The organism is Synergistales bacterium (assembly GCA_021736445.1).
Classification (GTDB): domain Bacteria; phylum Synergistota; class Synergistia; order Synergistales; family Aminiphilaceae; genus JAIPGA01.
The window spans coordinates 57,334-104,267 of the sequence record JAIPGA010000002.1 but is presented as its reverse complement, the minus strand read 5'-3'; the positions used below and the strand labels follow the sequence as shown (position 1 = coordinate 104,267).

The 46,934-nt window shown below is 58.1% G+C and carries 47 protein-coding genes (1 of these 47 running past the window's edge); 45 read left to right on the top strand and 2 right to left on the bottom strand.

What is annotated here, in order from left to right:
* From K9L28_00980 to argF, 27 genes are all read left to right on the top strand, one after another.
* The coding region (locus K9L28_00980; protein MCF7934908.1) for an AAA family ATPase at positions 1-1,219 on the top strand (1,219 nt) is incomplete at its 5' end.
* The gene (gene yihA, locus K9L28_00975; GenBank protein ID MCF7934907.1) at positions 1,216-1,821 is read left to right on the top strand and encodes a ribosome biogenesis GTP-binding protein YihA/YsxC; all 606 of its coding nucleotides are present in this window, start codon (positions 1,216-1,218) and stop codon (positions 1,819-1,821) included. The genes K9L28_00980 and yihA, both read left to right, overlap by 4 nt.
* Before the next feature lie 49 nt (positions 1,822-1,870).
* A complete protein-coding gene (locus K9L28_00970; GenBank protein MCF7934906.1) occupies positions 1,871-4,525 on the top strand; it encodes a valine--tRNA ligase in 2,655 nt (884 codons plus the stop codon).
* 23 nt (positions 4,526-4,548) lie between these two features.
* The gene (locus K9L28_00965) at positions 4,549-5,883 is read left to right on the top strand and encodes a bifunctional folylpolyglutamate synthase/dihydrofolate synthase (protein ID MCF7934905.1); all 1,335 of its coding nucleotides are present in this window, start codon (positions 4,549-4,551) and stop codon (positions 5,881-5,883) included.
* Positions 5,884-5,972: 89 nt separating this feature from the next.
* A complete protein-coding gene (locus K9L28_00960; GenBank protein MCF7934904.1) occupies positions 5,973-6,674 on the top strand; it encodes a polyphenol oxidase family protein in 702 nt (233 codons plus the stop codon).
* A gap of 32 nt (positions 6,675-6,706) precedes the next feature.
* The gene (locus K9L28_00955; GenBank protein MCF7934903.1) at positions 6,707-7,681 is read left to right on the top strand and encodes a Gfo/Idh/MocA family oxidoreductase; all 975 of its coding nucleotides are present in this window, start codon (positions 6,707-6,709) and stop codon (positions 7,679-7,681) included.
* Between the two features lie 155 nt (positions 7,682-7,836).
* Positions 7,837-8,049, top strand: coding sequence for a flagellar biosynthesis protein FliR (locus tag K9L28_00950; GenBank protein ID MCF7934902.1), 213 nt, complete (start codon positions 7,837-7,839; stop codon positions 8,047-8,049).
* Between the two features lie 205 nt (positions 8,050-8,254).
* Positions 8,255-9,979, top strand: a complete 1,725-nt coding sequence (locus K9L28_00945) for a hypothetical protein (protein MCF7934901.1) — start codon at positions 8,255-8,257, stop codon at positions 9,977-9,979.
* A 146-nt stretch (positions 9,980-10,125) separates the two neighbouring features.
* Positions 10,126-11,064: a methylmalonyl Co-A mutase-associated GTPase MeaB gene (meaB, locus tag K9L28_00940; GenBank protein MCF7934900.1), complete on the top strand. Its 939-nt coding sequence runs from the start codon at positions 10,126-10,128 to the stop codon at positions 11,062-11,064.
* Between the two features lie 92 nt (positions 11,065-11,156).
* Positions 11,157-12,260, top strand: a complete 1,104-nt coding sequence (gene upp / locus K9L28_00935; protein ID MCF7934899.1) for a uracil phosphoribosyltransferase — start codon at positions 11,157-11,159, stop codon at positions 12,258-12,260.
* Between the two features lie 132 nt (positions 12,261-12,392).
* Positions 12,393-13,154, top strand: a complete 762-nt coding sequence (locus K9L28_00930) for an undecaprenyl/decaprenyl-phosphate alpha-N-acetylglucosaminyl 1-phosphate transferase (GenBank protein ID MCF7934898.1) — start codon at positions 12,393-12,395, stop codon at positions 13,152-13,154.
* Between the two features lie 35 nt (positions 13,155-13,189).
* Positions 13,190-14,386, top strand: coding sequence for a UDP-N-acetylglucosamine 2-epimerase (non-hydrolyzing) (gene wecB / locus K9L28_00925; protein ID MCF7934897.1), 1,197 nt, complete (start codon positions 13,190-13,192; stop codon positions 14,384-14,386).
* A 13-nt stretch (positions 14,387-14,399) separates the two neighbouring features.
* Positions 14,400-15,662, top strand: a complete 1,263-nt coding sequence (gene murA, locus K9L28_00920; protein MCF7934896.1) for a UDP-N-acetylglucosamine 1-carboxyvinyltransferase — start codon at positions 14,400-14,402, stop codon at positions 15,660-15,662.
* Positions 15,663-15,728: 66 nt separating this feature from the next.
* Positions 15,729-16,841, top strand: a complete 1,113-nt coding sequence (hisC, locus tag K9L28_00915; protein MCF7934895.1) for a histidinol-phosphate transaminase — start codon at positions 15,729-15,731, stop codon at positions 16,839-16,841.
* Positions 16,842-16,845: 4 nt separating this feature from the next.
* Positions 16,846-17,673 carry a hypothetical protein gene (locus K9L28_00910; protein MCF7934894.1) on the top strand — a complete coding sequence of 276 codons (828 nt, stop codon included), beginning with the start codon at positions 16,846-16,848 and terminating at the stop codon, positions 17,671-17,673.
* Positions 17,670-18,293 (top strand): uracil-DNA glycosylase, encoded by a 624-nt coding sequence (locus tag K9L28_00905; protein ID MCF7934893.1) that lies wholly within the window; start codon positions 17,670-17,672, stop codon positions 18,291-18,293. The genes K9L28_00910 and K9L28_00905 overlap by 4 nt, the downstream gene beginning before the upstream one ends.
* Before the next feature lie 8 nt (positions 18,294-18,301).
* Positions 18,302-19,006: a di-trans,poly-cis-decaprenylcistransferase gene (uppS, locus tag K9L28_00900; GenBank protein MCF7934892.1), complete on the top strand. Its 705-nt coding sequence runs from the start codon at positions 18,302-18,304 to the stop codon at positions 19,004-19,006.
* On the top strand, positions 18,984-19,817 hold the full coding sequence (locus tag K9L28_00895) for a phosphatidate cytidylyltransferase (GenBank protein ID MCF7934891.1): 834 nt from the start codon (positions 18,984-18,986) through the stop codon (positions 19,815-19,817). Before uppS ends, K9L28_00895 begins: the two co-directional genes overlap by 23 nt.
* 14 nt (positions 19,818-19,831) lie before the next feature.
* Complete coding sequence (gene dxr, locus K9L28_00890; protein ID MCF7934890.1) at positions 19,832-20,992, top strand: 1-deoxy-D-xylulose-5-phosphate reductoisomerase; 1,161 nt, start codon at positions 19,832-19,834, stop codon at positions 20,990-20,992.
* An 18-nt stretch (positions 20,993-21,010) separates the two neighbouring features.
* The gene (rseP, locus tag K9L28_00885) at positions 21,011-22,045 is read left to right on the top strand and encodes an RIP metalloprotease RseP (protein MCF7934889.1); all 1,035 of its coding nucleotides are present in this window, start codon (positions 21,011-21,013) and stop codon (positions 22,043-22,045) included.
* 23 nt (positions 22,046-22,068) lie between these two features.
* Entirely contained in the window at positions 22,069-23,124 is a 1,056-nt protein-coding gene (ispG, locus tag K9L28_00880; GenBank protein ID MCF7934888.1) for a flavodoxin-dependent (E)-4-hydroxy-3-methylbut-2-enyl-diphosphate synthase, read from the top strand.
* A gap of 36 nt (positions 23,125-23,160) precedes the next feature.
* Positions 23,161-23,628 (top strand): arginine decarboxylase, pyruvoyl-dependent, encoded by a 468-nt coding sequence (locus K9L28_00875; GenBank protein ID MCF7934887.1) that lies wholly within the window; start codon positions 23,161-23,163, stop codon positions 23,626-23,628.
* 12 nt (positions 23,629-23,640) lie between these two features.
* Entirely contained in the window at positions 23,641-24,504 is an 864-nt protein-coding gene (gene speE, locus K9L28_00870) for a polyamine aminopropyltransferase (GenBank protein MCF7934886.1), read from the top strand.
* Positions 24,501-25,343, top strand: coding sequence for an agmatinase (gene speB, locus K9L28_00865; GenBank protein ID MCF7934885.1), 843 nt, complete (start codon positions 24,501-24,503; stop codon positions 25,341-25,343). The genes speE and speB overlap by 4 nt, the downstream gene beginning before the upstream one ends.
* Positions 25,344-25,500: 157 nt before the next feature.
* A complete protein-coding gene (locus tag K9L28_00860) occupies positions 25,501-26,736 on the top strand; it encodes an arginine deiminase (GenBank protein MCF7934884.1) in 1,236 nt (411 codons plus the stop codon).
* Positions 26,737-26,776: 40 nt separating this feature from the next.
* Positions 26,777-28,018 (top strand): arginine deiminase, encoded by a 1,242-nt coding sequence (locus tag K9L28_00855; protein MCF7934883.1) that lies wholly within the window; start codon positions 26,777-26,779, stop codon positions 28,016-28,018.
* A 135-nt stretch (positions 28,019-28,153) separates the two neighbouring features.
* Positions 28,154-29,101: an ornithine carbamoyltransferase gene (argF, locus tag K9L28_00850; protein ID MCF7934882.1), complete on the top strand. Its 948-nt coding sequence runs from the start codon at positions 28,154-28,156 to the stop codon at positions 29,099-29,101.
* A 320-nt stretch (positions 29,102-29,421) separates the two neighbouring features.
* Here argF and nikR read toward each other — a convergent pair whose 3' ends face one another.
* Positions 29,422-29,823: a nickel-responsive transcriptional regulator NikR gene (nikR, locus tag K9L28_00845; protein ID MCF7934881.1), complete on the bottom strand. Its 402-nt coding sequence runs from the start codon at positions 29,821-29,823 to the stop codon at positions 29,422-29,424.
* Positions 29,824-29,934: 111 nt separating this feature from the next.
* Positions 29,935-31,569 carry a radical SAM protein gene (locus K9L28_00840; GenBank protein MCF7934880.1) on the bottom strand — a complete coding sequence of 545 codons (1,635 nt, stop codon included), beginning with the start codon at positions 31,567-31,569 and terminating at the stop codon, positions 29,935-29,937.
* Positions 31,570-31,711: 142 nt separating this feature from the next.
* Between K9L28_00840 and nadE the strand changes: the two genes are divergently transcribed.
* The 18 genes from nadE to hutI form a co-directional block, all read left to right on the top strand.
* Positions 31,712-32,473 (top strand): NAD(+) synthase, encoded by a 762-nt coding sequence (gene nadE / locus K9L28_00835; GenBank protein ID MCF7934879.1) that lies wholly within the window; start codon positions 31,712-31,714, stop codon positions 32,471-32,473.
* A 30-nt stretch (positions 32,474-32,503) separates the two neighbouring features.
* The gene (locus K9L28_00830) at positions 32,504-33,250 is read left to right on the top strand and encodes a YebC/PmpR family DNA-binding transcriptional regulator (protein MCF7934878.1); all 747 of its coding nucleotides are present in this window, start codon (positions 32,504-32,506) and stop codon (positions 33,248-33,250) included.
* Complete coding sequence (ruvC, locus tag K9L28_00825) at positions 33,247-33,738, top strand: crossover junction endodeoxyribonuclease RuvC (GenBank protein ID MCF7934877.1); 492 nt, start codon at positions 33,247-33,249, stop codon at positions 33,736-33,738. The genes K9L28_00830 and ruvC overlap by 4 nt, the downstream gene beginning before the upstream one ends.
* Before the next feature lie 48 nt (positions 33,739-33,786).
* Positions 33,787-34,389: a Holliday junction branch migration protein RuvA gene (gene ruvA / locus K9L28_00820; GenBank protein MCF7934876.1), complete on the top strand. Its 603-nt coding sequence runs from the start codon at positions 33,787-33,789 to the stop codon at positions 34,387-34,389.
* A 7-nt stretch (positions 34,390-34,396) separates the two neighbouring features.
* Positions 34,397-35,437 carry a Holliday junction branch migration DNA helicase RuvB gene (ruvB, locus tag K9L28_00815; GenBank protein MCF7934875.1) on the top strand — a complete coding sequence of 347 codons (1,041 nt, stop codon included), beginning with the start codon at positions 34,397-34,399 and terminating at the stop codon, positions 35,435-35,437.
* Between the two features lie 37 nt (positions 35,438-35,474).
* Entirely contained in the window at positions 35,475-35,699 is a 225-nt protein-coding gene (locus K9L28_00810; protein MCF7934874.1) for a DUF2905 domain-containing protein, read from the top strand.
* Positions 35,696-37,081, top strand: a complete 1,386-nt coding sequence (locus K9L28_00805) for a SpoIID/LytB domain-containing protein (GenBank protein MCF7934873.1) — start codon at positions 35,696-35,698, stop codon at positions 37,079-37,081. The genes K9L28_00810 and K9L28_00805 overlap by 4 nt, the downstream gene beginning before the upstream one ends.
* A gap of 79 nt (positions 37,082-37,160) precedes the next feature.
* Positions 37,161-38,192, top strand: coding sequence for a tRNA preQ1(34) S-adenosylmethionine ribosyltransferase-isomerase QueA (gene queA / locus K9L28_00800; protein MCF7934872.1), 1,032 nt, complete (start codon positions 37,161-37,163; stop codon positions 38,190-38,192).
* Between the two features lie 39 nt (positions 38,193-38,231).
* A complete protein-coding gene (locus K9L28_00795; GenBank protein MCF7934871.1) occupies positions 38,232-39,020 on the top strand; it encodes a hypothetical protein in 789 nt (262 codons plus the stop codon).
* A 117-nt stretch (positions 39,021-39,137) separates the two neighbouring features.
* Positions 39,138-39,626: an AmmeMemoRadiSam system protein A gene (amrA, locus tag K9L28_00790; GenBank protein ID MCF7934870.1), complete on the top strand. Its 489-nt coding sequence runs from the start codon at positions 39,138-39,140 to the stop codon at positions 39,624-39,626.
* Positions 39,627-39,693: 67 nt separating this feature from the next.
* Entirely contained in the window at positions 39,694-40,650 is a 957-nt protein-coding gene (gene amrS, locus K9L28_00785; protein ID MCF7934869.1) for an AmmeMemoRadiSam system radical SAM enzyme, read from the top strand.
* Positions 40,651-40,723: 73 nt separating this feature from the next.
* Positions 40,724-42,250: a histidine ammonia-lyase gene (hutH, locus tag K9L28_00780; protein MCF7934868.1), complete on the top strand. Its 1,527-nt coding sequence runs from the start codon at positions 40,724-40,726 to the stop codon at positions 42,248-42,250.
* A gap of 80 nt (positions 42,251-42,330) precedes the next feature.
* On the top strand, positions 42,331-43,194 hold the full coding sequence (locus K9L28_00775; protein MCF7934867.1) for a branched-chain amino acid ABC transporter permease: 864 nt from the start codon (positions 42,331-42,333) through the stop codon (positions 43,192-43,194).
* 12 nt (positions 43,195-43,206) lie between these two features.
* Positions 43,207-44,100, top strand: coding sequence for a branched-chain amino acid ABC transporter permease (locus K9L28_00770; protein ID MCF7934866.1), 894 nt, complete (start codon positions 43,207-43,209; stop codon positions 44,098-44,100).
* Positions 44,093-44,866 (top strand): ABC transporter ATP-binding protein, encoded by a 774-nt coding sequence (locus K9L28_00765; protein ID MCF7934865.1) that lies wholly within the window; start codon positions 44,093-44,095, stop codon positions 44,864-44,866. The genes K9L28_00770 and K9L28_00765 overlap by 8 nt, the downstream gene beginning before the upstream one ends.
* On the top strand, positions 44,856-45,566 hold the full coding sequence (locus K9L28_00760) for an ABC transporter ATP-binding protein (GenBank protein MCF7934864.1): 711 nt from the start codon (positions 44,856-44,858) through the stop codon (positions 45,564-45,566). The genes K9L28_00765 and K9L28_00760 overlap by 11 nt, the downstream gene beginning before the upstream one ends.
* Positions 45,567-45,632: 66 nt before the next feature.
* The gene (locus tag K9L28_00755) at positions 45,633-46,778 is read left to right on the top strand and encodes an ABC transporter substrate-binding protein (protein ID MCF7934863.1); all 1,146 of its coding nucleotides are present in this window, start codon (positions 45,633-45,635) and stop codon (positions 46,776-46,778) included.
* Between the two features lie 97 nt (positions 46,779-46,875).
* On the top strand, positions 46,876-46,934 hold the 5' end (the start) of the coding sequence (hutI, locus tag K9L28_00750) for an imidazolonepropionase (GenBank protein ID MCF7934862.1). 1,189 nt of this gene lie beyond the right edge of the window; 59 of the gene's 1,248 nt are visible here — the first part of the coding sequence; it begins with the start codon at positions 46,876-46,878; the stop codon falls past the right edge of the window.

The window sequence follows — 46,934 nt, the reverse complement described above, 5'->3', positions numbered from 1 at the left end:
CATGTCGCTGGGCGGCATCCGTGATGAAGCTGAGATCAGAGGGCACCGAAGAACCTACGTGGGCGCATTGCCTGGTCGAATCATACAAAAGATACGGAACGCCGGGACCAGAAATCCCGTCATGCTGCTTGACGAAGTCGACAAACTCGGTGTCGATTTCAGGGGAGATCCGTCGGCAGCGCTTCTGGAGGTTCTCGACCCTGAACAGAACCATCAGTTCACCGATCATTTTCTTGAAGTACCCTTCAACCTGAGTCGCGTTCTCTTTTTGACAACCGCCAACGTCTCGCACACTATTCCCAAGCCGCTCCTGGACAGGATGGAAACGCTCCATATCCCCGGGTACGTGGCGGAAGAAAAGATGCACATCGCCAAGGAACATCTTCTGCACAAGGTAACCCTGGAAAACGGGCTTTCTGAAGAGGAGATCTCCATTTCCGATGGCGTCATCCAAAAGATCATCGGGGAATACACCCGCGAAGCCGGGGTACGGAATCTGGAGCGTCAGCTGGCGAAGATCACCCGCAAGACCGCCCGAAAGCTTGTGGACGAACAGGAAAAAGGACAGGAGCGGAATGGACCGATCCGGGTGACGAAACAGCAGCTCCCCAACCTGCTGGGACCGCCCAAGCGGAAAGATACCAGGCTCCCCGAACAACCCACCCGGGGCACCGGCGTGGGGCTGGCATGGACAGAAACCGGTGGGGATGTCCTCGTTATCGAGGCCGTCACAATGAAAGGAAAGGGCGAAATCACGCTCACCGGAAACCTCGGCGCTATCATGAAAGAGTCGGCGAAGACGGGGCTTGGCTACATCAAGGCCAATGCATCGGCACTGGGCTTGCAGGAAGAACAGATAGACAACCACGACATCCATGTCCACGTTCCGGAAGGCGCAATCCCCAAGGACGGCCCCTCTGCCGGCATCACCATGACCATAGCCATGCTCTCAGCCCTGTCCGGGAAAACGGTCCGGCCTGATGTCGCCATGACCGGGGAAATCTCTCTCAGGGGCAATGTGCTGCCCGTAGGAGGAACGAGAGAGAAGGTGCTTGCCGCCAAACGGTACGGAATCCAGCGAGTGGCCCTGCCGGCCGACAACAGGGTTGACATCGAACAGTTCCCGGCCTGGATCCGGAAAGGAGTCGAATTCATCTATCTGGAACACATAAGCCACCTGATCGAACTCTTACTACAGGTAGAGGAGCAAGCCGCATGACCGCATGGAATGTGACCCTGCACAAGACATGTTTTGAACTGAAAGCAATACCGGCCTGCACCTTACCGGAAATCGCCATCGCCGGGAGATCGAACGTGGGGAAATCCACGTTGCTGAATGCGCTCTTCGGACGTTCTCTGGCCAGGGTAAGCAAAAGCCCGGGAAAGACAAGGAGTCTCAATTTCTACAGGATCCAAACCGACTCCCCCTTTTTTCTCGTCGATCTGCCTGGATATGGATACGCGAAACGTGGCTTTGGAGAACGATCTCAATGGGGGACCATGATCGAACAGTACTTTCTGCAGCGTCGTGACCAGGCTCTGCTTTTGCAGCTTGTGGATTTTCGGCACGGTCTGCTTGCCAACGACAGACAGCTGCAGAACTGGGTCCGCGAGAATCGACTGCCCTGCCAGGTGGTGTTCACAAAGGCCGACAAGATCGCCCGCGGAAGACGGAAGGGACTCTTTGAGAGCTATCTTTCCGGAGGAATACAGTCGCTGACAAAACCTCCGATAACCGGAGCCGCCAAAGGTTTGGGGATAGATGAACTCCGCAGTCTGCTCGAGGAATTCGCCACAGAGAATACACCGGCACACCAGTAGAACACAGAGTGAGCCTGAGCCTTTCTAAACAGTACGGGGGGAACGCAGGATGACAGAACTGGCATCAAGTTATCAACCTGAAAACTTAGAAAATAAATGGTATGCATGGTGGTTGGAAAAGGAGCTTTTCACTGGTGATGTTGATGCAGGCGGAGAGCCCTTCAGTATTGTGATTCCACCTCCAAATGTAACTGGTTCCCTCCATATGGGACACGCTCTGAACAACACACTGCAGGATGTCATTTGCAGATGGAAACGTATGCAAGGGTATAACGTTCTCTGGGTGCCGGGCACCGACCATGCCGGCATAGCAACACAGAATGTTGTGGAACGCAATCTCGCCGGCGAAGGCATCGATATCCACGAGCTGGGGCGGGAAGAATTCGTCAACCAGGTCTGGGAGTGGAAAGAGACCTACGGAAACAAGATTATCAATCAGCTGAAAAAACTGGGGGCATCCTGCGACTGGTCCCGTGAGCGGTTCACCATGGACGAAGGGCTCTCACGTGCCGTCCGCGAGGTCTTTGTGCAGCTCTACAAGAAGGGTCTTATCTACAAGGGCGAGTACATCATCAACTGGTGTCCTCGTTGCCACACCGCTCTTTCGGATCTCGAGGTGGAGCACACGGAAGTAGAGGGAAAACTCTACTGGGTTCGGTACCCCTTTGTAGATGGAGAGGGCTCCATCGAGATAGCCACCACCCGTCCGGAAACCATTCTCGGTGACGTCGCCATCGCCGTGCACCCCCGTGACGAACGCAACAGACACCATATCGGAAAATCGGTCCGGGTGCCCATGAATGGGAGAGAGATCCCCATTATCGAGGATGACATGGTGGATCCGGAGTTTGGTACAGGTTTTGTCAAGATCACCCCGGCCCACGACCCCAATGATTTCCTGGTGGGACAGCGCCACGGCCTTCTCTCGGTACAGGTGATCGACGAAGCCGGTATCATGAACGAGCAGGCCGGCACACTGCAGGGCCTGGATCGTTTCGCTGCCCGGGAGCAAATGGTGCAGCATCTGGGACAGACCGGCCGGCTCGTCAAGCAGGAACCCCATCATCACGCCGTCGGACACTGCTACCGATGCAATACTGTCGTCGAACCCTACCTGTCGGAGCAGTGGTTCGTACAGGCCAAACCATTGGCGGAGCGCGGCGTTCAGGCTGTCCGCGAAGGACAGATCCAGTGGATCCCCGAACAGTGGGTGCGGACCTACTACCAGTGGATGGAGAACATCCGGGACTGGTGTATCTCCAGACAGCTGTGGTGGGGCCATCGTATTCCCGCCTGGACCTGTGCGGACTGCGGACATGTGACTGTTGCCGAAACCGATCCCGATGTCTGTGAGGCCTGCGGCAGCGTACACATCGAACAGGAAAGCGATGTCCTCGATACGTGGTTCAGCAGTGCTCTCTGGCCCTTCTCGACGCTTGGGTGGCCGGAGAACACCCGGGATCTTGAGACCTTTTATCCCACGGGGCTATTGGTCACCGGATTCGACATCATCTTTTTCTGGGTCTCCAGAATGATCATGATGGGGCTGGAATGCATGGACGAGATCCCCTTCCGCGATGTCTACATCCACGCACTCGTACGGGACGCCCAGGGGCAAAAGATGAGCAAGTCCAAGGGCAATGTCATCGACCCCCTTGAGATCATCAACATCCACGGAGCCGATGCCCTGCGCTTCACACTCTGTGCTCTGACCGTGCAAGGTCGAGACATCATTCTCAGCGAAGAGAAGATCACTACATACCGTCACTACCTGAACAAGCTGTGGAACGCCGGCCGCTTTGCACTCATGCATGGAGGAGAAACAACGGCGGTTGCGGATATTGCAGCACATCACAAGGAAGAAATGCGTCTCTGCGACTACTGGATACTCTCCCGTCTTGACAATACGGTGACGGAAGTGACAGAGGCACTGGAAGGATACTACTTCGGCGAAGCCGCCAGAAAGCTCTACGATTTCGTCTGGGCGGAGCTCTGCGATTGGTACCTCGAACTGATCAAGCCCACCCTGAGAGGGCATGAAGGAAACGAACGGAAGCTCGTAGCGCAGGGCATTCTCAGCCATGTTATGCGAACGATACTGCTCCTGCAGCACCCCTTTATTCCCTTTGTTACCGAAGAGTTGTGGCATGCCTTCCGGTTTGGCGACAACTCGATAGAGCAGGAGCCCTGGCCGTCGTCATCCGGCTATCGTGACGAAACAGCGGAGGAGGCCTTCCATTTCTTCATGCAAGTGGTACGGACGATCCGCAATCTTCGGGCTATCGCGAACCTCTCTCCTAAGCAGAAGGTCGGCACGGTACATCTGACAGCAATGGATGACAGCAGACAACGGCTCGTGGAAGAGGTTGAGGATCAGCTTTCTCTGCTCTCGGGGGTGGAGAAGGTACTGTGCAGCCACACAACCGAACGCCCTGCCGGATCCCTGGCCGAGATTCTCCCTGATGCCACCATCTATCTCCCGGTGGGTGACCTTATCGATATCGCCAAAGAGATAGAACGACTTGAAGAGGAGCTTGGGAAGGCCGCCGCGAATATCACACGGTGCGACACAAAGCTGGCCAACCAGCAATTTTTGGACAATGCGCCCGCCGAAATCGTGGAGAAGGAACGGGCACGACGGGAGGACTACGCAAAGCGTCGGGCCCAGCTCGAGGCAACGCTGGAGACCCTCCGCTCCGTGTAGTGTCTGGACCTATGGCGGGAGTAATGAGTACAGAGGAGCGGTATGCCTTTATCGAACTGGAGAAGGAGCTGGAGAGCCTGGCCACACCTGGTATGCGCCCGGGACTGTCCAGGCTCTCCAGATTGTTGCTGCGCCTGGGAAATCCGCAACGAGCGTTTCCGGCTGTCCATGTGGCCGGCACCAACGGGAAGGGCTCGGTATGTGCCTCCCTGGACAGTATCTGTCGGCATGCGGGGATGCGCTGCGGGCTCTTCACAAGCCCTCACCTCTGCAGTCTTGCGGAGCGGATCCTGATCAACGGGGAGCCCCTGTACAGCGGACAGTGGAGGTGGGCCAAGAGGCGCGTGGCGGAATGCATTGAACAGGACGCACAGCTGAGAACGGCTCCGCCGACCTTCTTCGAACTGGCTACCGCGATAGCCTTTTGCCTTTTCCAGCAGGAAAAGGTGGATCTCGTTATCTGTGAAACAGGCATGGGCGGACGTCTCGATGCCACCAATCTGCTTTCACGGGTATTGGTGAGTGTCGTGACGTCCATCGGTGATGACCACCAGCGTTTTCTCGGATCCGATATGAGGGAACGGGCCTGGGAAAAGTTCTCGATATTCCGTCCTGCCGGCACAGCGCTCTTTTCAGGTACTCCCCCTCAACTGAACGAACAGTTTGACACTGCATGCAAAAGGATCGATGCGCGGGGATGCATCCCCAGTACATGCTGGGACGTTACGGTGATACACGAAGACCTCTGCGGATCGCAGCTTTCCTTGCACCGGAAAGGGGATGGGATGATACATCCGCACCTCCCGTTGCCCGGAAGACATCAGATCGAAAACAGTCTTCTGGCCGCAGAGGCAGCCTCTTCTCTCTCCCGGACATTCCCGGCCATCACGCCCACGGCAATCGAGTCGGGCCTCAGTGGGGCCAGATGGCACGGGAGAGGAGAACTGGTTCACGGCAATCCGGATCTCCTTCTTGATGGAGCACACAATCTGCAGGGGTACGCTGCATTGGTCGCTCTGCTGAACAATCTCTGGAACAGGAACAAAGAAACCATTGTCCTCTTTGCATCTATGGAGGATAAGGGGTATACACAGGGCTTGGAGCTTCTCCGCCCCTGTGCTCAGGAGGTTATCTGCACTGACCTTCCCGAACATGCGCGGAGCGTTCCGTCTGATCGACTGGCCCGGACAGCGGAAGATGCAGGGTGGCCACATGTCCGGGTTGCCGGTAACGTGGAAAACGCACTGGATCTCATCCGGGGGAGGGGACAGCTTGGTGTGGTCTGCGGCAGTCTCTATCTTGTCGGGAAGGTGCTTGAGGTGCTTTGGAACAACGAAAAAGGTCGGCAACCTGCGTGAACACTCCCACCTACACCGTCGAAGAGGGTGCGTGGAGCTGGAATCTCCGGTACCGGAGCAGCCACAACCCCTCAGAGATAGAGCTCTTTATGCTGGGCCGAACACGCCATGGCAAACGTGACAAGTCGGCGATACGGGAAGGGTTGAACGCTTTCCCGATGTCCTGGATTCTCAGCCCGCGGCAGTGTCACGGAACCGCATGCATTCCAGGGAAAAGGATATGGGCACTCCCCTGGCGGCCCTGTGCCGATGGCATCATCCTGCAAACGGGGGAAGTCTGGGGAACCTTGCAATTCGCCGACTGTTTCCCTGTCGCCGTCACCTCAGCGGTCCCCTTCCGATGGATTGCGCTCGTCCATGCCGGATACAGAGGGGTAGTCAAGAAGGTCCTTTCCTCAGTCCTCGGAACCCTCCGGCAACGCTTTGGCCCCGCCGCTCTGCGGACCTCCGAGGTTTGGATCGGACCCGGCATCGGAGCCTGCTGTTATTCCAGAGAACTGGACGATCCCTGGACCAGACGGGGAATGCAGAACCTGGGAGGGGAACTGTGGTCCCGAAAGGGGAGACATGTCTTTTTCGATCTGGCACGTGCATTACGAACCCAGTGTCGCGATGCAGGCGTTCCGAGTAAACGGATCTCGACGGTTTCCCTCTGCACCCAATGCAACCGCAGCCAGTTCTTTTCCTATCGAGGCGGGGACACCGTTTCCCGGAATATTCTTTTTGCAAAGATTACCGGCCTTGATGACCACAAACCCCTCGCCTTTTGGGAAAATGTACTGAAAGGGTAGAACACAGGCCAGACTCGCAGGGAGTGATCGGGGTGGAATCAGTTCGCGTCGGGGTGATAGGAGTCGGGCATCTGGGACATCACCACGCCAGGGTATATACGGAGATTCTAGGAACAGAGCTTGCCGGGGTTGTGGACACCAACCCGGAAAAGGCCGCCACAGTCGGAGAGACACTTCGTGTTCCGAGCTATACAGACATCGACACCTTTTTCAAGGAAGCCAGACCGGATGCGATCAGCATTGCTGTCCCCACCCGAGAGCATTATCAGGTTACCCGAAAGGCGCTTCGCCGAGACATCCATGTACTCGTGGAAAAGCCCGTGACATCGACTGTCGAAGAGGCTGAGCAACTTTTACGTATTGCAGAAAAAAACAACCTGGTTTTTCAAGTAGGGCATATCGAACGATTCAACAGCGCTATCAGACATGTAGCATCGATCACAGATCACCCGCTGGTTCTTCAATCCCGGAGGTTCGGCCCCTATTCACCCCGGGTTGCCGATGTCGGCGTTGTGCTTGATCTCATGATCCACGATATCGATATCATTCTCTCGCTGGTGGATTCCACACTTCTTGAGGCAACCGCCGTTGGCCACTCCGTCGTGTCCTCCTATGAGGATGTCGCTTCGGCGCAGTTCCTTTTTGCCGATGGGACCATAGCGAACATTCTGGTGAGCAGGGTTTCCAAGCAGAGGTTGCGCCGTCTGGAAATCATGGAAGCCGAACGCCACATTGCCGTGGATTACGAAAAACAGGATGTCTCGGTGCACCGTTGCGTACAGGGTGGCGAAGGCCGGCGTGTCGAGATCGAGGAACACCCGATATTCCCAAAATGTGAACCACTCAAATTGGAATTGCAACATTTTGTTTCCTGTGTCCGGGAGGGAAGACAACCGTTGGTGGGAATCAATGACGGCAAACGGGCACTGGAGGTTGCTGTTTCATTGCTCCGGCAGATATGGGAGCAAAAGTGCGACAGACCATCAGAGATAATGGTTGCGGGGTAAGTCAGCGCTGCTCTTCATTCCCGCCAATGGTCATCAACAAAGAGGGTTTGCCCCTCTTTGTTTTTTTGCATGGGCTTCTGCTGCAAAGTTCGACCAGGTCAGGTATAGTGTACACAGGGAATCCAGAGGATCCGACGAAAACGGGGGGACTGTCCTTGCCTGCAGTAAATGTTCAGGCGCTGTTGGCGCTTCTTCTCTTTGGCATAGCGATTATGCTTGCAAAAATGGTAAATAACATCAACCGAGGGGATTGGCCCGGAGGAAAGGCCTGGGTGTTCTATCTGCGCATGCTTCTTGGCTTCGTCTTTGCCGCTTCAATCACCTTTGCCTTCTATGCCTTTGCCGGGATCAACATTCTCAATCACTAGATGACTTTGGAGATGGGTCATGGATAGCACAACAGGAGAGCAGGGGAACCAGATCTCTTGCAGACAGACCCCATGGCGCGCCCTCTGTATGGCCGGCATCCTCGCATCTCTGCTTCTTTTCGTCGGATCCGCGCAGACCGCGCAGTCAGAGGCCGCCACACCCGAGGTCCCAACGGTCCAGAGAGAGCTGGCCGAAAAGCTGCTCGTGCAGGGATACCAAGCGTATACGCAAGGAAGGTACTGGCATGCGCTCGTTGCACTGGACAAGGCAATCGAGAGGAATACCTATCTCATCGACTACTACCTTATGAAAGCTCTGGTGTTACGGGAGATCGGTCTCCTCGAAGAGGCCCTGCAGGCACTCCGCCACTATCGGGAAGTGCGTGGCAACGAGGATGCACCCAAACGCATGGTGGAGACCTTCAAACAGGAGCAACGATTCCTCCAGATGCTCCTGGAAGGACGAGGCGACATCGAGACGGTGGCGTTTACTGAGTATCCCCTCAAGAGATTTCTCAGACTCAAACTATGGGATATGGTGCGATTCTCTGGATTGGGGAAGGTCGCACGTATGCACAGGCAGCTGTATTTCCCCGATACGCACGGTGATCGAGTGATCTGCATCGAGACAGCGCCGAACGAAAAAAGCACCAAACGGGTCTACGAGGTACCGGAACCGGTCGCCGTTTGCCCTGTCGATACCGACAGCTTTCTGCTCCTTACCCGCGACGGCTCTCTCTACCGCGGGCAATCGGGAAGCGACGGGGAATCACTGCAACCGCTGGCTTCCCTGTCGGTGCGGCCGTCGGATGCCGTCCTGCTCTCCCGGCATCGCCTGGCGATCGCGGATTGGGGCGGCAGACGCGTTGTTGTGTACAACATGAAAGAGAAACGCATTGAAGATATCTGGACCCCCGAAGAGGAGGTCTTTTTCGAACCGGTGGCCATCGACGCCTCGGGCTCGTTGTTGGCAGTGGCAGACCGCGGCTCCGAACAGGTTTATGTCGTCAATGTACATTCCTGGGTTGTCGAACGCCGGAATCGCATTGAGCAACCTCGGGATCTCGTTTGGGCAGGAGCCGGGAGAATCGCCGTCATTTCCGAGAAAAACAGGTCGATTGCCATGCTTTGCGCCGAAGAACCCGCCCATACGCTCGTCGAAGGGCTCAAGGCTCCCTGGAGTATCGTAACCGGAAACTGCGGACAGCTCCACTGCTTCGATCTTCCCGGAGACAACTGCTGGATCGGCAGGCCGCTTCCCTCCGGCGAAAGGGAATTCCTGCTCAACGTTGTTTCCCCTCACCTTGACCGGACAGCGGACCCTCTCCAGGCCCAAGTGACAGCCATAGTCGGTTTCCCCCTGCTGGAGGAGTTTGACCGGTGGAATGCACAGGCTTCCGCCGTCTGGCTGGGACAGGAAGTCCAGACAACCCTCAAGAAGGTGTCCAGGGAACTCTCCACCCCGTGGCGCCTCCTCGCCCCGGGACGAACACCTCAAAGCGACAAAAGCGTCCTCTACCAGCCGGGTGCCGGCCTGCCGGGCGTGTTCCAGCGCATCACAGCACGGCAAGGGAGACTCCCGGACCAATTGCTCGTTGATGGGGCTCTGCGTCTTTCCAAGGAAGAGTTGAACACCCTCTTAGCGCTGGCGCTGCATCACAATATGCGCGTTTCGCTCTGGGCGACGGAAACCCCGGATCCGTCACTCGCACGTATCGCCCGGGCTGCTGGTGGAGAAACGTACTTCGCCGCGGACACCTTCTCTATACCACGGGCGACAACCACGGTCTGGAAGGCGACAAGCCCACTGCCTGCAAACGCCCTCCCTCCCGGATACATCAATGCCTCGCTCTTTGCCCTGTATCTGGATGCCGGGAGTATCGCGCTCCGTGACTGGCTCCCGCTCTGGCCTGCCGGGTTACCGCAATAATGCGTCCTTTGGCAGTCCCTCTGGTTCGGAACGCGTTGCCCATATTGACGGGTACCGTACAATAAGACATTGGGATTCGCCTCCATTCGAGGCGAACCCCATGGACAGACACGAGACAATGATTTGTTTAAAGGAGATGCCACGTTATGGACACGATGATATCCAAAGCCCTCCAGGGGGATAACCGGTCGATTGCGAAGGTGATAAGTCTAGTAGAGGGAGAAAGCCAGTTCTCTGATTCCATTATGAGAAAGATCTATCCGTACTCCGGAACGGCCCAGATTGTAGGGGTCACAGGAAGCCCGGGAGCCGGGAAGAGCACCTTCTCTGATAAACTCATTAAAAAACTCAAGGCCCAGGGAAAGAAAATCGGCGTTATCGCTGTCGATCCGACTAGCCCGTTCAGTGGAGGAGCGATCCTGGGGGACCGGCTGCGGATGCAGCAACATGCCCTCGACCCGGATATATTTATCCGCAGCATGGGCACTCGGGGCTCTCTCGGAGGACTGAGCCGGAGCACCTACGAGGCCGCTCTGATCCTGGATGCCTGCCAGAAAGATGTAGTGATCATCGAGACCGTCGGTGTCGGGCAGTCAGAGGTTGACATCGTCAAGATCGCCGATACCGTCTGCCTGATGTTGGTACCGGGAATGGGCGATGATGTACAAACAATGAAAGCGGGCATTATGGAGATCGCCGATCTCTTCGTCATCAACAAAGCCGATCACGATGGGGCGGACAGGCTGGTCACCGAGGTGAACATCATGCTTGATCTCATGGGAGAGCGCCAATGGCGCCCACCGGTCCTGAAAACGGTGTCGGCCAAGGGTACGGGAATAGATGAGGTCTATAGCTCCCTCAACAATCACAACGACTTCCTCGTCCGCAGCGAAGAGGGGAGAAGGCGCCGCTTCGCCCGCCTTGAACTTGAGGTTGAGGAGGTACTCCGCCGGGAGGTGGCCCGTATCGTAGAGCAGGCCTGGGATACCCGGAAAATGGAGGATCCCGACATCCTGCAGCGTCTGGCGGAACGGCAGACGGATCCCTATGCGGTTGCCGACAGCGTGCTTGACCGGGCCCTGTAACACACAGGGCAACCCTCTCTGCTGCCTGTTATGATGCGTTCCAGCTCTCGAACCATGACATGCACAACACGTCCGATGGAGGAGGGACCTCTATGTACATAGCCATTGGAGCCGATCATGCCGGTTTTCACCTCAAGGAAGAGCTGAAAACATTCTTGGCCGATCATGGACACAGTGTGGACGACTTCGGTGTTGCAAGCGATGAAACCAAAAGCGACTTCCCCGATTTTGCCTTTCCCGTGGCCCGTTCCGTTGCTGCGGGAAGCTACCAGCGAGGCATACTCATCTGTGGAACAGGCATCGGTATGAGCATCGCCGCAAACAAGGTCAACGGCATACGTGCCGCGCTCTGCCGCGGCGTGTACGACGCTCTCCAGAGCAGACGGCACAATAACGCCAACATTCTGGCTTTAGGAGGGCGGACGACAGGTGTCGATCTTGCAAAGGAGATTGTTTACAGCTGGGTCAACGTGGAGTTCGAGGGCGGGCGTCATCAGAATCGCCTGGGCAAGCTCGAACATCTTATCTGTGAAGGCAACGTGGAGACCCGAAGTGGTTTGGAACGGGCTACACCCCTCCATGTTCTTGAGCATCCTCTGATACAGCACAAGCTGGGTATCGTCCGGAATCGCGACACAACGGTGAAGGAATTTCGGGAGCTGGTGCAGGAGATCGCCGGCCTGATGGTCTATGAGGTAACCCGCTATCTCCCACTCACAGATACAACCGTGGAAACCCCATTGAAGACCACCTCGGCCAAGAGTCTGGAAGGGAAGAAACTGGCGGTGGTCCCTGTCCTCAGGGCGGGCTTGGGTATGGTGGAGGGCATTCTCGGCACGATTCCCAACGCCAAGGTCGGCCATGTCGGCATGTACCGCGACCCTGAAACGCTGGAACCAGTGGAGTACTACTGCAAACTGCCGGGTGATATCCACGAACGGGACGTTTTTATCGTCGATCCCATGTTGGCTACCGGAGGATCGGCCAGCGCCGCCATCACACTCCTCAAAAAACGGGGATCCTCACGCATCTCTCTGGTCTGTCTGATCGCCGCTCCGGAGGGGGTCGCCCGGGTACAGAAGGATCATCCGGATATTGATATCTTTACAGCTTCTCTGGACGAGCAGCTTGACCAAAACGGGTTCATCGTTCCAGGTCTTGGAGATGCCGGTGACCGCCTTTTCGGAACCAGGTAACCCGGCCCTGCTTCTGTGATGTTCTGGACAATTCCCTTTGTCTTCGGGCTTCTCTGGGGATCCGGGATTACCCCGCTTACCATAGAGCTTTCCAAGCGGTATCGGGTTCTTGACAGAGGGGGAGAACGGAAAATGCACGCCGGGACGGTACCCCGAGGGGGCGGACTCGCACTCTGGTCGGGATATGTTCTCTGGGTGCTTCTCTTTTCTCCTGCAGACCATTTCTTTTCCCCAGTCATTGGAACTACCGTGACTGTGGTGTTCTTTGTGGGATACCTGGATGACCTCTATCGACTGCCCGCTGCAGCAAGACTCGTCGTTCATCTGGGTGCGGCCGCGCTTGTGGTCTTTCCGATGGAAAGCGAGCTCTGGGTCTCCCTTCTCGGTATGATCTGGATAGCAGGCCTGACCAGCGCGTACAATATGATCGACGGACTGAATGGGCTCTGCCTTTTGCTTTCCACAGGTTCTTTCCTGCTTGCCGTGCTCCTCGGTGCGATCGAGCTCCCGTTACTTGTGGCCGGCCTCTGCCTCGGCCTATTGGTATGGAACTATCCGGTCGCCAAGACGTTTATCGGCGACGGAGGCAGTACCTTGCTCGGATTTCTGTGGGGGGCCTGCATGTTTACACTTATGCAGTCCTCCCTTTGCTCGTTGAGCCTGGGGAAACTCGTCATCCTTTTGTTCCTCCTGGGGGGCATTCCGGCATTGGATACAGCGATTTCCATAGTGCGTAGAGCCCGAAAGCGGCAATCACCCTTTCACCCAGACCGGGAACATCTGCATCATCGTCTTCTTTCCAGAGGGATTCCTCTGCCTGCTGTTTTATTAATTTTGATTTTCATTCATACAGCAATGCTGTTTTCTGGAATATACTTCATATTGATTATTTAATGATCCATTCATTCCTGAAATGTGGTGAAACAAAAATGTCAAAAGGTCATGAATCGGCATACGCAGGAACAGCTCCACCGTATACGGTGATCGTTGTGGTTGGCACACGCCCCGAGGCCATCAAAATGGCTCCGGTGATCAAAGCGCTTGAGGAGTCTGTGCTTCTCCGCCCCTATGTGCTCGCCACAGGCCAGCACGAAGAGATGCTCCTCTCTCCATTGCGTTTCTTCGGGCTTGAACCGGACAGTATGCTCCGTATCATGAAAGAGGGACAGACCCTGGACTACGTGACCGCCGCCGTTCTCACCGGAGCAGGAGATGTGCTGGATGCCGTTTCTCCGGATGTGGTCCTGGTGCACGGCGATACCACAACGACCTTCGCCGCAACACTCGCTTCGTTTTACAGGGGGATCCCCGTAGGGCATGTAGAGGCAGGTCTCCGCAGCGGCAGGTTGGCAACACCGTTCCCCGAGGAGCTCAACCGTGTACTCACCGATGCGATGTGCACGCTGTGGTACGCCCCTACGACCAATGCGTACAACAATCTGGTTGCCGAGGGAAGAAAAGAGGACCGTATCGAGATCACAGGGAATACGGTGGTGGACGCCCTTCTCTGGGCGTCTCAAAGGGTACGGCGCCCGGACAACCAGGATCTTGCCGCTCTGCCGAAGGATGTCCCGACTGTGCTCCTCACGGCGCACAGGAGGGAATCCTGGGGAAAGGGGCTTGAAAACATATGCTACGCTGTCATGGAGCTTCTCAAGCAGGAACCGGCGTTGTGGTTTCTCGTGCCCATGCACCTGAATCCCCGGGTCAGAACGGTTATCCAGGGGATACTGGGCAGGGAGGAACGCGTCATCCTCTGTGACCCCCTTGCCTATCCCGACTTCGTGTGGGCTATGAAACGGTGTTCCCTGATCCTTTCCGACAGCGGCGGGGTGCAGGAGGAAGCCCCCGCCCTGGGGAAGCCGGTGCTTGTCCTTCGGGATGTCACAGAACGTCCCGAAGCGGTTGAATGCGGCTCGGCAGAACTGGTGGGAACAGAAACGGCGCGGATCACTCTTGCTGTGCGGCAAAAGCTCAAAGAATGCAACGATACCCGTGCCGCACCGAAAACATACAACAACCCCTTTGGTGACGGCAAAGCCGCGGAGCGGATACGCGCTTCGCTGGAAGCGTTCCTGGGATCCGATTCAGGCTGCGGTTCAAGTGAGGAGGCATACAGTGTTTGATGAAGAACAGAGCATGACCATTCAAGGTGGCGTACCCATACAGGGAGAGGTTTCTGCACAGGGGGCAAAAAACGCTGCGCTTCCAATGATGGCTGCGGCACTGCTGATCCCGGATGGAACGCTTCGTATTGACAATGTTCCAGATCTTCAGGACACTCATACCATGGCGCAATTGCTCCAGGAGCTTGGAGCCAAGGTGCATTTTCAATCGAATACCGTGGTCATCGAGACACCCAAAACAATAGGCTGGACAACACCTGTGCGGCTCGTCCGGCGGATGAGGGCTTCCTCCCTCGTTCTCGGGCCGCTGTTGGCCCGCTGCGGCAGAGCGATACTGCCCCTGCCTGGGGGATGTTCCATCGGCAGTCGGCCCCTTGACCTCCATCTGAAGAGCTTTTCCCGCATGGGTGCGGACATCGAACTTGAGCACGGTTCGGTCCACGCATCACTGAACGAACTGAAAGGCAGCAGGATCTACCTGGATTTCCCTTCTGTAGGGGCCACGGAGAATCTCATGATGGCGGCTGTCCTCGCTAAGGGCGACACGGTCATCGAAAACGCGGCGCGGGAACCGGAGATCATCAACCTTGCCGAGACGCTGCGCGCTATCGGGGCCCTGATCAAAGGAGAAGGAACCGGCACAATCCATATCAAAGGGGTCCATGAACAGGACCTGGGCAGTGCGACCGTCACAACCATCCCGGATCGCATTGAAGCGGCGACCTTTCTGCTTGCGGGCATCATCACCGGAGGGGCGGTGACGGTTTCCAAGGTCATCCCGGAACATATGGACCATCTCCTGGTAAAGCTCGAAGAGGCCGGCGGGGTATGCGAAATCCATGAAAACCGGGTGCGGGCATGGGCATCGGGAAGGCTGGGAAGCATTTCCCTCAAAACCATGCCCTTCCCGGGCTTCCCGACGGATCTCCAGCCGCAGATGATGGCGCTCCTTTCCCTCTCGGAAGGAACGAGCGTCGTGCTGGAAAACGTATTCAGGTCCAGATTTCTTCATGTCAGTGAGCTCCAGCGTATGGGTGCCGAGATAGAAATGCAGGGGAATGCCGCCATTATCCGGGGAATCCGCACCTTCATGGGCGCCGAGGTCTACGCCACCGACCTCCGGGCCGGTGCCGCCCTGGTTCTTGCAGGGTTGTCGGCCCCCGACGAAACCAATGTATTCGGGATGGCTCATGTGTGGCGGGGCTATGAGAATTTTGTAAGAAAGCTGCAGCTTCTTGGAGCTGACGTAGGAATCCGCAGAACCGGGAAGGGATAGGCGCAACAGGCCGCATCCACCGTGCAAATCAGGCAGAAGACGCACAGAGGCAGGGAGGAAGAAACAATGACCTGGATGGACAATATCGCTCGGAAGGTACTGTCTGGTCTTGAACCGTACAGACCGGGGAAACCGATAGGAAGCGTGCAACGGGAGCTGGGTCTCAAAGAGATAACACGCCTGAGTTCCAACGAGAATCCCTGGCCACTCCCGGAACGCGTTCAGGAAGCAATCCGAAATGCTTCGGTCGAAATCAATCGCTATCCCGACCCGGAGTCGTACTATCTCCGGAGGGCGCTTGCGAAACAATACGGTGTCTCCCCCAAGGAGGTAATTGTAGGAGCGGGAACCGAAAGCATCCTCTATTCCCTTTTCCAGGCTGTTATCGATGAGGGCGACGAGGTGGTCTACTATACACCCACATATCCCCTCTACAAGCTTGCGGCCTGCGCTGCCGGCGCCAATTGTGTCACCGTCGATGTTCCGCTGCATACGACGCCGGCGGTGGAAAGCATTATGGCGAGGTGTACCGACCAGACAAAGGTCGTCGTCCTCTGTAATCCCAACAATCCCACAGGACTGTTCATCGAACGCGACGAGTTGATACAGCTATCCGCCTTTCTCGAGGGCAAGCAAACGCTTCTCGTTGTCGATGAGGCCTATGCCGAGTTTGTCACCGACCCGCGCTACACCGGCGGTGTTCAGCTTTTCCGGGAGTTGGGCAATGTGGTGATCTTGCGGACCTTTTCCAAGATATACGGCCTCGCTGCGTTACGTGTGGGGTATTCCATCGCCCCGAAACCCATTGTGGAAGCCTACGAACGGGTACGCCGCGTTTTCGGCGTGAACAAAATCGGGCAGGCGGCCGCACTGGCCGCATTGCAGGAAAAACAGTATATCGAGGATATCCGTGACCGGACCATCGCAGAGCGGGAGCGACTCACGTCAGAGCTGATGGACATGGGGCTGAGGGTCTATCCGACCCATACCAATTTTCTCCTGGTAGCGGTGAGCAACTCCTCCTCGATCACCGAACAACTGCTGCGGGAAGGGATCATCATCCGCCCGGGGGAAGACCTCGGCGTCCCCGATCATATACGGGTATCCATCGGATTGCCCGAAGAAAACGAACGTTTTGTTTCTGCTCTGAGAAAGGTCCTGAAACGTTCCGGGAAATGATGCAATGAACAAAACACCTCTGGACATTCAAGTGCTTCTCTTCGTGGGACCGGCCGGGACGGGCAAGAGTCAGCGTGCACAAGTCGTCGCCCGCAATCTTGACGTGGATATCATCATCGACGACGGTCTGGTGATACGCAAAGGGCAGATCGTCTGCGGGAAAAGCGCCAAAACCGAACACAACCAGGTGCGGGCGATCCGGAGAGCGCTTTTTCAGTTCGAGGACCACCGCGAAGAGGTGTACGGCTATCTCGCCGCCAGTGCGCCCTGTCGCCTGATGATTGTGGCCACATCCGCAGGCATGGCCCAGAGGATACTCCGCCAACTGGCGCTGCCCCGGGAACGTCAGGTCATTCGCATCGAAGAGGTGGCGACCACAGAAGAGATCGAACGGGCGCAGGTCGATCGCCGGGAAAAGCGACAACACGTCATCCCCGTTTCCTATGTGCAGGTGCGACGCAACTTTGCGGGAAAGCTGGTTGGAAAGTTGAAGGTGTTCTGGCACCGGGACCAGCATCAGGGAGAAAAGACAGTGGTGCGTCCCCCCTTCAGTTTCCTCGGCGAGTTGAACATCGATCCTGACGCAATCGGGGTTATCGTCAAGACAATATGTCTGCGCTCTCACCAAGTGGAGGATGTCCCCGAGGTCAAGGTGCGGGAGATCGAGAAAGCCATGATTGATATCGAGGTGCATCTGGTCCTCTCACTCCAGGGCAGCACACTCGTTGAACGGGCCCTCTTCCTCAAACAGCGGGTCCATTCCAGCTTGAGTTACTTCACAGGCGTTGAAGTCCACAAGGTTGATATCATTGTAAGCGGGGTAGTACCATGACAAAAGAGCTGAAGTACCCTCAGAACGAAGCGGAACGACAGGCAACCTGGGAAGAATGCTGGAAGGAACTGCAGCGACAGGTGAGCGGCTGCACCAAATGCCCTCTTTCCGCCTCGCGGAATCGTGTCGTTTTCGGTGACGGCGATCCCCATACGGATCTTATGTTTATTGGAGAAGGACCGGGCGGCGATGAAGATCAGCAGGGAATCCCATTTGTCGGCAGGGCGGGACAGCTGTTCAACAAGATACTGGAAGCCGCCGGTATCGGGCGGAACGAGATCTTCATCACCAATGTGGTCAAGTGCCGTCCCCCCAGCAACCGCAACCCTTCCATAGAGGAGATGACAGCCTGCGACGGGTTTCTGCATTCCCAAATCGCACTCATCAATCCGCGGCTGATTGTCTGTCTTGGGAACACACCGACAAAATGGATTCTGAAAACCACGGAAGGGATTACGAAACTGCGGGGGCATTGGTTCCCCTGGAAGGGCATCCAGGTACGCCCCATGTTCCATCCGAGCTATCTGCTACGGAATGCCTCCAACAAAACGGGAAGCCCCAAACATCTCACCTGGGTTGATATCCAAGAGATCAAACAGGCGTGGCGGAACGGGGAGTAGATGTGGTGATACAGGAAAAACGGAAGGTTCCCCAACATATCGCCATCATCATGGATGGAAATGGACGGTGGGCCAAAGCACGCAATCTGCCGAGAATCATGGGGCACCACGCTGGTGTCAAAACGGTGGAACGCATTGTCAGGGCGGCCAAGGATGAGGGGGTGTCCCATCTTTCGCTCTACGCGTTTTCCACGGAAAACTGGAAGAGACCGCGGTCCGAAGTCAAAGGGCTCATGGGATTGTTCCGCTACTACGTTCGCGGCAAGGTCAAGACAATGATCGGAGAAGGCGCACGGCTCCGTTTCGCCGGACTCCTCCGGGAGCTCCCCGAGGACATCAGAAGCATGCTCGCCTGGGCTGAAAGGGAAACCGCACAGGGCACCGATATCGACCTGATCGTCTGCCTCAATTACGGGGGGCGACAGGAAGTGATGCAGGCCGTGAACAGCCTTTTGGAAGAGGGGAAGCGCCCACCAATCACGGAACAGGACATTGCGGACCGCCTCTTTCTCCCCGATCTCCCCGATCCGGATCTTCTTATCCGCACAAGCGGCGAGTATCGGTTGAGCAACTTCTGGCTCTGGCAATCAAGCTACAGCGAATTCTACTTTACCGAGAAATTCTGGCCTGATTTTTCCGCACAGGATCTCCACGAGGCAATCAATGAATATATCAGAAGGGACCGACGGTATGGTGGAACGGGTACTTCCTGAACAGAACGCACGCAATTTCCTTCTTCGGACGGCAAGCGGTTCCGGCGTTGTGGTCGCCATCGTTTGCGGCCTCTATCTGGGCGGCTGGTTCTGGTTTTGTGTGGCCGGTTTCATCGGCATGGTCTCCCTCTGGGAATACTACTGCCTTGTCCGTTCCCAATTCCACGTATCCAGTGGTATCGGAATGATTGCAGGGCTGTCGGCCATCGTGCTTACCGGCTTCAGTTGTTCCGACGGTCTTACGCTGGCCGTCTTCCCCGTCGCCTGCATCGGCATTCTCATACTGGAGATTCTCCGGCGTCAGAGCACCAAGTCCAGTGATGCCCTGAGGAACCTTGGAGGAACCCTCTCGGGGGTCGCCTATGTGGTGCTTCCCTGGTGTTTGATGATCTACCTCCGGTATCAGAATTGGGGATTCCTGGTGCTCCTGACCCTTTTCCTCTGTACATGGGCCACCGATGTCACCGCCTATGTCGCCGGCATGCAGTGGGGCGAAAAACCCTTTTTCCCCTTTGTAAGCCCCAAAAAAACACTGGAGGGTGCGGCGGGGGGACTGCTGGGGAGCCTCTTCGCGGCAAGCCTCATCTCCTTCGCCCTGGCAATCCCTCCCATTCCTCTCTTGCTCATCGGTCTGATCTGTGGCACATTGGGGCAGTTTGGAGACCTTGGGGAATCGGTGCTCAAGCGCGAGGCCCACAAGAAGAACAGCGGCGCTCTCATCCCCGGCCATGGGGGGATGCTCGACCGCTTTGACAGCATTCTCTTCAACGCAAGCTGTGTCTTCATCCTGTTTGAGGTGGTTCTCAAGTGAATGCTCGAGGAGAGATCCCTCAGGTACGACTTGCCGTCATCGGCGCCACAGGCACCGTAGCGGACGCGGTGCTCTGGGTATGTCGGCACTTTCCCGAACAATTCTCCGTCGAAGCCATCGTGGCCAGAAAAAACGTGGACAAGATGCAGCAACTCTGTGACGAATTCCAGCCGCGTTACATCGGTTTGACGGACACCGAAGCAGCAAAGGCCTTCCCGGCCGGACGATACGCTTCCACCCTCTTCCAGGGCCCCGAAGCACTGGAAGAGGTGGTGCGGCTCGATCGTATCGACCATATTGTGTTTGCCTCTTCCGGGACCATGGCCATCCAGGCATTGCGAACGGCACTGAATGAAGGGAAGGACGTCTCTCTTGCGAATAAGGAGAGTATCGTCGTAGGAGGCCCCTGGGTACTGCCGTCCATCCAGCGGAAAGGACAGCTGCGCCCTCTGGACAGCGAACACAACGCCCTCTGGCAGTGCCTCCGGGAGGAACGGACAGACCAGGTCGCCGACGTCTTCCTGACCGCTTCGGGAGGTCCCTTTCGTGATGATGACCGGGAAACATTGGCACAGGCCACGCCGGAGATGGCCCTCCGCCACCCTGTGTGGCGCATGGGCGGGAAGATCTCCGTCGACAGCGCCACACTGATGAACAAGGGTCTTGAGCTTCTTGAGGCGATGCGGCTCTTCGACCTCCGGGCGGATCAGGTCCATGCCCTCATCCATCCCGATTCCCTGGTACACGGTATTGTGACCTTCATCGACGGCTCTTCGAAGATGCTCTACGCCTCACCCGATATGAAACAGCCCTGTGCGGTTGCGCTTGGCTTTCCGGATCGACTGCCGTTGTCAGGCACGGGGTACACCGTTGCGTTTCCGGAACATCTGCAGCTTACCTTTACCCCGCCCGATACGGATCGCTTCCCCTGTCTCGCCCTCGCCCAGGAAGCCTGCCGCCGTGAAGGGCCCTACCCTGCACTGCTGGTGGGGGCCGACGAGGTGGCCGTCGATGCGTTCCTGCAGAGGCGCATCTCGTTGATCGAGATCCCCGGCATCATAGAACATGTCTTCAACAGGCACAGCGGGGCCGCACCGGAATCACTCGATGAGGCCCTTGCCATCCTTGAATGGGCAAAAGCTGAGGCACGAAAACAGGTCGGTCAAATACTGTAACAGACCGTTGGTAGGAGGATAGGTATGTCGCTCGTCGCGTTTCTTGTCGTAATAGCAATCTGTGTCATGATACACGAATGGGGCCATTTCATCACAGCCCGTCTGATGGGGGTGCAGGTGCACGAATTTGCCTTCGGCATGGGGCCTGTACTCAAGCAAAAGCAGTGGCGTGATACAATGTGGTCCCTTCGGATCTTTCCCATCGGCGGATTTGTACGGCTGGCAGGAATGGGGGAGGAACGGGAGGACGAAACCGTCCGGCCCGGCGAGGACTTTCCCTCCAAAAAACCCTGGCAGCGATTCCTGATCCTCTGCAACGGAGCTGTACTGAATATCCTGCTGGCTCTTGTCCTCACGATGCTGCTCCTCTCCGGACACGGCGTGCTTGATATGAACAGCACGAAGATCGGGGAGGTCATGCCGGGCTATCCCGCCGCCACCTCTGAACTCGAACAGGGGGACAGCATACTCTCCGTCAATGGCAAAGAGGTGACAGACTGGAACACCATGGCGGCGGCCATCCGCGATGCAGGCACGGAGCATCCAGTGCGGCTCGAGGTCCAAACCGGGGACGGGACCAAAACCATGACGGTGCCTCTGAAAGCGAACCCCGAGTCCGGGGTGCCATTGCTTGGCATACGCCCATCGATGAAACGCTACGGTATCCTCGCCTCTTTCTCCAGGTCCTTCACCTATCTCTGGGATATGAGCAGCAGAATCATCGGGGCTTTGGGCTCCTGGATTACCGGCCGCCAGAGCGTTGACGTCACAGGTCCGGTCGGCATAGCCGAAATGGCGGGCAAGGCGGCCAGGCAGGGCATATGGCCATTCCTCTCCTTTCTGGCCGTTATCAACCTCCATCTGGGAATCCTGAACCTTCTCCCCTTTCCGGCTCTCGACGGAGGCAGGATCTTCTTCGTCCTGGGGGAGATGATCACCGGAAAGCGGCTGCCGGAGCGTTGGGAATACTATATCCACCTGGCGGGATTCGTGATACTGATATCCCTCATACTGGTGATTACCTGGAAAGACGTCGTCTCCCTCTGGGGATAATGACCGCGGAAAGAGGTTGAGGTATATTGTCAGAACGGGAAGTCGCTGTTGGTAATCTTTCTATAGGAGGATCTGCGCCGGTACGAGTGGAGAGTATGCTGAAAAGCCCACTCGAGGAATACGATACCTGTCTCAAGGAGATCCAGCTTCTCCACGAAGAGGGCTGCGAGCTTGCCCGGGTTGCGTTTCCGTCGGAGCAGGACGTATCCCAACTCAAGCGTCTCTGTCGCACCTCGCCGATACCTCTTATGGCGGACATCCACTTCTCTGCAAAGCTGGCTGTTCTGGCGCTGGAAGCCGGTTGTCCTGCTATCCGTATCAACCCCGGCAATCTCCCGCCGGGGGAGATTCGCTGGATTTCGGAGACCGCACAGGACAGGGGTGCGGTCATCAGGATCGGGGCCAATTCCGGCTCCCTGAGCACACGGCACCTCGAGCAGGGAGACGGGGACAGGGGCACGGCTCTTGCCTGCGCAGTGGGCGAGCAGGTCGGCCTGCTGGAGGACTGCGGCTTCGACAATATGATCATCTCCGCCAAGTCCACATCGATACCCGAAACGGTGCGGGCGAATCAGCTCCTGGCTTCACGGTACAGCTATCCTCTCCACATCGGCATCACGGAAGCAGGGACAGGCATGACCGGTACTGTCAAATCCTCGGCGGGGCTCGCGCTCCTGCTCTCCCAGGGGATAGGGGACACGCTGCGGGTGAGCCTGACAGGCCCCTCCAGTGAAGAACCCCGTGTCGGCTTTGCGCTTCTCTCGGCGCTGGAGATACGGCAACATGGCGCGGAGCTGATCTCCTGTCCCACCTGCGGACGGAAAAAGATGGATGTCTTCGGGGTCGCCAAAAGCATCGAACCCCATCTCGCCCGGTTCCCCTCGGGGATCAAGATCGCTGTGATGGGCTGTGAGGTCAACGGCCCCAGGGAGGCGATGGAAGCCGACATCGGCGTAGCCGGAGCTCGCGAGGGGATGGTTCTGTTCAAACATGGCCGTTTTGTTCGCCATCTTCCGCCCATGGAGATCGATGCCGTTGTCCGGATTCTCCTCGAGGAAGCCCAGAGGGGGCAGCGGTAGACAGAGATCACTCATTTTTGAAAGGGGGTACGAGGCATGCTGCCCGTACCGACACAGTACACGCTTGTGATAGGGAAAGGAGAGGCGGAAACGGAGCTGACCGCCTTCGACGCAGCGCTCCTGGATGCCCGGATCGGCAACATGAATCTTCTCCGTGTGAGCAGTGTTCTCCCGCCGGGCTGCCTTTTCGTCTCGCAATTCGACATGCCGCTGGGTTCCCTTCTGCCGGTGGCCTACGGTTCTCTCCAGAGCACCACACCCGGTGAGACCATCGCTGCAGGAATAGGGGTGGGCGTTCCGGAAGACAGCGGAGACTCCGGCATGATCATGGAGTTTTCCGGCCGCTGTTCGGCTGACAGGGCAGCGATCCAGGTGGAGGAGATGGTGCGGGAGGCCTTTTCATTTCGCGGCATTCCCCTTGGTGAAGTGAAGGTGAAGTCCATCGAGCACACCGTCGAACATTGCGGTTGCGTCATCGCTGCCTGCCCGCTCTTTTATCGGTAAAGGAAGACGCCCATGGATGTACAACAGGAACGTCGTGATTATGATCTGTGGTTCACCGAATACCAAACCCGGGATCTCAGGCTGGGACTCCGGATTAAGCGGGTGCTACGCAACATTCAGACGGCCTACCAGCACCTGCTTGTGGTCGAGACCCAGCAGTACGGGAATCTCCTGGCTCTGGACGGCGCAATCCAGATCACCGAGGCGGACGAGTTTGCCTACCACGAGATGATGGCCCATATCCCCAGCTGCGCCCACCCGTCGCCAAAACGGGCCCTGGTGGTCGGAGGAGGGGATGGAGGCGTCATCAGGGAACTGTTGAAACACGACTCCATTGAAGAGGCGGTGCTGGTCGATATCGACCCCGAGGTCACCCGCGCCTCGCGGGACTTCTTCCCGAAGGTGAGCAAGGCTCTCGATGAGGATCGCGTCACGCTGCTCACAGCGGATGCCCTTGCGTACATCAAGGGGCAATCCGGCAGCTTTGACATTGTGGTTGTGGACAGCACCGATCCGGTTGATTTCGCCGCCGGGCTCTTCCGGGCCCCCTTTTACCGGGATGTCGCGAAGGCGCTCCGTCCCGAGGGGATCATGATCGCCCAAACGGAGTCCCCCTTTGCCGAGCCCGAACTCGTACAGGGCGCCTACAGGGAATTGAGCACCGTCTTCCCTGTCACGGCACTCTGCTGGGGGGCGTTGCCCACCTACCCGACAGGGATGTGGACCTATGCCGTGGGATCGAAGGTCCTTGACCCCGGAGAACCGCGGCGCACCCTGCCCGCCAGATCAACACGCTACTACAGCTCGTCGGTCCACCGTGCCGCCTTTGTGCTTCCGCCCTTCCTCTCGGACATGATCAGGACCTCCAGAGAATGACGCGGTTCATGGGTTCCAGCCGCACCCCTTCCCGGGAGGACTGGGTGCTTTTCGGCGCCCCTCTGGACGCCACGGTATCCCGCCAACCCGGAACGAGGAACGGGCCGCGGGAAATCAGGAATGAATCCTGGCACCTCGAGGAGTTCAGCTGCAGTCTGCGGAAAAGCCTCGATGAGGTTGCCTTCGCAGATATCGGCGACCTGCACTTTCCGATCGGCGAACTCACAACATCGCTGGCCACCATTGAATCCGTCGCGGCAAGGATCCTCTCCCGGGGGAAACGTCCGGTGGTGCTGGGCGGCGAACATCTGGTGTCCTGGGCGGTCCTTGCCGCCGTCACCGCTGTCTACCCGGATGTCCGGGTGCTCCATATCGATGCCCACGCGGATCTCCGGGAATCGCTCCATGGAGGCGTCATGAGCCATGGAACGGTGATGCGTCAGGTAGCAGCCAACCTTTTGCAACATTCCTCTTCCCTCACACAGACAGGCATCCGCTCCGCCACAAAAGAGGAGTACCAATGGGCAAGCGACCATACCGGATTCTACCCCGGGAGTACCCCCGGCGTTCTGGCAGAGCTCGCACCGGCCCTTCTGGGGAGGCCTCTGTACATCACCCTGGACATCGATGTCTTCGACCCCGCCTGTGCGCCTGGAACCGGCACTCCCGAACCTGGGGGCTGGATGAGCGGCGACTTCTTCCAGGCTCTCCCGGCGCTGCAGTCACTGAATGTTGTGGGGTTCGACCTGGTGGAGGTCTCTCCGCTTCTGGACTGCAACAACATCACCTCTCTGCTCGCCGCGAAGATCGTCCGCGAACTCCTCCTGCTCCTTTCCTGAAGGCTTTCCGCCCGCGTCTCGCCGGGCCACCGCGGCAGAGGGTGCCCCCGCAGATGCCAAACTCTGATTTGATTTGGCAACAGGGGAGAGATGTGGTATAAAAGACAAAAGTAAACTCAAGGAACCACGCAGTTCATTTTACCAAGGGGGGATCTGTATGCCTGAAGAGGGGAGAGGGGTGCACATCACTTCGGAGGTGGGGCGCCTCACCAGCGCTCTGGTGCACTGTCCGGGAGCCGAGCTGGAGCGTCTGACAATCGAGAACAAGGATGCCCTGCTGTTTGACGACATCCTGTGGGTAGAAGAGGCCCAGCGGGAGCACCGGGTGTTGACCTCGATTCTACGGGAAAACGATGTGGATCTGCTCTATTTCCAGGAGTGCCTCTCCGAAATCCTGAAAAATCTCGAAACGAGAGGGCATCTGCTCGACGAGGTCTTCGCCCTGGAGGCATTGGACCATCCCCTTGTGGCATCTCTCAAGGATGCTCTCAGCGGGCTGGAAGCCGGGGAGCTTGCTCACATCCTGGTGGCGGGGCTCACCTGCTCCGAGGCCACTCCCTACCTCCCCCGGAGAAGTCTCGTCCTGCGCATGCTTTCGGAGAAGGATTTCCTGATCCGCCCGCTTCCAAACCTCTATATCCAGAGGGATCCCTACGCCTTTGTGGGGAACGGTGCGCTGGTGAGTGTCATGCAGTTTGCCGCCCGCCGGCGGGAGTCCCTCTACGCCAGATATATCTTCGAACACCATCCCCGCTTTGCGTCCACACCTGTGATTTTCGGAGCAACCCCGTCCGGCGGAACACCCTACCACTTCGAGGGCGGAGATCTTTTGGTTTTAAATAACGAAAGTGTCGCCATAGGGATCAGCGAGCGAACCACTGCCGGCGCGGTACAGGTGGTAGGGCAGCAGCTGGCCCGCATGCAGGGCATCAGGCATGTCCTCGCCGTAGACATCCCCAAGCGACGGAGCTATATGCATCTCGATACGGTATGCACCATGGTTGACAGGGACACCTTCACGATCTTTCCGGGGGTTCGGGAATCCCTTTCGCTCTATCTGATCACCTATAGCAGCGATGGTGAGGTGGAGTCCATCACCGAACCGGAGCAACTCGGCACGGTGCTGGAACAGCTTCTCCACAGGGAAGAGATCCGTTTTATCGAAACCGGAGCGGGGAATCCTGTGGCCTCAGCCCGGGAGCAGTGGAACGACGGCACAAACACCCTCGCTCTTTCGCCGGGCGAGGTGTTGACCTTCCGGCGGAATGTGGTCTCCAATCAGCATCTCCGGGAACATGGAATCAAGGTACTCGAGGCACGTGGTTCGGAGCTGGTGAAAGGAAGAGGAGGGCCCCGTTGCATCGTTATGCCTCTGAGTCGCGACGAGCTGTAACAGCGATACAGGCAGGAATCTCCGAGGGGGAGGGACACGCATGAATAGCAAAAGATCCTTTTTCGTAGGCTCGGAAATCGGGAGGCTGAAACGGGTACTGCTGCATCGGCCTGGCCGCGAATTGGAGCGACTGACCATAGAGAACAAGGATGAGCTGCTCTTTGACGATATCCTCTGGGTGGAAGAGGCGCAAAAGGAACACGATGCCTTCGCCGACCTCCTCAGGGATAACGGCGTGGAGGTGGTCTACTACCAGAACTGTCTGGCCGACATCCTCCGGGATCAGGAGATCCGTTCGTCTCTGGTGGACGAGGTTCTCTCCCTGGAGGCCCTGGATGTACCCCTGGCGCTTGCCCTGAAGATCAACTTCATGGAGATGGATACCGACGAACTCGCCGAGATCCTCGTCACGGGGCTCTCCCATCGGGAAGCGGAACCCATGCTCGGTTCCTGCAGAAGCCTGGTGCTTCGGGTCACCGGTCCCGATGATTTCCTGATCCGCCCTCTTCCAAACCTCTATTTCCAGCGGGATCCCCACTGCTTTATCAACGACGGCGTCATCCTGAGCGTCATGAATTTCAATGCCCGGGGGAGGGAGCCTCTCTACAGCAGGTATATCTTCAAGCACCACCCATATTTTGAACACATAAAGATCATCTTCGGCGATGAACTCCGGGACACCTACCCCTACACGATAGAAGGCGGCGATGTCCTGGTCCTCTCCGAGGATACAGTCGCGATAGGGATCAGCCAGCGGACCAATGCGGGCGCCGCCCAGATTGTTGGACGTCGTCTGGCCCAGAGAGTTGGAATCCGCCGTGTCCTGGCGGTGGACATTCCCAAGATCCGGGCTTCCATGCACCTGGACACCGTGTTCACGATGGTGGACCGGGATGCCTGCACGATCTATCCGGGCCTGGGCAAACGGATCAAGGTTGCGGAGCTGCTCTACGACGAAGAAGGCAACCTCGAGAAGATCATCGAGCACGACAATCTGGAGGAGTGTCTCCAGCGCACCCTGGAACTCGACAGGATCAGGCTGATCGAAACAGGAGGCGGGGATCCCGTGGCCGCCGCCCGGGATCAGTGGAACGACGGGACAAACACCCTGTCCATCGCTCCCGGCGAGGTGGTGACCTACCGTCGTAACATCGTTTCCAACCGCTATCTCCGGGAGAACGGTGTCAAGGTCTACGAGATCCGGGGGGCCGAACTCGGTCGGGGACGGGGTGGGCCACGCTGCATGAGCATGCCGCTCCTCCGGGAACCCCTGTCCGAGTGACGCAGAAAATCGCATCTTCATGGGTGCCGTTTCCTCCCGGCAGACCGAATTGAACAATAATTGTTAAGCACTAAAGCATATTAGTGAATTTCAATAAAATATTTTTTATTACCCTAATTGAAAGGAAGATCATCGATGGCATTGAATCTAAAAGGACGTAGCTTTCTGACACTGAAGGATTTCAGCACCGAGGAAATCACCTTTCTGCTGGATCTTTCGGGGGACCTCAAGCAGAAGAAACGCTGTGGAATCAGAGGCACTTCAATGGCGGGGAAAAACGTGGCCCTTCTTTTCGAGAAGTCTTCCACCAGAACAAGATGCGCCTTTACGGCAGCCTGCATTGACGAAGGCGGCCACCCCGAATTCCTGGGAAAGAACGACATCCACCTGGGCGGCAAGGAAGACGTACAGGACACCGCCAGGGTGCTGGGAAGGATGTTCGACGGGATCCAGTTCCGGGGATTCAAGCAGTCCATGGTGGAAGCCCTGGCGACCCATGCCGGGGTACCCGTCTGGAACGGTTTGACCGACAGCTACCACCCCACCCAGATCCTCGCCGACTTCCTCACTATTCGGGAGAACTTCGGCATACTCAAAGGAACAAAACTGGTCTACGTCGGTGACGGACGGAACAACATGGCCCACTCGCTGATGATCGGCGCCGCCAAGATGGGCATGCACTGTGTCATCGCCTCTCCGAAGGAGCTCTTCCCCGAAGAGGAGCTGGTCACCTCCTGCCAGCAGATCGGCAGGGACAACCACGCAACCATCACCGTTACCGATAACCCCCGGGAGGCTGTTCGGAACGCCAACGCGGTCTACACAGACGTCTGGGCATCCATGGGGGAGGAGGACAAAGCACAGGAACGCATCGCCCTGCTCAAGCCCTATCAGGTCAACACCGAACTGATGAACGCAACCGGACGCAACGATTCCATCTTCCTGCACTGTCTCCCTGCCGTGAAAGGCAACGAGGTGACGGAGGAGGTCTTTGAATCAGTGCAGTCAAAGGTGTTCGACCAGGCCGAAAACCGACTCCACACCATCAAAGCGGTCATGGTGGCCACGATCGGGGACATCTAGCACTTACCTCTTGCCCCTAATAGGGGAAGGGGGTATAATGACCCTGGTAGGCCAGAGGTAAAGGGGGGAATGTCATGGAGCATACCCGTATATTCAAATGTCTGTCCTGTGGTGAAGAGTTCGTGGTGGGAGAGCAGGAGCGTACGATCAAGTGCCCATCATGCCGTGGGAAGACGGTGATTATGATAGAGGGGGATCCGCTGCCCAAAGCGGGAAGCGGGTGTTCGCCCTCCGGGTGAGGAATCTAACGATTCGGGGCAGCCGTCGGCTGCCCCTCTTTTTTTGCGCCGCTCCTCTTCCCGTTGCCAATCCTTTTTCTGCTACGAGGTGATCGACGGTGTGGTGTTGCGGACGCCCTTCAGCCCGGGCAGGGACTCCACAAATTCCCGTACGCGCTGCACCTCTCCACGCAGGATGATCACCTCCAGGCAGTTGTCGGCATCCATATGGATATGGGTCGTGCAGATAATCACCTCGCCAAAGGTGTGCTGGAGGTGGGTGAGCGCCTGTGACGCATCATGGTCGTGATGGTTATAGGTGACGGTCACCGTTCCCCATACTTCGCCGACATTCTCCTTCCACTTGGTTTCCGTAACAAAGGTGCGGATCAACTGCCGGAGCGCCTCGGAGCGGGTAGGGAATCCGCTTTTGGCTATCCATCTGTCGAACTCCTCAAGCAGTTTCTCGTCCATGGAAACACTAAAACGCAAGACCTGTCCCAAAGCCAACACCAACCCATTCTATGAATTGTCCAGCCTTACTGCGGCAGCCTCCCTCGGTCTACGCCTGTTCATGCCTCATCCGGTCCCCTGCGGATTGTCTGAACCACCAAGCTACTGTGCATCAAAGGGATCTTCGTTCTCGGCAAGAAGGGGACGCAGCGTAGATAGAAGCCCAGGGTCATCAAGGGCCGCCGCCAGTGCCGTGGTATCCTGAAAGGGGCGGTGGGCAACCAGGCGCTTGACCCTGGCGTTTCCGAACCCCGGGATGGAGCGCAACATCTCGGGCGACGCATGATTGGGGTTGAACGGATAGGGAACCGCCGTTACGGACCGTCCTCCCTGTCCGACCACAGCCACATCCCTGACGGAACCGATCTCTTCACGGCAGCCCGGCAGCCCCACAAGCAGGGGATAGCTGCCCCGCGGTCTTCCAAAGGCGGTATTTCCCTGAAACCCCTCGAGACGCACCCCCTTAATAATGGTGCCGAAAGGAGCCACCCGACGGAGAAACACCGGATCCACCTCCTCACGCACCCAGCGCTTCCATCGTCTGTATCGGGCATGCTTCAATCTGGAGGGATGCTCTTCCAGAAGCGAATGGAGGGGAAGCTCCGGGAAAACCATGACCCGTCGTATGTTGATCCGTCGGACAGTGAGCGCCGAAGCGAGAAGCCGTTCCAGGAGGGCGGTCACCCAGTCAAGGGAATCGTTCCGCTCACCGGCCAGCCCGAAAAGAAGGTTGAGCCCGGGAAGAAGAGACGGGAGCATCCGTCGGGCGCTGTACCCTGCTGCCGCGGTATTGACAACCTCCACAGCGGTAAAGGCCTCTTCGGCGCTGACCTTGAGATTGTTACGGCGCAGCACCTCGGGATCAAGCGACTCGATACCGAAAGACAGGATATCCCCAGCTGTGTTTTGGGAAGCGATGACGCCAATCGCCTCCGCAGCCGCCCCGGGGTATCGCACCACGCCTCTGGGGTTGCAGTTATCGGTGTGCAGGACGGCAAGCGATGGGGCGGCACATCGGACACCTTTGTAAAGCTTCTCCAAAACCCCGGGCGACGGCTGGTCGGCAGGGCTTCCCGTGTTCCCTCCATATGTGAGGATGTCGGAACAACGGCCGAGACGGAAGGCGTCCGCCCCCTGTTCCGCAAGGGCGGCGACCTCCTCGGTCACCATGGAGACATCCCGTTCCTCCACAGGCATGAACCAGCCCTCGGTACAGAAGCTGCAATGCCCGTCATTCCTGGTGCACCCCCGAGACAGCTCCATCTCCATCGTCAACCAGGGGAAACCGGGATGATGCGGGATGAGACGTGCTCCCTCGGTGGCCCAGGGCTGCAACAACTGATAGGTGCGCCGCTTGCCCGGGACCCACGCTCCGGTTTTGAGAAAGTGGTCCACCACCGCTTCAGGATCACCGGTACAGAAACAGTCGACATCCAGGGCCTGGACCTTCCGGGCGGTGCTCCCCCCCTGGAGGGTGTACCCCCTGCTGATCGCGCCTCCCACCACAAGGGGACCGCGACGAGGCATTCTCGCGAGACCCTCCAGCTCAGCCAGCGTCAGGGGCGATCCGCCGCGGTATCGTCCCGGCACCGCAATACCCGCAATGACGGCGATCAGCTCGACTTGATTCCAGAGTACGGGGTCAGGCTGCTCCCGCCAGCTGTCACAGGTCCGGTAAAGCGGTTCGAAGCCATGCACCGACAGGACACCGTACAGATACCGCACATAGGGCGACACGTACGGAGGCACGCCAAAACAGGCAGGTTCATCTACATATCCGTCAACGATAAGCGCTGTGGTCATCGGATCACTCCCTGAACAGTACGGGGCTCTGTGCTAGAATAATCACGCATTTTCCCATGAAGGGTGGCGTATCTCCATGCCGGAACCACGATTTGAAGCAGTATACATCACAAAGCGTATCACGCAATGGCTTACCCAACAGATCCGTGCAGCCGGTATGGAAGGGGGGATTGTTGGGCTCAGCGGGGGGATCGACTCGGCAGTGGTGGCGGCACTCCTGCAACGGACCGGCTACGGCGTTCAGACGGTGATCATGCCCTGCCACAGCGACCAAGCAGACGCGCAGGACGCCCGACTCGTGGCGGAGCGACTTGAGCTCCCATGTTGCACTGTACCCCTGGATGCAGCCTACAATGCGCTGGTTTCCGCCCTTCCCGAAGAGGAATGGCGTGATCCCAAACAACTTTCACAGGCCAACATCAAACCGCGGCTGCGGATGGTAACATTGTACGCCCTAGCCCAGGAGCGACGCTATCTGGTCTGCGGAACGGGGAATAAAATCGAGCTTTCCATTGGATACTTTACAAAATTCGGTGACTCCGGCTGCGATCTGCTTCCCCTGGGAGATCTGGTCAAGTGTGAGGTCAACGCGCTGGGACGCCACCTCGGCGTTCCCGAATCGGTTCTCGACAAACCGCCCTCCGCCGGTCTCTGGGCGGGTCAGACCGACGAGGACGAGATGGGACTCAGCTATTCCCGGCTCGACGCCTTTCTCCTCGGCGAATCCGAGGACCCCGAGGCAGCGGCATTCGTCCAGAGACAGATGGCCCGGTCCGAGCATAAGCGAACCATGCCGCCGATCTGCACACTGCAAACGGGGGAGAGGCACAACGCATAGTGGCCAACTTTTTTCTTTGAGGTGATTGATATGGCAGGGCATTCAAAGTGGGCGAACATCAAGCACAGGAAGGCCGCCCAGGACGCAAAAAAGGGGAATATCTTCCAAAAGCATATCCGCGCAATCATGGTCGCCGCACGGGAGGGGGGCAGCGATCCCTCGATGAACATACAGCTCAAATCCGCCATCGAACGTGCTAAAAGCGACTCCGTTCCTGCAGACAACATCGACCGTGCCATCAAGCGCGGAACAGGGGAGATCGAAGGCGCCCAATTCGAAGAGGTCTATTACGAGGCCTACGGCCCGGCCGGTGTGGCCATTATGGTGCAGGCCACCACCGACAACAGGAACAGAACCACCGCCGAGTTGCGCGCACTGCTCGCACGCAACGGCGGTTCCCTCGGCGAAGCCGGCTGTGTGGCCTGGATCTTTGACCGGAAAGGCGTCGTCACTGTCAGCGGCGGTGTGGATGAGGACGAACTGCTGCTGGAGGTGCTTGAAGCAGGAGGCGAGGACATGAACCGGGAGGGAAACCAGTTCTACGTCTACTGCGACCCTTCCACACTCATGGATGTCTCCAACCAGCTCCGGGATACCGGATATCCGGTGCTTGAGGCAGAGGTGCAGCTGATTCCCAAAACGACGGTACCTGTGGAAGATGAGAAGGAAGCGGAAAAGCTGTTCAAGCTGCTTGAGGTCCTCGAGGATCAGGATGATGTACAGAATGTGAGCAGCAACTTCGACATCCCCGACCGGATTCTGGAGAAGATAGGATAGCGGTGGGGATACGCTGCCTCGGCATCGATCCAGGACTGGGGCGTCTCGGTTATGGTCTGATCGTCGAAGAAGGCTCCTCTCTCATCGTGGAAGAATCGGGGTGTATCGAGACCTCCCCACGGCAATCGATCCCCGAACGGCTTCTGGTTTTGGGATCGTCGCTTCGAGAGGTCTTCCAGAGCTGTGCGCCGGACCTCCTCGCCGTGGAGAAACTCTTCTTTGGCCGAAACACCACCACAGCCGAAATGGTCTGGCAGGCCCGGGGCGTGGTGTTGCTGTTCGGGGCCGAACGCCAGATTCCCATTGTGGAACCCAAACCGTCGGAGGTAAAGCTTGCGGTCAGCGGATACGGAAACGCCGATAAGACACAGCTCCAGCGGATGGTCTGCCGCCTACTGGGCCTCACAGAGATCCCCCGCCCGGACGATATCGCCGATGCCCTCGCTGTAGCCTGCACCGGCGTCACCATGCACCGAACCCCACGGTAACCGGGGATCCCGGTCCTTGATCCATTGCTTCGGAAAGGCTGTGATGTTGTGCTCGAATTTCTGACAGGAACGGCGGTAACCGTCTCTTCCGACATGGTGGTACTCGATGTCAACGGGCTTGGGTTCCGCATCACCTCTTCGCAGCAGGTGACCGCCACTGTCCGGCAGGGAGAATCCGCTACGGTATACGTCTCGCTGCAGCTCTACGACGGAGGGGCAATGCTGTACGGTTTTGCGGACAGCCGGGAGCGGCTCCTCTTCGAGCATTTTATCATGGTGAAGGGGGTGGGGGGCAAGGTGGCGATGGCTATGCTTCGTATGTACGATTTCCACACCCTGGTGAACGCCATTGTCGAACAGGATGTCGCTGTCCTGTCCTCCGTGCCCGGTATCGGAAAGCGAACAGCGGAGCGTATCTGCTTCGAACTGAAGGAACGCATACTGAAATTACCCGGGCACAACCAGGAACGCGGAACCGCGACAGCCCCGGGAAGCAGCGCTCACTCCGTGGTCGAAGCGCTGCAGACACTGGGATTCTCGGCTCAGGAGGCCTCCCTGGCAACGCACCAGGTCAAAGAGGAGCAGGGAGACGATCTCTCGGAAGAGGCGCTCCTGCAGGCCTCGCTACGCAGTCTCCAGAAAATGAGGTGAGGCTACCATCACCGATGCGGAAAACAGGATAGTCGGTCCAGGACAAAAGCATAGCGAGGAAGAGTTCCCCAGACTGCGTCCCAGGAAACTCTCGGAGTTTATCGGGCAACAGTCGTTGCGCGAGAAACTCGCCATTTATCTCGAAGCTGCGGGGCGACGTGAGGAAGCCCTTGATCACATTCTCTTTTTCGGACCACCGGGACTGGGGAAAACCACTCTGGCCGGCATTATCGCCCAGGAGATGGGCGGGGAACTCCGGGTCACCACAGGCCCCGCGCTGGAACGCCCGGGTGATCTGGCCGCCATCCTCTCTAACCTGCAACCCCGGGATGTCCTCTTTATTGATGAAATCCATCGCCTCGGCTCCAATGTAGAGGAGATCCTCTATCCCGGCATGGAGGATTTTGCGCTGGACATCATTGTGGGCAAGGGCCCGATGGCCCGTAATCTCCGGCTGAATCTCCCTCCCTTTACACTCGTGGGGGCAACGACACGGCTCGGGCTGCTCACGTCACCGTTGCGTTCGAGATTCGGCATCGTCGAACAGCTCTCCCTCTATACAACCGGGGAGCTGGGGAGGATTGCAGAACGGGGAGCACAGCAGCTGGGGGTAACCCTTTCCGAAGCGGCGGCGGAGGAACTGGGCAAACGCTCCCGCGGCACCCCGAGGGTGGTGCTCCGCCTTCTGCGGCGGGTCCGGGATGTCGCCGAGGTACAGGGAGCGGAGTACATCTCCGAGGAGCTCGCCCAACAGGCGCTGGAGATGCTCGGTGTCGACGACAGCGGGCTGGACCAACAGGACAGAAATCTTGTTCATATCATCGTCAATCTCTTCGGCGGGGGACCCGTAGGGCTGGCGACCCTGGCCGCCGCCATGAACGAAGAGCCGCAAACCATTGAAGATATCTACGAACCATTTCTGATCCAGCAGGGATATATCGAACGGACACCCCGTGGAAGGAAGGCGACGGTGAAAGCCTTTCAATTCCTCGGTGTCCCTCCCCCCGGCGGCAACACACAGCAGCTCTCCCTCTTTGACAGAGGATAACAGAACACCATTTTGAGTTCGGAAGAGGAGTGGTGCGATGGTATCGCTCGGTAAGATCCTCATCGTAACCGGTATCGCCTTGCTTGTAGCTGGAGTACTCGCGTTTTTCATCGGAAAGGCTGGGGTACCCCTGGGTCGACTGCCGGGAGATATCGTAATAAAGAAAAAGAATGTCACCTTTGTTGCCCCTCTTGCGTCGATGCTGCTGATAAGCGTTGTCCTCAGCGTTCTCATCTCCCTGGCAAGGAGATGGTTCCAGTGAACCCAAGAGGAGCACTACAGTATCTCCTGCTTGCAGCTCTTGTGGCGGGGGTATCCCTCTTCGCGCAGACCCCCGTCGGCATTGCCGCCGAACCCTTTCTGCGCATTGGCATCGACAAAAACATCCAGCGGGGAGTGATCCATTCGAAAGGGACCTTCACCTTTGTGGATGCCGGGGGAAAACGGGCAACAGAGCGGGGGAGTGCGGCAATCAGTCTGACCGGAACAAATCGGCTCATGGTGGGCAACACATCCCTCTCCCTTCCCGTCAAGGTGTACGGGAAACAACCGCTCGAATGGGAAAACCACCCCTACCGCGGCAGCCTCAAGCTGATCCGCCGTTCAGGTGGTTTGACCCTGATCAACGCGCTTCCTATTGAATCCTACCTGCGCGGTGTATTGAAGATGGAGGTCAACCCCTCATGGCCGATGGCAGCCCTTGAGGCACAGGCCATCGTCGCCCGCACCTACGCCCTGAAGCATCTGCACCGCCACGAAGAGGAGGGCTTCGACCTCTGTGCCAAACCTCACTGCCAGGCCTATCGAGGCGTGAACGCCGAGGACCCTCGGCTGGACCGGGCGATCAATCGGACCAGGGGCCAGGTGGTCACCTACAACGGCAAGCTGGCACTCACGGTTTTCCACGCCGACAGCGGAGGCGTTACCGCCGATGTGTCCAATGTCTGGGGCGGCAGCTATCCCTACCTCGTTGCCCGGGAGGAGCCCATCGACTATCAGTCCAAACATTCCGACTGGTCGGCGAGAATCAGCAGAGCACAGCTCCAGAAAGCGCTCCGGAAGCTCGGAGTCTCTGTGGGAACCGTACAATCCATGACCCCCCACAGAAGCACCCCCGGCGGACGGGTACACACTGTGCGGATTTCAGGAACCGCCGGCAGCACAGAGGTCTCCGCCCACAGACTCCGCATGGCTCTGGGGAGCAAGGTCATGAGAAGCACCGTCTTCACCGTACATGGCGACAGCCCGGACACACCAGCACCCCCGCAGGGGAATGCCCCGGAGGGCGACGGCGCCCTGCAGGCGGCACTCAACGCAGACGAGGCGGATGAAGACCTGCTGATCACCCTGACTCGCCAGGGGCACTTCACCACAGAGGAGCTGATGGACATGCTTGTCCATCCCCAAAAACGATCGGACTATCTCCTCAGAGAACTGAGCAACAGCCGGCAAAACGGTGCAGAGACTACCTCTTCAGTGCGTACCGGCGGGGGTGCGTCCGACACCTTCGTGCTCCGCGGAAAGGGGTGGGGACACGGTGTGGGCCTCTCCCAGTGGGGGGCGAAAAGCCTGGCGGACCACGGCTGGAGTACCCGGAGAATACTGCAGCACTATTTCCCCGGCACCGAGATAACCCGCTACTAACCTCTGTTCCTCTGGATGGGAGGACCCCTGGACCATGGAGAGCGAAAAGAGAGAAGGAATGGATCATCAGCAACAGCTCATGCGGGCCGAAGCCTACGAATACGACCTTCCTCAAACCCGTATCGCACAGAATCCGGTGGTGCCAAGGGACAGCTCACAGCTCCTCGTTCTCGACCGCAGAACGGGGGAGCGGTTTCATAGACAGTTCTTTGAGATTTCCGAATTTCTGGAGACTGGTGATACACTGGTGGTCAACACCTCTCGGGTGATCCCGGCGAGACTGTACGGCCGAAAGGTGCCAACCGGCGCCCGTATCCAGATCCTGCTGATCCAGCCCAGAAACGATTGCCTGGCCAACCAATGGGAAGCCATGGTACGTCCGGGAAAGAAGGCTCCGCCGGGGACAACCCTGGAACTTGGCAACGGCACCATCGTCACGATTACGGAACGTCTCGAATCGGGGAAACGTCTGGTCGCCTTCGATTCAGCGGAGCAGGTGCGGGAGGTGCTCCAGACACTGGGCGAGGTCCCCTTTCCGCCCTACATTGGAGAGACCGATGCGGACCCTGCCCAGTACCAGACAATCTACGCCGACGAGGACGGATCGATAGCGGCGCCCACTGCAGGACTGCATTTTACGCCTGAACTGATGGCAACGCTCAGAGAGAAGGGCGTAGGGATCGCCCCGGTGACCCTCCATGTCGGCCCCGGCACCTTCCAGCCGGTTCGGGCTCAGGATGTGCGGGAACATCACATGCACACGGAACGTTTCTCGATTCCTGAAAAGACGGCAAAGGAGATCAACGAGACCAAAGGCCGCGGGAAGCGGGTGATCGCCGTCGGGACAACAGCTGTACGTGTTCTTGAAACCATGGGGCGTGAAGATGGGACCGTCGCCGCCGGAAACGGACAGACCGATATCTTTATCTATCCAGGATACGAATTCACTGTCATCGACGGCCTGATCACCAATTTCCATCTCCCCCGCAGTACGCTGCTGATGCTTGTGGCGGCCTTTGGCGGCTACGAAGCCGTTATGGCCTCCTACCGGGAAGCCGTCAGGCAACAGTACCGGTTTTTCTCCTTCGGCGATGCCATGCTTATTCTCTAGATACGCCGCCGGCAAAAACTTGTTTGGAGGTGACCGCAGATGTGGCTATGGGGATGTCTGACACCCCATCCTCCTATCATTGTCCCGGATGTGGGACGCGGAAGAGAGCAGGAATCCAAGGCCACCGTACAAGGCATGCAGGAGCTTGCCGACAGAACCCGGGATGCCGTGCCGGACACGGCCGTCATCCTCACGCCGCACCACAGACTCGGCAAGGGACTGCACTGCATTGTCGGCGACAGCTTCGCCGGGGATCTCGCCCAGTTCGGCGCGCCTGAAGCGGGCATCAACGCCGAGTGTTCGCCCGGCGTAGCCAGGCGAATCCACCAAACCGTAGGTGAAGCCGGCCTTCCCGTTAGCTGGGAAGAAAAGCCAAGGCAGCCTCTGGACCACGCAGCCATTATCCCTCTCTACTATTTCCAAAAAGGCTGGAAGCAGCTACCCAAACTGGTTCTGGCCAATCCACTCGGCCTGAACCCGGAGGAAGCCTTCCAGGCTGGGAAAGCCCTGGCCCCCATCGGCGAGACGTCGTCGTTGGCGCTGATCGCAAGCGGGGACCTGTCGCACCGTTTGACCTACAGCGCTCCGGCGGGGTTTTCTCCTGTGGGAAAGCAGTTTGATGAAGCGGTCTGTCAGGCGATCCGCGACACCTCTCCGGATCCACTCTTCCGCCTCTCCACCCATCAGCTCGAAGAGGCAGCGGAATGCGGTCTCCGTTCCGTGCTTATGCTGCTGGGGCTGGCACAGGGACTGGGGGAGACAATGGAGCTCCTTTCCTACGAAGGCCCCTTCGGGGTCGGGTACTGCACAGCCCTCTGGAAGCGATAGAGAGGGTCGTGGAGAAAGGACGGTGTACGCATGAGTGAGGAAAGAGAACAAACAGAAACAGCACCCCGCAACCCGCATCCCTACGTGTTGTTCGCCCGACAACAGGTAGAGACGATTGTGACGGAGAGACGAACCCTCGGATGGCAGGACGCCCTGGCCGTGAGCGGACAGAGGGCACTCTGGGAAACCAGCAGGGCTTGCTTTGTGACGTTGAAAAAAGCGCATGACGAATTGCGAGGATGCATTGGCACCATATTGCCTGCTTACGGGAATCTGGCCGAGGAGATCGCGGCCAACGCCATCGCAGCCTCTCTCCATGATCCCCGGTTTCCACGGGTGCAAAACGAAGAGCTTCCGGATATCATTGTCTCCGTGGACGTACTGTCGACACCGGAGGAGGTGCGCGATACGAACCAGCTGGATCCCAAACGATGGGGAGTCATCGTAGAACAGGGGATCGCCCGAGGGGTTCTCCTGCCTGATCTGGAAGGGATCGACACCGTCGAGCACCAGCTGGCCGTCGCTGCCCATAAAGCGGGGCTTCAGTCACTCTCTGGCGTTACCATTAAGCGCTTCGAGGTGAATCGATACCGCGAAAGGTCGTGATGGAATGGGCGCTTCCGCAGAGCAGTGCACCCATGAGGCCACTTGGTACACCCAAAGTGACGGAGCGGTGGTCTGCCGCCTGTGTCCCCATGCCTGCAGGCTCGCCCCGGGAGAAACCGGTGTCTGCAGAGTCCGCATGTCTCCGTCTTCGGGGGAGCTGAAAAGCTGTAACTACGCCAAGGCGAGCAGTATCTCCCTCGACCCGATGGAAAAGAAACCGCTCTACCACTTCTACCCGGGCGAAGAGGTGCTCTCCCTGGGCACGGTAGGCTGCAACATGGCATGCCCCTTCTGTCAAAACTGGGAGATCGCCACCTGGTCGCCCCAGGTGCAGCTGACCCATCTCTCCGTAGATGAAGTGCTCCGCCATGTCCGAAGTAAGGGCCTCCGCTCCGTAGCATTCACCTACAACGAACCCTTTGTATGGTACGAGTTTGTCTATGACTGCGCACAGGCGCTCCGCGAGGAGGGCTGCGAAACGATTCTCGTCACCAACGGCTATATCAACAGTGAACCCCTGGAAACACTGCTACCCCATATCACAGCGGCCAATGTGGATCTGAAGGCCTTTACGGAGGAAGCCTACAGGAGACTCGGCGGTTCACTGGAACCCGTACAACAGACAATCCGGCGGTTTGCCGACTCCGACACGCACCTGGAGGTCACCCATCTTCTCGTTCCCGGGATCAACGACAGCAGGGCGGAATTCGCGGCCATGATCCAATGGATCGCCGCTCTATCTCCAGCGATACCCTTTCACTTGAGCCGATCCTTTCCCAGATATCACTGGGACGGCGAATCCCCTTCGGTGGAAACCATGAACGAATACAGCGATCTGGCAAGCGAATACCTGGCTTATGTCTATCTTGGCAACATGCGGGGAAAGAGCAGCACCTACTGCCGGGGCTGCGGCCGCGAGATTGTCGCACGCGACAATCTCGCAGTCCGAGAACTGCACATTGACGAATCGGGGCAGTGTGCCTATTGTGGTAGGGAAAACAATTTTGTAACCGCCCCAGGGTAAACCCCGGGGGATCCCGACATCGGGCACAGGATGCGTCGGGACATGGATTGAGCACAACAAAGGGGGAGAATGGATGCCTGTAATCGAATTGAACGGCCACTCGCTGACGCTTGACGAGATCGTGAAGGTGGCGCGCGAAGGCTACACAATCACACTCGACCCTGCCGCAGAAGCCTTTGTACAGCGGGGTGCCGAGATGGTCTCTTCCTGGGTGGAGCAGGAAAAGGTGATCTACGGCATCACCACGGGGTTCGGCGACCTGGCGACGGTGATGATACCCCAGGACCAAAGCACCCGACTCCAGGAGAATCTCCTGAAAAGCCACTCCTGCGGCGTGGGAGAACCACTGCCTGAGGATATCACCCGGGCCACCATGCTGCTGCGGATCAACACACTGACCAGAGGCTTTTCAGGCATCAGCCTCCCTACACTAACGCAGCTGGCACACTACCTCAACGAGGGGATCCATCCGATTATCCCCGCCCAGGGATCCGTGGGCGCCAGCGGCGATCTCTGCCCGCTGTCGCACCTTGCGATCCCCCTTCTGGGACTGGGAGAGGTGATCTACAAGGGGAGGCGCATGCAGACCGCCGAGGCCCTCCGGGAAACGGGCATGGAACCGGTTTCACTGCAGCCGAAGGAAGGACTGGCCCTCAACAACGGCACCACAGTGATGACGGCTGTAGGAGCTCTGGCTGTCTACGATGCCCTGCAATTGGCGAAGACCGCCGATATCACCGCCTCGCTGTCGCTGGAAGCCCTCCACGGCGTCCCCTACGCCTTTGACGAACGGACCCACGAATTGCGTCCCCACATCGGACAGCGACGGGTGGCAGGCAATATACGCCGTCTCATCGATGGGAGCCACATCATCGACGAATACAAGGGGAATCGCGTCCAGGACGCCTATTCACTCCGCTGCGCTCCTCAGGTCCACGGAGCAAGCAGGGACACCCTGGATTTTGTGCATCAGAAAATCGGAATCGAGATCAACTCGGTGACCGATAACCCGCTGATCTTCCCCTCTTCCGAAGAGGCGATCAGCGGCGGCAACTTCCACGGACAGCCTATCGCCATCTCCATGGATTACCTGGGGATCGCCATGGCCGAGTTCGCCAACATCTCGGAACGACGGGTGGCACGCCTGGTGGACCATAAGCTTTCGGGGCTTCCGCCGTTTTTGATCCAAAACAGTGGTCTGAACAGCGGTTTCATGATACCCCAATACGTCAGCGCGGCCCTCGTTTCGGAGAACAAGGTGCTCGCCCATCCTGCCTCGGTGGACAGCATCCCCACCTCGGCCAATCAGGAAGATCACGTCTCCATGGGCATGCACGCCGCACGGAAAGCGATGGAGATTCTGGGGAACACCCGGAAGGCCCTCGCCATAGAGCTGCTCTGCGCAGCCCAGGGCATCGACTTCAGTCGCCCTCTCGCTCCAGGCAAGGGGGCAGACGCCGCCCACCGCAGGGTCAGGAAGGAAATCCCCTTCATCGAGGAGGATACATGCATGTACACGCTGATCGACCAGGCGCTCCGCCTCGTCCGGGAGGGTGCGGTCACAGAGGCGGTGGAAGCACAAATCGGCGAACTCGAGTAGGCCCCTGGATGCCCCTTCGCAGGACATATCCGGCGACAGCGCGGAACCAAATCGTTTCGAACGCAACGAGGTGAAAAGACATGCAACTGTTCCTGGAACAACTGCTCAATGGTATCGGCGTCGGATCCACCTATGCCCTTATCACCCTGGGGCTTGCTCTTGTATACGGAATCATGCGGATCCTTCACATCGCCCACGCCGCTGTCTACACTGTAGGGGCCTACATCGGTCTGGGCGTATTCTCGGCCACAGGGAATCTCTGGCTGGGGGTACTGGTCAGCATGGCCGGCTGCGCGGTGCTCGGGGTGCTGATCGAACGGCTTGTCTATTTCCCGCTGCTCTCCTTCCCGCCCTTTGTTCCTCTTATCAGCAGTATCGCGCTGCTTATCGGCATTCAGGAACTCTGCAGACTGGTGGCCGGCCCCTATATCCAATCCTTCGACGCCCCCCTTCCGGTGCCGGGGGTCACCCTGCTGGGCATCAGGATCTCCTCTTCCCTGGCCACGGTCTACGTGGTGACGGCGGTGGTGCTTGTCCTCCTCTGGTTTCTCACCACCAGAACGGAGCTGGGGCTGGCCATGCGGGCAGCCTCCCAGGACATGGATACCGCCAGTGCCAACGGGATCAACAGCCATGCCATCGTTGACGTCACCTTCATGATCGGCTCGGCTGTGGCCGCGGTGGCAGGCATCCTGGTGGGCATCCACTACAACCAGGTCTATCCCACCATGGGTGCGGTCCCAGCCTACAAGACACTGGCCCTGATTGTCGTGGGGGGACTCGGTTCGGTGCCGGGGGCCGTCATCGCAGCCATCCTGTTAGGCGTAGGGGAGACCCTGCTGATCGGCTATGCGGGCATCCCTCTTCCAAGGAACGCACTGGCCTTTATCATCATGATCCTTGTCCTGCTGTGGCGGCCGCAGGGACTCTTCGTTCGCAAGTAGGAGGGCATCGGTATGAGTAGCTATGTCGTGACGCTCACAACACTGTTCACCATCCAGGCAATCGTCGCCTGCGGACTCAATGTCATTGTCGGGTTCGCAGGACAGATCTCCCTCGGTCACGCCGCATTCTTCGGTATCGGTGCCTATGCGGCCGCCGTTCTGTCAGCCAAGGTGGGGCTGTCCTTTTGGGTGGCCCTTCCCGTGGTGTTGCTGATCACGGGATTGATGGGGCTTCTTCTCGGCCTTCCCAGCCTGAGATTGAAAGAGGACTTCCTGGCCATCACCACCATCGGCATCAACTTCATCGTGGTCGCCACATTCAACTACGTACCCTTCCTCGGTGGAGCGATGGGGCTCGGGGGAATCCCCTCCATCTCGTTTCTGGGAACCACACTCCGGGGCAACGGGTTTCTCCTGCTCTGCCTCGCCGGTCTTGCACTGGTGCTGCTGGTCTGCTGGTGGTTTACAAGATGCTGGGCGGGACTGGCCTGTGCGGCTATCCGTGAAGACGAAACCGCCGCCTCCAGCATGGGGATCTCGCCGGTGCGCTTCAAGCTGCTCGCCTTTGTGGTGGGAACCGCGATGGCCGGACTGGGTGGGGCTCTGTACGCCCATTACATGCACTTTGTCAGCCCCTCGGATTTCGCTTTTCCCGTATCGGTACAGCTGCTTTCCATTCTGGTTCTCGGAGGGATGGGCACGCTCTGGGGGCCGGTCCTCGGGGCTGCGGTGCTGGGGATCCTTCCGGAGGTCTTCCGGCCGCTGACCGATTACCGGATGTTTCTCTACGCAGCGCTCCTTCTGTTGATGATACGCTTCCAGCCCGGGGGCCTGCTGGGGGAGCAGAGTCTGGCCCGGAGTCTGCTGCGGAAAACCTTCGGCAAAGGGGGCGGGACCCATGAGTGAGTCAATCCCAATCCTCGAAATCAGGCAGCTCTCCAAACACTTCGGCGGTCTCAAAGCGGTGGAGCAGGTGAGCTTTTCCGTAAACACCGGAGAGATCCTCGGCCTCATCGGTCCCAATGGAGCCGGGAAGACAACCTGTTTCAACATGATCTCCGGTCTTCTCCAGCCGACCTCGGGGAGCATCCTCTTCAACGGCAGCGATGTGACCGCCACGGCTCCCCATGCTATGGCGTACCGTGGTATCGGGAGAACCTTTCAGGTGGTCAAACCCTTCACGGAGCTCACTGTTCTGGAGAATGTGACCGTCGCCCTGGGACTGGGGGACTACCCCTCATCAACAGGGATGTGGAAGAGTTGGAAAAAAGCCAATATCCGCTCTCGAGCCCAGGAGATCCTCCAATCGGTAGGGATAGAGGATCTCTCCTCTCAGAAAGCGGGGCTGCTGCCTCTGGGCAACCTCCGCCGTCTGGAGATCGCCAGAGCCCTTGCCCTGCACCCAAAGCTTCTGCTTCTGGATGAGTCCTTTTCCGGACTCCGGCACGAAGAAATCACGGCGTTACAGACATTCATCCAGCGGATCCGCAACCAGGGGGTCACCGTACTCCTCATCGAGCACAACATGAAGGTCGCCATGTCGCTCTCCGACCGCATTGTTGTGTTGGACCACGGAAGCAAGCTTGCAGAGGGAGCACCGCAAGAGGTCAGCGACAATCCAGATGTGGTGGAGGCCTATCTCGGAAAGGAAGGGCTCGGCTATGCTTCTTGACGTCAATGATCTCCACGTCTCCTACGGCGACATCGAGGCGGTGCACGGCCTCTCCTTTGAGCTTGACGAAGGGGAGTTTGTTTCCATCATCGGAGCCAACGGCGCCGGCAAGACATCTACTTTGAACGCTTTGATGGGACTGGTCTCCTCAGTACAGGGAAGCATCCGGTTCAACGGCAGGGAGCTGATAGGCGTCCCTCCTCATCAGCGGGCACGTCTCGGGATCCGTGTCGTCCCGGAGGGAGCCCGCACATTCCCTCAGATGACCGTCTACGAAAACATCCTCACCGGTGTCTACAAGATGCGCTCAAAGATCAATCTGGAGACACAGTTCCAATGGATCTACTCCATATTCCCCCGGCTGGAAGAGCGGGCGAATCAGCTCGCCAACACCCTCTCCGGAGGGGAACGGCAACAGGTAGCCATCGCGAGAGCGCTTGTCTCGTCGCCCAGGCTTTTGCTGGTTGACGAGATTTCAATGGGACTGATGCCCAAACTGGTGGATCAGGTGTTCCGTGTTCTGGAACAGCTCAACCGGGATTACGGCCTGACCATTCTTCTTGTCGAACAGAACGCCCTGGCCTCACTCCGTGCCTCAAGCAGAGCATATGTCATCGAAACCGGACAAATGGCGCTTTCGGGCAACGCCGATGAACTGCTGGAAGATCAGCGTGTCCGGACCGCCTACCTGGGTCTCTAGGCATTTGAAGAACCGTAACAGAGCCATTAGGATAGTGCTGTACCATACACTGAGGAGGTGTGTTGTATGAAGGTAGTACGGATAGCAATAGCATTGATGTTCGCGGTCACGGTATGTGCGGGCGCGGTTTCCGCAGCGGAAACGGTCAAGGTTGGGGTTCTGGCTCCCCTCACCGGATTCGCCGCAGCGGACGGAAGAAGTGTCGAGAATTCGGTCAAGCTTGCCAAAGAGCGGATCAACGAACAGGGAGGCGTTCTGGGGAAGGATGTCGAGCTGGTCATCTACGATGATCGAGCGGACACCAAGGAAGCGGTAGCCCTCTCCAGGAAGCTGATCCAGCAGGATCAGGTGGTGGCCGCTGTAGGTGGGTCCTACAGTATGCCCAGCAGAGCAGCGGCCCAGATCTTCAATGCCGCGCAGATACCCTTTGTGGCCGCCTATGCGGTGCACCCCGACATCACCAAAGCCGGAGAATTCTGCTTCCGTAACGGGTTTCTCGGCACCGTGGAGGGGAAGGCCGCAGCCTACGTCACCGACACGATGCTGGAAGCGAAAACCGTGGCGATGCTGCACGCCGACAACGATTTCGGCCATGCCCTGGCTGAAGGGTTCCGGGTCTACGCCAAGGAGCACGGGATCGAGATCCTCTACGACAAGGCCTACCCCTTCCAGGAAAAGGACTACAGCCCCTATCTCTCCAGGATCAAGGAGCTCGAGCCCGATGTCATCGTGGGCTCCGGATACTATTTCCAGGCCGGACCGATGATCAAGCAGGCCCGCAACATGGGTATCGACGCCCCCTTCATCGGCGACGAAGGCGCCGATTCCCCGAAGTTCTTCGAGATCGCCGGCGACGCGGCGGAGGGATTCATTATCGTCACCAACTTCAACCGCGGTTCCGAGCGGGACATCGTGAAAAGCTACCTCAGCGAATACAGAAGCCGCTTTGACATGGAACCGGATATGGTCGGCGCCTCCGCCTACGATGCACTGCTGATCATCACCGAAAGCATCAACAAAGCCGGCACAACAGACCCGGTGGAGGTCCAGCAGGCCATGGAGAATCTGGAGGACTTCGCAGGGCTGACCGGTATCATCAAGGGATTCACGGAAATCGGCGAAGTGGTGAAACCGGTACAGGTGCAGATCGCCAAGGACGGCCGGTACCAGTACTACGGCGTGGTAGAGGAGAAGTCCCTGATCACACCGTAACACCCACAGATCTCCCGGGAGGGGTGTGCCGCCGGCATATCCCTCTTTTCTATTGTGTCCACACTGTCACCAGTTGCAGGCGAAGGAGAGAAGATCCATGAAAAAACTGTTCTATAATGCCCGAATCCACACCCCCGAGGATCCGGGGCACGCCCC

What these genes read in the sequence shown, in the direction of transcription:
- speB (MCF7934885.1), top strand. Translation starts at nt 24,501, where the DNA reads ATGACGCGGTTCATGGGTTCCAGCCGCACCCCTTCCCGGGAGGACTGG.
- hutH (MCF7934868.1), top strand. Translation starts at nt 40,724, where the DNA reads ATGCCTGTAATCGAATTGAACGGCCACTCGCTGACGCTTGACGAGATC.
- speE (MCF7934886.1), top strand. Translation starts at nt 23,641, where the DNA reads ATGGATGTACAACAGGAACGTCGTGATTATGATCTGTGGTTCACCGAA.
- yihA (MCF7934907.1), top strand. Translation starts at nt 1,216, where the DNA reads ATGACCGCATGGAATGTGACCCTGCACAAGACATGTTTTGAACTGAAA.
- K9L28_00965 (MCF7934905.1), top strand. Translation starts at nt 4,549, where the DNA reads ATGAGTACAGAGGAGCGGTATGCCTTTATCGAACTGGAGAAGGAGCTG.
- hisC (MCF7934895.1), top strand. Translation starts at nt 15,729, where the DNA reads ATGACCTGGATGGACAATATCGCTCGGAAGGTACTGTCTGGTCTTGAA.
- K9L28_00860 (MCF7934884.1), top strand. Translation starts at nt 25,501, where the DNA reads ATGCCTGAAGAGGGGAGAGGGGTGCACATCACTTCGGAGGTGGGGCGC.
- queA (MCF7934872.1), top strand. Translation starts at nt 37,161, where the DNA reads ATGCGGGCCGAAGCCTACGAATACGACCTTCCTCAAACCCGTATCGCA.
- K9L28_00930 (MCF7934898.1), top strand. Translation starts at nt 12,393, where the DNA reads ATGCACGCCGGGACGGTACCCCGAGGGGGCGGACTCGCACTCTGGTCG.
- K9L28_00970 (MCF7934906.1), top strand. Translation starts at nt 1,871, where the DNA reads ATGACAGAACTGGCATCAAGTTATCAACCTGAAAACTTAGAAAATAAA.
- K9L28_00755 (MCF7934863.1), top strand. Translation starts at nt 45,633, where the DNA reads ATGAAGGTAGTACGGATAGCAATAGCATTGATGTTCGCGGTCACGGTA.
- K9L28_00895 (MCF7934891.1), top strand. Translation starts at nt 18,984, where the DNA reads ATGGTGGAACGGGTACTTCCTGAACAGAACGCACGCAATTTCCTTCTT.
- K9L28_00875 (MCF7934887.1), top strand. Translation starts at nt 23,161, where the DNA reads ATGCTGCCCGTACCGACACAGTACACGCTTGTGATAGGGAAAGGAGAG.
- K9L28_00770 (MCF7934866.1), top strand. Translation starts at nt 43,207, where the DNA reads ATGAGTAGCTATGTCGTGACGCTCACAACACTGTTCACCATCCAGGCA.
- meaB (MCF7934900.1), top strand. Translation starts at nt 10,126, where the DNA reads ATGGACACGATGATATCCAAAGCCCTCCAGGGGGATAACCGGTCGATT.
- K9L28_00795 (MCF7934871.1), top strand. Translation starts at nt 38,232, where the DNA reads ATGTGGCTATGGGGATGTCTGACACCCCATCCTCCTATCATTGTCCCG.
- wecB (MCF7934897.1), top strand. Translation starts at nt 13,190, where the DNA reads ATGTCAAAAGGTCATGAATCGGCATACGCAGGAACAGCTCCACCGTAT.
- murA (MCF7934896.1), top strand. Translation starts at nt 14,400, where the DNA reads ATGACCATTCAAGGTGGCGTACCCATACAGGGAGAGGTTTCTGCACAG.
- K9L28_00960 (MCF7934904.1), top strand. Translation starts at nt 5,973, where the DNA reads ATGCTGGGCCGAACACGCCATGGCAAACGTGACAAGTCGGCGATACGG.
- K9L28_00910 (MCF7934894.1), top strand. Translation starts at nt 16,846, where the DNA reads ATGAACAAAACACCTCTGGACATTCAAGTGCTTCTCTTCGTGGGACCG.
- K9L28_00830 (MCF7934878.1), top strand. Translation starts at nt 32,504, where the DNA reads ATGGCAGGGCATTCAAAGTGGGCGAACATCAAGCACAGGAAGGCCGCC.
- K9L28_00765 (MCF7934865.1), top strand. Translation starts at nt 44,093, where the DNA reads ATGAGTGAGTCAATCCCAATCCTCGAAATCAGGCAGCTCTCCAAACAC.
- K9L28_00855 (MCF7934883.1), top strand. Translation starts at nt 26,777, where the DNA reads ATGAATAGCAAAAGATCCTTTTTCGTAGGCTCGGAAATCGGGAGGCTG.
- K9L28_00810 (MCF7934874.1), top strand. Translation starts at nt 35,475, where the DNA reads ATGGTATCGCTCGGTAAGATCCTCATCGTAACCGGTATCGCCTTGCTT.
- K9L28_00905 (MCF7934893.1), top strand. Translation starts at nt 17,670, where the DNA reads ATGACAAAAGAGCTGAAGTACCCTCAGAACGAAGCGGAACGACAGGCA.
- upp (MCF7934899.1), top strand. Translation starts at nt 11,157, where the DNA reads ATGTACATAGCCATTGGAGCCGATCATGCCGGTTTTCACCTCAAGGAA.
- K9L28_00775 (MCF7934867.1), top strand. Translation starts at nt 42,331, where the DNA reads ATGCAACTGTTCCTGGAACAACTGCTCAATGGTATCGGCGTCGGATCC.
- argF (MCF7934882.1), top strand. Translation starts at nt 28,154, where the DNA reads ATGGCATTGAATCTAAAAGGACGTAGCTTTCTGACACTGAAGGATTTC.
- K9L28_00760 (MCF7934864.1), top strand. Translation starts at nt 44,856, where the DNA reads ATGCTTCTTGACGTCAATGATCTCCACGTCTCCTACGGCGACATCGAG.
- nadE (MCF7934879.1), top strand. Translation starts at nt 31,712, where the DNA reads ATGCCGGAACCACGATTTGAAGCAGTATACATCACAAAGCGTATCACG.